Genomic DNA, 57,671 nt, shown 5'->3' on the forward strand with positions numbered 1-57,671 from the left:
CCGGCGGTAAATCGCCGCTTCGCGGTACCCTCAGCTTATTCCTTCAGGCTATCGGGTCGGGCATGAGCCTGCATCCCTGCAGGCCACGCCCTCTCGGCGCGTCCCTGCGCCTCGCCCCGGCCTTACGGAAACGCCTCGGCGATTTACAGCCGGACCAGGGCATCGCTGTAAGCCATTCATTTTCCTGAAGCAACGTTCACCGCTTCCGGTTAAAAAAATTACTGGGGATCCCTCAGCCCACAGGGAGAGGGCATCAGGCCGCAGGAATGCCCAACAGTGAAGACGCCCCCGCTTTACCACTTAGCAGCTCTTCTGTTTTTCCATCCCACGCAATTCGCCCTTCGGCAATAACCACCGATCTCGGTGCAATCCGCGCGGCATCCTCAATACTGTGCGAAACCATCAGCATCGTGAGCTGCTGGCGCTGACAGACGTCCTGCACCAGCGCCAGCATCTCCTGGCGCAGAGCGGGATCGAGCGCTGAGAACGGTTCATCCAGCAGCAGGATCGGCTGCTCGCGTACCAGACAACGCGCCAGCGCCACGCGCTGACGCTGGCCGCCGGAAAGCTCGCCCGGCAGCCTGTCGATAAGCCCGTCTATCCCCATCTGCGCGGCAATGATCGCCAGCTTCTGACGCTGGGCATCGTTAAGCTTGAGCCCCGGATCCATCCCCAGCGCGATGTTCTGCCGCACCGTCAGGTGGGTAAACAGGTTGTTTTCCTGAAACAGCATGGATACCGGGCGTTTTGCGGGCGGCGTATGGGTATGGTCCCGGTTTTCAATGACTATCGATCCGCTTGCCGGCTGCAGAAATCCCGCCACCAAATTGAGCAGCGTGCTTTTTCCCGCACCGCTTGGGCCAAGCACGGCAATCATCTCTCCCTGACGCACGGAGAGCGTGAAGCGCATCGGCAGATGCTGATAAAGCCAGGTTACATCAGTCAGTTTTAACATCACGCCCCGGAAGTTTTTCGATAACGGTAAATAAGGCAAAGCACAGCAGTAGCAGCAAAAGCGCGGTCACCGCGCCGTCCTGGCTGCGGTAGGAGCCGATTTGCTGATACAGCCAGTAGGGCAGCGTGCGGAAATTGTCATTTCCGAAAAGCGCCACGACCCCAAAATCACCCATTGAGAGCACGCAGGCAAACGCCAGCGCCTGCGCCAGCGGACGTTTTAGCGCGCGCAGTTCGACCACCTTCAGCCGTTGCCAGCCCTTCATCCCCAGCGACTGACAGAGCAAACTGTAGCGGCCGTTGACGTCGCGCATCGGATTTTCCAGCACCTTGAGCGCGTAAGGAATGGCCATCAGGGCGTTGGTGAAAATCACAATACCGTCGGCGCTTTCCGGCAGGCCGATGGTGCTGTTGAACAGCAGGAAAAAGCCCGTCGCCAGCACGATCCCCGGCATGGCCAGAATCAGCATGCCTGTCAGCTCCAGCGCGTGCCCGGCTTTTGGCGCCTGTCGGGCATGCAGTTCGCGGCTGCTCCACAGCAGCATCATGGTCAGCGTGACGCACAGCAGCCCTGCGGCCAGTGCAATACGAAGTGAGGTTCCGGTGGCCTGCCAGAGGATAGGCTGTTGCAGGACGGACAGGAGATTGAGATTAAGACCGTCAACGATAACGGCCATTAGTGGCGGCAGCAGCAGCAGGAGCGCCAGTGCGATCAGGGCAAAATCGGTGATGCGGCTGTGCAGGCTGTCCTGCGGATCGCGCCAGCCGGTTATTTGATTGCTGCCAGTGGGAATGGCTTTACTCAGCCGCTGGCTCAGCAGCACCAGTGCAAGACAGCATCCCATCTGCACCATCGCCAGCAGCGCGGCGCGCCCGGGATCGTAGTCGTAACTCAGCGCCTGGTAAATCGCCAGCTCAATGGTCGTCGCCTGCGGTCCGCCGCCGAGCGAAAGCACGGTGGCAAAGCTGGCAAAGCAGAGCATAAAGATTAATGCCGCCACGGGGGGAAGCTGGCGGCGCAGCCACGGCCATTCGACAAAGCGGAAGAATGACGCGCCGCGCATGCCAAGCTGGGCGGCAATCTGACGCTGTTCGCCGGGAATGTTCTCCAGCGCCTGCAAAAAGAGTCGCGTCGCCATCGGCATATTGAAAAACACGTGCGCCAGCAGAATGCCCTTCAGCCCGTAGGGGGAGAATGTCCATTCAAGACCAAGCTGACTCCACAGGTAAGCCAGCCAGCCCTGGCGACCGTAAACGCTCAGAATGCCAAATACCGCCACCAGCACGGGCAGGATCAGCGTCATGGCGCACAGGCGCAGCAGCGCCTGCCTGCCGGGGAAACGCCTGCGATAGAGCGCGCGCGCAAGAAAAATAGCCGGGATCACCGACAGCAGGGCAGAAAGAAACGCCTGCCAGAAGGAGAACCGGATCACGTGCCAGAGGTAGCTGTCGTGCCAGAGGGCGAGAAGGTCGCTCTCCGGTGCGTTAAACCACAACGCAAGAAAGGCCCCCAGGCTGACCGCCACCATCACTACGGCGGCGAGCAGCCCGGGCAGTAACCAGCCGGGAATCAGCGGCTGACGGCGCGTTGCCATTCACTTACCCATGCTGCACGCTGCGCGGCGACCTGCTGCGGCGTAAATTCCAGCGAGGTTTTTGGTTTGGTCAGCTGCTCGAAACCTGCCGGCAGCGCAACGTTCGTGACGGGATACATCCAGTTACCTGCCGGGATGGCGTTCTGGAACGCGGGCGAAACCATAAATTTCAGGAACTTTTCTGCGAGTTCCGGCTGTTTGCTGGCGACGGTGCGCGCGGCCACTTCCACCTGCAGATAATGCCCTTCAGCAAAATCAGCAGCCGCGTAGTTGTCTTTCTTCTCGGCGATAATGTGATAGGCCGGAGAGGTGGTGTAGCTCAACACCAGGTCGCTTTCGCCTTTCAGGAACAGGCCATAGGCTTCGCTCCAGCCTTTGGTCACGGTGACGGTTTTGGCGGCCAGTTTTTGCCACGCTTCCGGCGCTTTATCGCCGTAGACCTTTTGCATCCACAGCAGCAGGCCCAGACCCGGCGTACTGGTGCGCGGGTCCTCATAAATGACGCGCCATTTCTGGTCGCTTTCTACCAGCTCTTTCAGGCTTTTCGGCGGGTTTTTCAGCTTGTTTTTGTCGTAAACAAAAGCAAAGTAGCCGTAGTCGAACGGCACAAAGGTGTCGTTTTTCCAGCCGCCAGGTACGTTAACGGCATCTGCCGCTACGCCGCTTTTGGCAAACAGTTTGGTTTGTGAGGCAGCGTCCAGCAGATTGTTATCCAGCCCGAGCACCACGTCGGCTTTACTGTTTTTACCTTCCATGCGCAGACGGTTGAGCAGCGAGACGCCATCTTCCAGCGCCACAAACTTCAGTTCGCAGTTACAGTCAGCTTCAAAGGCTTTTTTGACGACCGGGCCAGGGCCCCAGTCGGCAGAAAAAGAGTCGTAGGTGTAGACCGTCAGAACGGGCTTAGCAAAAGCAGGCAGCGCAAACAGCGCCAGCAGGGGAAGAGCTTTTTTTAACACTTTGCACCTCAAAGTTGAGTGGCAAAGGATTTTGAGCGACAGCCTCAAATCCCTTCGCCGGCGTTATCCGGATCAGGTTCGACGGGTATTATCTCAGCGCACATCTGTGATGCAGCACCCCGTTGAGAACGGCGCTATTGTAATGATTTGGTGAATATTACGAAAGCGTTATGGTTCCGGCGGCGCAAACCAGGCCGATTTGAAATCAAACCAGCCCAGGGTGTTCATCCGCAAACCGCGCATGCTGCGCTGTCCCTGGATCATCAGCCAGTGGTGGATCAAGGGGACGATCGCCTGTTCAGACAGCAGCTGCTGGCACCATACGGCAAGATTCATTTCGCCTGCACGCCACAGGGCTGCATCCTGCTGCCAGTCGCGGTGGATGCAGTGCTGGATCAGCGGGACCTCATACAGGTGTGAGAATAATGAAAAATCGAGCGGCAGGGTGAAGTTGGCGCTGTTCAGCCAGATATCGCTGGTAAGTTCCCCCTGGTGCCATTCGTCATAGTTCACTTCCCTGATGTCCAGCCTGACACCTTCTGCTGCCAGCAGTCTGGTCATGATCCTGGCGATAAAACGATGCTCCACGTGTTCGCGGTAGTAGGTCAGGGTGATGGATTCCAGGCCTGCGGGTTTATCGCAGTGCGCCGGGCGGGCGTGGTGCCAGCGCGGAAGCAGGCCGTACGCCGGGAACCAGTAGGTCTGGTACTGCTCTTCCGCGTGGTAGATCAAATTGGAGGGGGATAACACGTGGCTGATCCACTTACGTACCTCATGGTTTGCCCCGCGATGGGTTCGGCCATCAAACAGCAGATAATAGCATCCCTCCTCCAGGCGACTCTCCACGGCTTTTTCTCCCGTGGTTGGGCCTTCCAGCGTCAGGCCGGCGCTCAGCTCTTCATTCAGATCCGGCAATACCCACACGTTTACTTCGTCGATCAGCGCCCGATAGCCAAAATAGTCATCGAACGCGCGGATTTTCAGCTGGTTATTATTATTGCGGGAGACCGAATAGGGGCCGGTGCCAACCGGCTGGCTGGCAAAATTGTTCATCGACTCCCACTCGCCGGGCAAAATCATTGACGGCACATAGCCCAGTAGCCAGGGAAGCCACTTGTCCTGCTGGGACAGTTCAATATCCAGCGTCCACGCCGTTGGGGAGTGAACGCGCGAAATATGCGAGTAGAGCGGCAGCTTGCGGACGCGTTCCAGAGAGGCGATGACGTCGCGCATCTCCAGCTCGCGGCCGTGGTGAAAGTGGATGCCGGGGCGTAAAAAGAATCGCCAGTGAAGAGGAGAAAGCTGCTGCCAGTGGTGCGCGATATCCGCTTCCAGTTCCCCATTTTCCTCATTTATCCGCGTCAGCCCGCTGAAAATTTGCCGGGCCATATGGGTTTCTGAGCGGCGTAAGGCCGTGCCGGGCAACAGATTTTTCATCGGCCGATAGTAGAGGACCCGCAGGATGTGGCGGCCCTGGCGGAAACTGCGTCCGAGGTGCGAAACCAGCATCTGGCGCACGGCGGCTTTGTCGCCCACCAGCTGTACCAGCTGGTCAATTCGGTCCTGCTCCAGCAGGTCTTCGGCGCGCTGCTGCTGCAGCGCCAATCCGGTATAGAGGAAGGTCAGGCGCGAGCGTTTGCCGCGTCCCGCCTCCGCTTCCCAGCTTAACCAGCCCTGCTGCTGCATGGTATTGAGCAGCGTGCGCATATGGCGGCGGGAACAGCTAAGCAGGTCGGCCAGCTCGTTCAGCGTGGTCTCCTGCGATTGCCCCTCACAGCACTGCCAGAGGCGGATGAATTGTTGTTGCAGTCGACCGGAAGGCATAAAAGGGGAACTCCTGACAAAAAATCAGCAATTTATTAATCCCTATATTAAGCCAATAATCCTTACCGATGAAGTGAGGAGGTAAATTATGAAGAGGTCTACCGCACGTCAGTTTTATCAGCACTATTTTTCAGCGACAAAAGGAACGTCCTGGCTGGCCCGCCAGTGTGCAGAGCAACGGCTGAAAATTCTGGAAGACCTGATGCAGTGGGACGTTACGAAACCGACCTCTTCTCGCTAACTCGCCTCGATCATGTGTGACTGAGTATTGGTGCTAATCACCCGCCAGCAAAATGTTTTTGCTGGCTTTTTTCGTTTATTCTTTCACCCGGTTTCGATTCGCTTTCACAAGGACTTGCGCATGCTCTGGTTGATGACGATGGGGCGACGCCTGAACGGCGTCTATGCCGCTTTTATGCTGGTGGCCTTTATGATGGGCGTGGCGGGGGCGCTACAGGCGCCGACGCTGAGCCTGTTCCTCAGCCGCGAGGTGGGCGCGCAGCCGTTTTGGGTGGGGCTGTTTTATACCGTCAACGCCATTGCCGGGATCCTCGTTAGCCTCGCGCTGGCGAAACGATCGGACAGCCAGGGCGATCGCCGCAAGCTGATCCTCTTTTGCTGCGCCATGGCCGTAGGCAACGCGCTGCTCTTTGCGTTCAATCGTGATTACCTGACGCTCATTACCTGTGGCGTGCTGCTGGCGTCGCTGGCGAATACCGCCATGCCGCAGCTTTTCGCCCTGGCGCGTGAATATGCGGATAACTCGGCGCGGGAAGTGGTGATGTTTAGCTCGGTGATGCGTGCCCAGCTCTCGCTGGCGTGGGTCATCGGCCCGCCGCTGGCCTTCATGCTGGCGCTGAACTATGGCTTTACCGCCATGTTTTCCATTGCGGCAGGGATTTTTGTCATCAGCCTGGCGCTGATTGCTTTTGCGCTGCCGTCCGTGGCCCGGGTCGAGCAAACGACGGATAAACCGATGACTCAGGTGAGCGGCTGGCAGGACAAAAACGTCCGCATGCTGTTTATTGCCTCCACGCTGATGTGGACCTGCAACACCATGTACATCATCGACATGCCGCTGTGGATCAGCAGCTCACTGGGCTTACCGGACAAGCTCGCCGGGATCTTAATGGGTACCGCGGCCGGGCTGGAGATCCCGGCGATGATCCTGGCGGGTTATTACGTTAAGCGTTTCGGAAAGCGTCGGATGATGATCGTCGCGGTGGCGGCTGGGGTGCTGTTTTACGCGGGGCTGATCTTTTTCCATTCGCGCGAAGCGCTGCTGGTGCTGCAGCTGTTCAACGCCGTGTTTATTGGCATTGTCGCCGGGATCGGCATGCTTTGGTTCCAGGACCTCATGCCAGGCCGCGCCGGCTCGGCGACCACACTTTTTACCAACAGTATTTCGACGGGGGTAATTCTGGCGGGGGTGATTCAGGGGGCGCTGGCGCAAAGCTATGGCCATGCCTCGGTTTACTGGATGATTACGGCGATTTCGGTGGTTACGCTTGGGCTGACCTGCCGGGTCAAAGACGTTTGATTCTGGAAGACGGCTTCACGAAATGGAACGACTTTCTGACAGGTACGAAGAAGGGGAATAGAGTGCGTGGCGGGTGCTTGAGGCTGTTTGCCTCAGGCTTTCGCAAGAGGCAAACAGTGGAGAGTCCCACATCAAAACTGATGGGGAGACCAACTTCACAACCCACATTGCGAGGTTAGTCTCTTCATTGCCGAAAAGCAATAAGGAGGCTGGAATGCCAAAACGTAGTCAAATCAATGGCCCGCTTTTTGCGGGCCATTGCCTTTAGCTCATAAACGCAGGCTGTTTTTTCTCGTACGCTGAGATGGCGTCTTCGTGCTGGAGCGTCAGGCCAATACTGTCCAGACCGTTCAGCATGCAGTGACGACGGAACGCATCAATGCTGAAGCTGTAGGTCTTATCTCCGCCCTTCACCACTTCTGCTTCCAGATCCACTTCAAACAAAATACCCGGATTCGCCTGCACCAGGGCGAACAGCTCATCAACCTGTTCGTCGCTCAGCGTGACGGGCAGAAGCTGGTTGTTGAAGCTGTTGCCGTAAAAGATATCGGCGAAGCTCGGTGCGATAACCACTTTAAAACCGTAGTCGGTCAGGGCCCACGGCGCGTGTTCACGGGATGAACCGCAGCCAAAGTTTTCCCGCGCCAGCAAAATGGATGCGCCTTTGTATTCCGGGAAGTTCAGAACGAACTCCGGATTAGGCACTTCACCTTTGTCATCCAGGAAACGCCAGTCGTTAAACAGATGTGCACCAAAACCGGTACGCGTGACTTTCTGCAAAAACTGCTTAGGAATGATTGCATCAGTATCGACGTTAGCGGCGTCCAGGGGGACAACCAGGCCCGTATGTTGGGTAAATTTCTCTGCCATGATTGTCTCCTTATTTCAGGCTGCGAATATCGGCGAAATGGCCGGTGACTGCCGCAGCGGCGGCCATTGCCGGGCTGACCAGATGGGTGCGCCCACCGCGGCCCTGACGGCCTTCAAAGTTACGGTTACTGGTGGAGGCGCAGCGCTCGCCCGGATTCAGGCGATCGTTATTCATGGCCAGGCACATGGAGCAGCCTGGCAGGCGCCATTCGAAGCCCGCGTCGATAAAGATCTTATCCAAACCTTCGGCTTCCGCCTGGGCTTTCACCGGACCGGAGCCTGGAACAACCAGAGCCTGCACGCCCGGTGCCACTTTACGGCCTTTTGCAATTTCAGCGGCGGCGCGCAAGTCTTCGATACGGGAGTTGGTGCATGAGCCGATGAAGACTTTATCAATGGTGACGTCGGTCAACGGAACGCCAGGTTTCAGCCCCATATAGGCCAGCGCTTTTTCCGCACTGGCGCGTTCGACCGGATCGGCGAAGGACGCCGGGTCAGGGATGCTGTCGTTGACGGAAATCACCTGGCCCGGGTTGGTGCCCCAGGTCACCTGCGGGGCAATCTCTTCTGCCTGCAGGGTAACCACGGTATCGAAGCTGGCACCGTCGTCGGTTTTCAGAGTTTTCCAGTACGCGACAGCAGCGTCAAAATCCTGACCTTTCGGCGCGTGCAGACGGCCCTTCACATAGCTGAAGGTGGTGTCGTCTGGCGCGACCAGACCGGCTTTTGCGCCCATCTCAATGGCCATATTGCAGAGGGTCATACGGCCTTCCATGCTCAGCGCCTGGATGGCCTCGCCGCAGAATTCCACCACGTGGCCGGTACCGCCTGCGCTGCCGGTTTTGCCAATGATCGCCAGCACGATGTCTTTTGCGGTGATGCCCGGCGCGGCTTTTCCCTTCACTTCAATCTTCATGGTTTTGGCGCGACCCTGTTTCAGAGTCTGCGTTGCCAGCACGTGTTCAACTTCAGAGGTACCAATCCCGAACGCCAGGGCGCCAAACGCGCCGTGCGTCGCGGTGTGGGAGTCACCGCAGACGATGGTCATGCCCGGCAGGGTAATCCCTTGCTCCGGCCCCATTACGTGGACGATACCCTGATAAGGGTGATTCAGATCGTACAGCTCAACGCCAAACTCGTTGCAGTTCTTAATCAGCTCCTGCATCTGGATACGCGCCATCTCACCGGACGCGTTAATGTCTTTGGTCTGGGTGGAAACGTTGTGATCCATCGTTGCGAAGGTTTTGCCCGGCTGACGAACCGGACGCTTGTGCGCGCGCAGGCCGTCAAACGCCTGAGGAGAGGTCACCTCGTGTACCAGATGTCTGTCGATATACAGCAGAGGGGTTTCGTTTGGTGCCTCGTAAACAACGTGCGCATCAAACAATTTTTCATATAAGGTCTTGGCCATGATTACACCCCTTGCGCGACATAGCGGGCAATAATGTCGCCCATTTCATCAGTACTGACTGCCGCCGTGCCGCGTGCTAAATCACCGGTACGGACGCCTTCTTCTAACGCCCGGTTAATGGCGTTCTCAATTGCGGTTGCTGCATCACCTGCATCCAGGCTGTAGCGCAGCAGCAGGGCCAGAGAGAGGATCTGCGCAATCGGGTTAGCAATGTTTTTACCTGCGATATCCGGCGCGGAGCCGCCTGCCGGCTCGTACAGGCCAAAGCCCTCTTCGTTCAGGCTTGCAGAAGGCAGCATGCCCATGGAGCCGGTAATCATTGCGCATTCGTCCGAGAGAATATCGCCGAACAGGTTCGAGCACAGCAGGACGTCAAACTGCGACGGATCCTTGATCAGCTGCATCGTCGCGTTGTCGATGTACATGTGCGACAGCTCAACGTCCGGATACTGCTTCGCGACTTCACTGACGATTTCGCGCCACAAAATGGAAGACTGCAGCACGTTCGCTTTATCAATGGAGGTCACTTTATGGCGGCGTTTGCGCGCAGACTCAAACGCGATATGGGCGATACGTTCAATTTCGAAGCGGTGATACACCTCGGTGTCGAACGCTTTTTCATGCTGGCCGCTGCCTTCGCGTCCCTTTGGCTGACCGAAATAGATCCCGCCGGTCAGTTCACGCACGCACAGAATGTCGAAACCGTTGGCGGCGATATCCGCGCGCAGCGGGCAGAATTCTTCCAGACCCTGATACAGCTTCGCCGGACGCAGGTTGCTGAACAGCTTGAAATGTTTACGCAGCGGCAGCAGCGCGCCGCGCTCTGGCTGCTCTGCAGGCGGCAGGTGTTCCCATTTCGGGCCACCGACGGAACCAAACAGCACGGCATCGGCATTTTCGCAGCCTTCCACGGTCGCTTTCGGCAGTGGCGTACCGTGGTTATCAATCGCAATACCGCCCACATCGTAGTGGCTGGTGGTAATTTTCATCGCAAAACGCGCGCGAACGGCTTCCAGTACTTTCAGCGCCTGTGCCATCACTTCCGGACCAATACCGTCGCCCGGTAACACAGCAATATGGTAATTCTTCGACATTACACGGTTTCCTTGTTGTTCTCTTTATTCTGAGCTTTGCGTTGCAACTCTTTTTCGACTTCGGCGGCGCGCCAGATGTTGTTCAGAACATGCACCATCGCTTTTGCGGAGGATTCGACGATATCGGTCGCCAGACCCACGCCGTGGAAACGGCGGCCATTGTGGGTAACAACAATGTCGACCTGACCCAGTGCATCTTTACCGTGGCCCTTGGCCGTCAGGTCATATTTCACCAGCTCAACGTCGTACTCGGTGACGCGGTTGATCGCCTGGTAGATGGCATCGACAGGGCCGTTACCGTTAGCGGCTTCTGCTTTAATTTCATCACCGCAGGCCAATTTGACCGAGGCGGTGGCGATGTTGCTGGAGCCGGACTGCACGTTGAAATAATCCAGACGGAAATGCTCTGGCTCTTCCTGCTGCTTATTAATAAAGGCCAGCGCTTCCAGGTCATAGTCGAACACCTGACCTTTTTTGTCGGCCAGCTTCAGGAATGCGTCGTACAGCTGATCCATGTTGTAATCGCTGTCCTGATAACCCATCTCTTCCATACGGTGTTTTACCGCCGCACGGCCGGAACGGGAGGTCAGGTTCAGCTGCACCTGGTTCAGGCCGATGGATTCCGGGGTCATGATTTCGTAGTTTTCGCGGTTCTTCAGCACGCCGTCCTGGTGAATACCGGAGGAGTGCGCGAAGGCACCGGTACCAACAATTGCTTTGTTGGCCGGAATCGGCATGTTGCAAATCTGGCTGACGGTCTGGCTGGTGCGCCAGATTTCGTTGTGATTGATGCGGGTGTGCACGTCCATAATATCTTTGCGCACTTTGATCGCCATGATCACTTCTTCCAGCGAGCAGTTACCTGCGCGTTCGCCGATACCGTTCATTGCGCCTTCTACCTGACGTGCACCAGCGTGTACCGCGGCGATGGCATTGCCAACGGCCAGGCCCAAATCGTCATGGGTATGAACGGAGATAATCGCTTTATCAATATTCGGTACGCGCTCATACAGGCCGGTAATGATATTGGAGAACTCAAACGGCATGGTGTAGCCGACGGTGTCCGGAATGTTAATAGTTTTTGCGCCCGCATTGATCGCGGCTTCGACGACGCGCGCCAAATCCTCGATTGGCGTACGGCCCGCATCTTCACAGGAGAATTCAACGTCATCCGTATAGTTACGTGCGCGCTTGACCATATACACCGCACGTTCGATAACCTCATCCAGCGTGCTGCGCAATTTGGTTGCGATATGCATCGGCGAGGTCGCAATAAAGGTGTGGATACGGAAGGCTTCAGCCACTTTCAGCGACTCGGCCGCAACGTCGATGTCTTTCTCTACGCAGCGTGCCAGGGCACACACGCGGCTGTTTTTGATGGTGCGGGCGATAGTCTGGACGGATTCGAAATCACCCGGAGACGAAACCGGGAAACCGACTTCCATCACGTCGACACCCATACGTTCAAGAGCCAGCGCGATCTGCAGTTTCTCTTTCACACTCAGGCTTGCCTGTAATGCCTGTTCACCGTCACGTAAAGTGGTATCGAAAATAATGACTTGCTGGCTCATGGGTTAGGTCCTTGTCAGTCTTAGGGCGCCTTGCTACGAGCATAAAAAAACCCGCGCAGTGGCGCGGGTTTTTAGTCTTACTGGTGACGATTCAACGCTGAATTTCGCCCGCCAGTCTACCGCGCACAGTGGATGCGTTTAGTAGTAGTAGACCGGTGAAACGAATGGTGCGAATCATGAATCGTGCTCCGTTAAATTCAATATGCTTTTAGTGGTACTGGATACGGCCGTTCATGTCAACCCCTGAGGATAAAAACGGCCACGGCAGGCTGAACACCCAGGCTGTCTGCTTTAGCGAATTGTGCTGGTTTTTACTTTTACGACCCGACTAATAGTCTAATTTTGGACTGGAAAAAAGGTTGCAGAAATAAATTAATATAATTCGTTTAAATTGAGTAAAGTACGTTGTCATGAATGCTTTATACTTAAAGGGTTTTAATATCATTAAGTTGTAAGTTCAGTGAATCATTTTGGGCTCTCTAAAAAATGAACAGAGATAACAGATTGTTAACTTACTGTAGAGCGCCAGTTATAACAGTTTAATAATACTTAAGTCATCATTAACCAAGGGGTAATTGTATATTTGTTTGGTTTATGGTTTCATCTCAATCCTAAAGTTAATCATATCATTTACGTGTTTTTGTTTTTCATTCTTTTAGTGTCTTTATATATTCCGAATTTTAAATAATTCTCTTTCGCTGGCCATATTTGCATGATAAATCATATTTTTCGAGATTGTTACAATACGTTGGCAAAGGGAGTGTAGCGTGACAGTGGAGTCTGAAGTGCCAGAAAATAATATTAAACAACCTCAAACTACGGATGGGATTAAACCACAGTTACGCACGGTGGACCTTAATCTTCTGACGGTGTTTGATGCTGTCATGCAGGAACAGAATATTACCCGCGCGGCACAAACGTTGGGGATGTCACAACCCGCCGTCAGTAATGCCGTCGCCAGGCTTAAGGTTATGTTTAACGATGAACTGTTCGTTCGTTACGGGAGGGGGATCCAGCCCACAGCGCGTGCATTCCAGTTATTCGGCTCAATCCGCCAGGCGCTGCAGTTGGTACAAAATGAACTGCCGGGGTCGGGTTTTGAACCCTTAAGCAGCGAGCGAGTCTTTCATCTCTGTGTCTGCAGCCCATTAGATAATTATTTAACATCGATTATTTATAATAAAGTTGAAGAGATCGCACCAAATATTAATCTGGTTTTTAAATCATCCCTCAATCAAAACACGGAACATCAGTTGCGCTATCAGGAGATCGAATTCGTCCTGGGATATGAGGAGTTCCGTCGACCTGAATTTTCCTGCGTACCGCTGTTTAAAGATGAAATGGTTTTGGTCGCCAGTAAAAAACATCCGCGCCTGACTTCTCCGTTACGAGAAAGCGATGTTTATAATGAGCAGCACGCCGTTGTTGCACTCGACAGATATGCTTCCTTTAGCCTGCCGTGGTATGACACTGCGGATAAACAGGCGTGTGTGGCTTATCAGGGAATGGCAATGGTCAGCGTATTAAACGTTGTCTCCCAGACGCAGCTGGTGGCGATTGCGCCGCGCTGGCTAGCAGAAGAGTTTTCAGAATCCTTAAATCTGCAAATTCTTCCGCTGCCGCTCAAGCTAAATAGCCGTACCTGCTTCCTTTCCTGGCATGAAGCGGCGGGCCGGGATAAAGGGCACCAGTGGATGGAAGAGCTGCTGGTTGGCATCTGTCGCCGGTAAACGCATCAGGATAAACCGCATTGGTTTATGTGGTTTATCCTGAGTTTTTTTAGTTGATTACTATTTTATTCTGTTGTGTTTTTTTAGGGCTGCTGTCCGGTGCGCAAAAATAGATGATTTTCTGCGTTGTCGTGCTTTTCAGCGATGATTAATCATCCCATCCTCCATTCACAGATGAATTAACCATATCTTATGTTAACGGCTGCTTTTTCTGCTTTACGCACCGTTTATCTCCCCGGGTTTGCTAATTGCCTGCCTCATAACGAGCAGTTAAGGTAAAGAACACTCTGCAAAATATAAGATTCGTAAGACGGTGCGGAAATGAGTTCGGCAGTCCGTCTATAACAAAATGCCTGGAGGCAAAGCATGGAGATGTTGTCTGGCGCGGAAATGGTCGTTCGGTCACTGATCGATCAAGGCGTGAAGCAAGTGTTCGGCTACCCTGGCGGTGCGGTCCTTGATATTTATGATGCGCTTCATACGGTAGGGGGCATTGACCATGTTCTGGTTCGTCACGAGCAGGCGGCGGTACACATGGCTGACGGCCTGGCGCGTGCAACGGGTGAAGTGGGCGTAGTCTTAGTCACGTCTGGTCCCGGCGCGACAAACGCCATTACCGGCATTGCCACGGCGTATATGGACTCTATCCCGCTGGTGATCCTCTCCGGGCAGGTGGCGACCTCACTGATTGGCTACGACGCGTTTCAGGAATGCGACATGGTCGGGATTTCGCGTCCCGTTGTGAAGCACAGCTTCCTGGTCAAGCAAACCGAAGACATCCCTGGCGTGCTGAAAAAAGCCTTCTGGCTGGCGGCAAGCGGGCGTCCGGGACCGGTGGTGGTCGATCTACCCAAAGATATACTGAACCCGGCAAACAAGCTGCCTTATGTCTGGCCGGAGTCGGTGAGCATGCGTTCTTACAACCCAACCACGCAGGGCCATAAAGGTCAGATCAAGCGTGCGTTGCAAACGCTTCTGGCAGCCAAAAAACCGGTCGTCTATGTTGGCGGCGGGGCGATCAATTCTGCCTGTGAAGTCCAGCTGCGTGAACTGATTGAAAAGCTGAACCTTCCTGTTGCGTCGTCGCTGATGGGGCTGGGGGCGTTTCCCGCCACCCACCGTCAGGCGCTGGGTATGCTGGGTATGCACGGTACCTATGAAGCCAACATGACGATGCACCATTCTGATGTGATCTTTGCCGTTGGCGTGCGTTTTGACGATCGCACCACTAATAACCTGGCGAAGTACTGCCCGAACGCCACCGTGCTGCACATTGATATCGATCCCACATCCATTTCAAAAACGGTGTCGGCGGATGTGCCAATCGTCGGTGATGCCCGACAGGTTCTGGAGCAAATGCTGGAGCTGCTGGCCCAGGAGAGTGCAACCCAGCCGCTGGATGAGATCCGCGACTGGTGGCAGCAGATTGAACAGTGGCGTGCGCGCCAGTGTCTGAAATATGACACGCAAAGCGAAAATATTAAGCCGCAGGCGGTTATCGAAACCGTGTGGCGACTGACGAAGGGTGAAGCGTATGTGAGCTCAGACGTGGGTCAGCACCAGATGTTTGCCGCTTTGTATTACCCGTTTGATAAACCGCGACACTGGATCAACTCAGGTGGTTTAGGAACGATGGGCTTTGGTCTGCCCGCCGCGCTGGGCGTGAAGCTGGCGCTGCCGAATGAAACCGTCGTCTGCGTAACCGGTGATGGCAGTATCCAGATGAACATTCAGGAGCTCTCTACCGCGCTGCAGTATGAACTGCCCGTTCTCGTGCTGAACCTGAATAACGGCTACCTCGGTATGGTGAAGCAGTGGCAGGATATGATCTATTCTGGCCGTCATTCACAGTCATATATGAAATCGCTGCCGGATTTTGTTCGTCTTGCTGAAGCTTACGGCCATGTTGGCATGCGGGTGACCGATCCGGCCGAGCTGGAAACGAAGCTCGCAGAAGCGCTTGAGCACGTTAAAAACAAACGCCTCGTCTTTATGGATGTGATTGTTGATGGAACCGAACACGTTTATCCGATGCATATTCGTGGTGGTGGTATGGATGAAATGTGGTTAAGCAAAACGGAGAGAACCTGATATGCGCCGGATATTATCTGTTTTACTGGAAAACGAGTCTGGCGCACTGTCGCGCGTCATTGGGCTTTTTGCGCAGCGCGGCTACAACATTGAAAGCCTGACAGTCGCCCCGACGGAAGACCCAACGCTGTCGCGCATGACGATCCAAACCGTCGGCGACGCCAAAGTGCTGGAGCAGATTGAGAAACAGCTGCATAAGCTTGTCGACGTGCTGCGCGTGAGCGAACTGGGGCAGGGGGCCTACGTTGAACGTGAGGTCATGCTGGTGAAAATTCAGGCCAGTGGCTACGGGCGTGAAGAAGTCAAACGCAATGCGGATATTTTCCGCGGACAGATTATCGACGTCACGCCTTCTCTTTATACGGTTCAACTGGTCGGGACAAGCGACAAGCTGGATGCCTTCCTGGCGTCCGTGCGGGATGTAGCAAAAATTGTTGAGGTGGCGAGATCGGGTGTAGTGGGTCTCTCACGCGGCGAGAAAATTATGCGTTAGTTGTCAAAAAGGTTCGCCTCTTTCTGCCCGGTTACCAAAGCCGGGCTTTTTTTTTGCGTAATCAGCCGACAACGCAGATAAAAGCGGTTGCCGCGGAGGCTTTTCTGCGTTTAGATGTTAAAAGATTTAACCATAACCTTGACAGGGCCATGGACTCTTTTCTTTTTTTAAGGGGCAATTGTGAAACTGGATGAAATCGCCCGGCTAGCCGGCGTGTCACGAACAACGGCCAGCTATGTGATTAACGGTAAAGCAAAGCAGTACCGTGTCAGCGATAAGACCGTTGAAAAAGTTATGGCGGTGGTTCGTGAACATAACTACCATCCGAATGCTGTCGCAGCCGGCCTGCGTGCCGGGCGCACCCGCTCTATTGGTCTGGTGATCCCGGACCTGGAAAACACCAGCTATACCCGTATCGCCAACTATCTTGAACGTCAGGCGCGCCAGCGCGGCTATCAATTGCTGATTGCCTGCTCGGAAGATCAGCCGGATAACGAGATGCGCTGCATTGAGCATCTGCTCCAGCGTCAGGTGGATGCCATTATCGTGTCGACCTCCTTACCGCCAGAGCATCCGTTCTACCAGCGCTGGGCGAACGACCCGTTCCCGATCGTTGCGCTGGATCGCGCGCTGGACCGCGAGCATTTCACAAGCGTTGTGGGTGCCGATCAGGATGACGCAGAAATGCTGGCCGCAGAGCTAAGAACGTTCCCGGCGGAAACCGTGCTTTATCTTGGCGCGTTGCCTGAGCTTTCGGTGAGCTTCCTGCGTGAGCAGGGCTTCAGAACTGCCTGGAAAGACGATCCGCGCGAGGTTCACTACCTCTATGCCAACAGCTACGAGCGAGAAGCCGCTGCGCAGCTGTTCGAGAAATGGCTGGAAACGCACCCGATGCCTCAGGCACTGTTTACCACCTCGTTTGCGCTTTTGCAGGGCGTGATGGATGTGACCTTGCGCCGCGAAGGTAAACTCCCTTCCGACCTGGCCATCGCCACTTTCGGGGATAACGAGCTTCTCGACTTCCTCCAGTGCCCGGTACTGGCGGTAGCACAGCGTCACCGTGACGTGGCTGAACGCGTACTGGAGATTGTGCTGGCGAGTTTGGATGAACCCCGTAAACCGAAGCCGGGCCTGACGCGTATCAAACGCAATCTTTACCATCGCGGAATTTTAAGCCGTCATAAATGAAAATGACCGGGGCGGCGAAATCTGCCCCCGTTTTGCCGCAATAATTCGTATGAATAATTCCCGGAGAGAAATTAGGATAATTCTTGAGGGGTCATAGTCACCTAATTTCTTAATTCGTTTTGGCTTCTAAATTGTTCTTTAAAGAACGCCTGAGCAATTTTAAACGGCTATTTTTGTATTATTTTGTTACAAACCCTCTCCGGTCGATGAATATTCAGACGTTTTTCCTCCTGCTTTGCCAGCTAACACGGCAACCGCCGCGCTTACCGGGGGTCTGAGTGAATCTGGCGCTGTTATCCCCTGAGAATCTGTCATAAAATGCTGCCCGCGTCGCAAACTGACACTTTATATTTATCTGCGATGAAATTGAGTGAGCTTTAACGCTAGTGTGCATATTCGGTTTTTTTCTTACAAATATTCATAACGTTAATTTTGCCTCGCCAGTTGTGCAGTTATTAGCCAGGACTGTTTATCTCTGTAAATAGAGGGCTTCCGGGTCCTTACAGGGAGAGTCCTGGCTTGACAAGCTTTTCCCTCGCTCCGTAAACTCCTTTAGGTGGGAATTTGTGGGTTAAAGTGGTGAGGAGGGGTGAGACTGGCATGTTCCGTGGAGCTACGTTAGTCAATCTCGACAGCAAAGGGCGTTTATCGGTACCAACCCGATACCGCGACCAGCTGATTGAGAACGCTGCGGGTCAAATGGTTTGCACCATTGACATTAACTCCCCCTGCCTGCTGCTTTACCCCCTGCCTGAATGGGAAATTATTGAGCAAAAGCTGTCGCGACTGTCGAGCATGAACCCGCAGGAACGCCGCGTGCAGCGGTTGTTATTGGGACATGCCAGTGAATGTCAGATGGATAACGCAGGGCGATTACTGATTGCGCCTGTGTTACGGCAACATGCCGGTCTGACCAAAGAAGTGATGCTGGTCGGGCAGTTCAACAAGTTTGAACTGTGGGATGAAACGACCTGGTATCAACAGGTCAAGGAAGATATCGACGCTGAGCAGTCTGATTCCGCGACATTATCGGAACGGCTGCAGGACTTGTCTCTATAAATATGATGGAAAATTATAAACACAAAACGGTGTTACTGGACGAGGCCGTTAACGGCCTGAATATTCGTCCGGATGGCATCTACATTGATGGCACTTTTGGTCGCGGTGGTCACTCGCGTTTAATTCTCTCCCAGCTTGGAGAGGAAGGACGTCTGCTGGCAATCGATCGCGATCCGCAGGCGATTGCCGTTGCGCAGACCATCAATGACCCACGCTTTTCCATCGTGCATGGACCTTTCTCTGCGCTCGCGGAATATGTTGCCGAGCGCGGCCTGACGGGCAAGATCGACGGGATTCTTCTCGATCTTGGCGTCTCTTCACCTCAGCTTGATGATGCTGAACGCGGCTTTTCCTTTATGCGCGATGGTCCGTTGGATATGCGAATGGACCCGACGCGCGGTCAGTCAGCCGCCGAGTGGTTACAGACCGCAGACGAAGCGGATATTGCATGGGTAATCAAAACCTTTGGCGAAGAGCGCTTTGGCAAACGTATTGCGCGCGCCATCGTTGAGCGCAACCGCATTGAGCCAATGACCCGCACCAAAGAGTTGGCCGAGGTGATCGCGGCGGCGACGCCGGTGAAGGATAAGCACAAACATCCCGCGACCCGTACCTTCCAGGCGGTTCGCATCTGGGTAAACAGTGAACTGGAGGAAATAGAGCTGGCGCTAAAAAGCTCGCTCGACGTGCTGGCCCCGGGTGGGCGGTTATCTATCATCAGCTTCCATTCGCTGGAGGACCGTATTGTGAAACGCTTTATGCGTGAACAAAGCCGCGGTCCACAGGTGCCAGCGGGGCTGCCGATGACGGAAGAACAACTCAGGAAGCTGGGTGGCCGTCAGTTGCGAGCATTAGGCAAGTTGATGCCGGGCGAAGAAGAAGTGGCAGAGAATCCACGCGCCCGTAGTTCAGTGCTGCGTGTTGCAGAGAGGACGAACGCATGATCGGCAGAGTGACAGAGACCCTAAGCAAAGTTAAGGATTCGTTAGGAAGCAACGAGCGCCATGCCTTGCCTGGCGTGATCGGCGACGATCTTTTGCGGTTTGGGAAACTGCCACTCTGTCTGTTCATTTGCATCATTGTCACGGCGGTTACGGTGGTGACTACGGCGCACCATACACGTTTATTGACTGCGCAACGCGAGCAGATGGTACTGGAACGCGATGCGCTGGATATTGAATGGCGAAATCTGATCCTTGAAGAAAACGCGCTCGGCGATCACAGCCGGGTTGAACGGATCGCAACGGAAAAGCTGCAACTGCAGCATGTTGATCCTTCCCAGGAAAATATCGTAGTACAAAAATAAGGGAAATCGCGACGCATGAAAGCAGCGGCAAAAACGCTTAAACCAAAACGTCAGGAAGAACAGGCCAACTTTATCAGTTGGCGTTTTGCGTTGCTTTGCGGCTGCATTTTACTGGCACTGAGTTTCCTGCTGGGACGCGTGGCCTGGTTGCAAATCATCGCCCCTGACATGCTGGTCCGCCAGGGTGACATGCGCTCTCTGCGTGTCCAGGAGGTCTCCACCTCCCGTGGGATGATCACCGACCGCTCTGGCCGTCCGCTGGCGGTGAGTGTGCCGGTAAAAGCCATATGGGCTGACCCGAAAGAGCTGCACGACGCCGGAGGCATTACGCTTGATAACCGGTGGAAGGCGCTTGCGGATGCACTGAAGATGCCGCTGGACCAGCTGGCTTCACGCGTGAATACGAACCCGAGAGGGCGTTTTATCTATCTGGCACGTCAGGTGAATCCTGACATGGCGGACTACATCAAAAAATTGAAGCTACCGGGGATTCATCTGCGTGAGGAATCACGTCGTTACTATCCATCCGGCGAAGTGACTGCTCACCTCATTGGCTTTACCAACGTCGATAGCCAGGGGATTGAGGGCGTTGAAAAAAGCTTTGATAAATGGCTCACCGGCCAGCCCGGTGAGCGCATTGTGCGTAAAGACCGCTATGGTCGCGTGATCGAAGATATTTCCTCAACGGACAGCCAGGCCGCACACAACCTTGCACTGAGTATTGATGAGCGGTTACAGGCACTGGTATACCGCGAACTGAACAATGCCGTGGCCTTCAACAAAGCGGAATCGGGCAGTGCCGTGTTAGTTGATGTCAACACGGGTGAAGTGCTGGCGATGGCCAATAGCCCGTCCTACAACCCTAACAATCTTACCGGTACGCAGAAGGATGTTATGCGTAACCGTACCATCACCGACGTGTTCGAACCGGGTTCGACCGTGAAGCCGATGGTGGTCATGACGGCACTTCAGCGCGGTATCGTCAATGAAAACACCGTACTGAATACCATTCCTTACCGAATTAACGGCCACGAAATCAAAGACGTGGCGCGCTACAGCGAATTGACCCTGACCGGGGTGTTACAGAAGTCGAGTAACGTCGGTGTTTCAAAGCTGGCGTTAGCGATGCCGTCCTCAGCGTTAGTAGAGACTTACTCACGTTTTGGGCTTGGAAAGGCGACCAATTTGGGGTTGGTCGGAGAACGCAGTGGCTTATATCCTCAAAAACAACGGTGGTCTGACATAGAGAGGGCCACCTTCTCTTTCGGCTATGGGCTAATGGTAACCCCGTTACAGTTAGCGCGAGTCTACGCAACGATTGGCAGCTATGGCGTCTATCGCCCGCTGTCTATCACCAAAGTTGATCCACCGGTTCCGGGCGAGCGTATCTTCCCGGAATCCACCGTTCGTACCGTGGTACATATGATGGAAAGCGTGGCGCTGCCGGGCGGCGGCGGCGTGAAGGCGGCAATCAAAGGCTACCGCATTGCCATTAAAACCGGTACAGCGAAAAAAGTGGGGCCAGACGGCCGCTACATCAACAAATACATTGCCTATACCGCAGGCGTTGCGCCTGCAAGCAATCCGCGTTTTGCGCTGGTGGTCGTGATAAACGATCCACAGGCGGGTAAATACTACGGCGGCGCCGTCTCCGCGCCTGTGTTCGGGGCTATCATGGGCGGCGTACTGCGCACCATGAACATCGAACCGGATGCGCTGGCGACGGGCGAAAAAAGTGAATTTGTAATTAATCAAGGCGAGGGTACAGGTGGCAGATCGTAATTTGCGCGACCTTCTCGCTCCGTGGGTGCCAAATGCACCGGAGCGAGCACTGCGAGAGATGGTACTGGACAGCCGGGCGGCTGCTTCTGGCGATCTTTTTGTGGCGGTGGTCGGTCATCAGGCGGACGGGCGTCGTTATATCCCGCAGGCGATTGCGCAAGGTGTTGCTGCCATTATTGCTGAGGCCAAAGATGAGGCAACCGACGGTGAGATCCGTGAAATGCACGGCGTGCCGGTTATCTATCTCAGCCAGTTAAACGAGCGTCTTTCAGCACTGGCGGGACGTTTCTATCACGAACCCTCCGACCAGCTGCGTCTGGTTGGCGTGACGGGGACAAACGGAAAAACGACCACCACGCAGCTGATGGCGCAATGGGCCCAGCTGCTGGGAGAAACCGGCGCGGTCATGGGTACCGTGGGTAACGGCCTGCTGGGTAAAGTAAGCCCGACGGAAAACACCACCGGCTCTGCGGTTGACGTGCAGCACGTGCTTGCTGGTCTTGCAGGGCAGGGGGCAACCTTTGCGGCGATGGAAGTTTCTTCGCACGGTCTGGTTCAGCATCGCGTAGCGGCACTGAAGTTTGCCGCCTCTGTGTTTACCAACCTGAGCCGCGATCATCTTGATTATCATGGTGATATGGAGCATTACGAAGCCGCGAAATGGCTACTCTACTCCACGCACCATTACGGACAAGCCATTATCAACGCCGACGACGAAGTCGGTCGCCGCTGGCTGGCAAACCTGCCGGACGCGGTTGCGGTGTCGATGGAAGATCGAATTAACCCGAACTGCCATGGCCGCTGGCTGAAGGCCGTTGACGTTAACTATCACGACAGCGGGGCGACGATTCGCTTTGACTCTTCATGGGGAGAAGGCGAAATCGAAAGCCGCCTGATGGGCGCGTTTAACGTCAGTAACCTGCTGCTGGCGCTGGCGACGCTGCTGGCGCTGGGTTATCCGATGGCTGAACTGCTGAAAACCGCCGCGCGTTTGCAGCCGGTTTGTGGCCGTATGGAAGTGTTCAGCGCACCGGGCAAGCCGACCGTCGTGGTCGATTACGCCCACACGCCGGATGCGCTGGAAAAAGCGCTTGAGGCGGCGCGTCTGCACTGCACCGGTAAACTCTGGTGCGTGTTTGGCTGCGGCGGCGATCGCGACAAAGGCAAGCGTCCATTGATGGGCGCCATTGCAGAACAGTTCGCCGATATCCCGGTTGTCACCGACGACAACCCGCGTACGGAAGAGCCCCGCGCCATCATCAATGACATTCTGGCAGGCATGCTGGACGCGGGCCGTGCTCGCGTGGTGGAAGGCCGCGCGGAAGCCGTGACCAACACGATCATGCAGGCCCAGGAGAATGATGTTGTCCTGCTGGCGGGTAAAGGACATGAAGATTATCAGATTGTTGGCAATCGCCGTCTGGACTACTCGGACCGCGTAACGGCAGCACGTCTGCTGGGAGTCGTGGCATGATTAGCCTCTCATTAAGCCAGGCCGCTGAAATCCTGCAGGGTGAGCTGCACGGTCAGGATCTGACCATTGATGCGGTGACGACGGATACCCGCAAAGTGACGGCGGGTTGTCTGTTTGTGGCGCTGAAAGGCGAGCGTTTTGACGCGCATGATTTTGCGGAAAACGCCAAAGAAAATGGCGCCGGTGCGCTGCTGGTCAGCCGCAGGCTCGACACCGACCTGCCGCAGATTGTCGTGAAAGATACGCGTCTTGCATTTGGTGAGCTGGCTGCCTGGGTTCGTCAGCAGGTGCCGACTCGCGTCGTCGCCCTGACCGGGTCATCAGGCAAAACGTCCGTGAAAGAGATGACGGCGGCGATCCTCAGCCAGTGCGGCAATACGCTCTATACCGCGGGCAACCTCAATAATGATATCGGCGTGCCGATGACATTACTTCGCCTGACCAAAGAGCATGAATTCGCAGTGATTGAGCTAGGGGCAAACCACCAGGGCGAAATTGCCTGGACCGTAAGCCTGACTCGCCCGGAAGCGGCGCTGGTGAATAACCTGGCGGCTGCGCATCTGGAAGGGTTTGGCTCGCTGGCCGGCGTGGCAAAAGCGAAAGGTGAGATTTACACGGGTCTTCCCGCTGACGGCATTGCCATTATGAATGCCGACAACAATGACTGGCTGAACTGGCAGAGCATCATTGGCTCGCGTAAAACCTGGCGCTTCTCGCCGAATGCGGCCAACAGTGATTTTACCGCGACCAATATCCATGTGACGTCACAGGGTACGGAATTCACGCTTACTACCCCAACAGGTGACGTAGACGTGCTTTTACCGCTTCCGGGCCGCCATAACATTGCCAACGCTCTTGCGGCGGCGGCGCTGTCGACGGCGGTGGGTGCGTCGCATGAGGCGATTAAAAACGGGCTGGCAAATCTGAAAGCCGTGCCGGGGCGCCTGTTCCCAATCCATCTTGCTGAAAACAAACTGCTGCTGGATGACTCCTACAACGCGAACGTTGGCTCAATGACGGCGGCGGTGCAGGTGTTATCTGAAATGCCGGGCTACCGCATCATGGTGGTCGGCGATATGGCAGAGCTGGGCGACGAAAGTGAAGCCTGTCACACCCAGGTGGGTGAAGCGGCGAAAGCGGCGGGGCTGGACTGTGTACTGAGCGCAGGAAAACTGAGCCAGGCGATTAGCCATGCGAGCAGCGTTGGCGAACATTTTGCCGATAAAGCCGCGTTGATTGAGCGCCTTAAGGCATTAATTACAGAAAAACAAATTGTGACAGTGTTAGTGAAAGGTTCACGTAGTGCCGCCATGGAAGAGGTTGTGCACGCATTACAGGAGAACGGGACATGTTAGTTTGGCTGGCCGAACATTTGGTCAAATATTATTCAGGCTTTAACGTCTTTTCCTATCTGACGTTTCGCGCCATCGTCAGCCTGCTGACTGCGCTGTTCATCTCGTTGTGGATGGGCCCGCGCATGATTGCCCGTCTGCAAAAACTCTCTTTCGGTCAGGTTGTGCGTAACGACGGTCCGGAATCGCACTTCAGCAAACGCGGCACGCCGACCATGGGCGGGATTATGATCCTGACCGCGATCGTCGTTTCCGTACTGCTGTGGGCATACCCCTCCAACCCGTACGTCTGGTGTGTCCTGACGGTACTGGTGGGGTACGGGATCATCGGTTTTGTTGATGATTACCGCAAAGTCGTACGCAAAGATACCAAAGGTCTGATTGCCCGCTGGAAGTATTTCTGGATGTCAGTGATCGCGCTGGGCGTGGCCTTTGCGCTGTATCTGGCAGGCAAAGACACGCCAGCTACCGAGCTGGTCGTGCCGTTCTTTAAAGACGTAATGCCGCAGCTGGGGCTGTTCTACATCCTGCTGGCGTACTTTGTGATCGTCGGTACCGGTAACGCCGTCAACCTCACTGACGGTCTGGATGGCCTGGCCATTATGCCAACCGTCTTTGTGGCCGCTGGTTTTGCTCTGGTGGCATGGGCGACAGGTAACATGAACTTTGCTAACTACCTGCACATTCCTTACCTGCGTCATGCGGGTGAGCTGGTGATCGTCTGCACGGCGATTGTTGGTGCGGGGCTGGGCTTCCTGTGGTTCAACACCTATCCGGCGCAGGTCTTTATGGGTGACGTCGGTTCACTGGCATTGGGCGGCGCGCTCGGCATCATTGCCGTTCTGCTGCGTCAGGAGTTCCTGCTGGTGATCATGGGCGGCGTGTTTGTGGTTGAAACCCTGTCGGTGATTCTGCAGGTCGGCTCCTTCAAGCTGCGCGGTCAGCGCATCTTCCGTATGGCGCCGATTCACCACCACTATGAACTGAAAGGCTGGCCGGAGCCGCGCGTGATTGTGCGCTTCTGGATTATTTCGCTGATGCTGGTGCTGATTGGCCTGGCAACGCTGAAGGTACGTTAATCATGGCAGATTACCAGGGCAAAAAAGTCGTTATCATCGGGTTAGGCCTCACGGGGCTTTCCTGCGTGGACTTTTTCCTCGCACGCGGCGTAACGCCGCGGGTGATGGATACGCGTGTCTCTCCGCCGGGTCTGGACAAACTGCCGGAACAGGTTGAACGCCACCTGGGTGGTCTGAATGATGACTGGCTGCTGTCAGCCGATCTGATTGTCGCAAGCCCGGGTATGGCGCTGGCGCATCCTTCACTGAGCGCTGCCGCGGATGCAGGCGTTGAGATTGTCGGCGATATCGAGCTGTTCTGCCGCGAAGCGCAGGCACCCGTTGTCGCGATTACCGGTTCTAACGGCAAAAGCACCGTCACTACCCTGGTGGGTGAGATGGCAAAAGCCGCAGGCATGAACGTAGGGGTAGGCGGCAATATCGGCCTGCCCGCGCTGATGCTGCTGGACAAAGGTTGTGAGCTGTATGTCCTTGAGCTTTCAAGCTTCCAGCTGGAGACAACCTCCAGCCTCCATGCTGCCGCTGCGACGATCCTCAACGTGACTGAAGATCATATGGACAGGTATCCCTTTGGTTTGCAGCAGTATCGAGCCGCTAAGCTGCGCGTTTATGAAAATGCAAAGGTCTGCGTTGTTAACGCTGATGACGCGCTGACCATGCCGGTGCGCGGCGCGGACGAGCGCTGCATCAGTTTTGGCATCACCATGGGCGATTACCATCTGAACCGTCAGCTGGGCGAAACCTGGCTGCGCGTGAAGGGTGAGAAAGTGCTGAACGTGAAAGAGATGAAACTCTCTGGTCAGCACAACTATACCAATGCCCTGGCGGCGCTGGCGCTGGCGGATGCCGTAGGGCTGCCGCGCTCTTCCAGCCTGAAGGCGTTGACGACGTTTTCCGGGCTGGCGCACCGTTTTCAGCTGGCGCTGGAGCATAACGGCGTGCGCTGGATTAACGACTCCAAAGCCACCAACGTGGGAAGCACGGAGGCCGCGCTGAACGGCCTGCACGTTGACGGTACTCTGCATTTACTGCTGGGCGGCGACGGTAAATCAGCCGATTTCTCCTCCCTGAAGCCCTATCTCTCCGGAGATAACATCCGTCTGTACTGCTTTGGCCGTGACGGTAGCGAGCTGGCTGAACTGCGCCCTGACGTTGCAGAGCAAACCGAAACCATGGAACAGGCGATGCGGCTGATTGCCCCTCGCGTGAAGCCTGGCGATATGGTGCTGCTCTCTCCGGCGTGTGCCAGCCTCGATCAATTCAAGAATTTCGAACAGCGTGGTGATGTCTTTACCCGCCTGGCGAAGGAGTTAGGCTGATGCGTTTATCTCTCCCTCGCCTGAAAATGCCGCGCCTGCCAGGGTTTGGGATCCTGGCATGGCTGTTTGCGGCACTCAAAGGCTGGGTGATGGGCTCTCGTCAAAAAGATAACGACAGCCTGATCATGTACGATCGCACGCTGTTCTGGCTCACGATGGGGCTGGCAGCGATCGGTTTTATCATGGTGACGTCGGCTTCAATGCCCGTTGGGCAGCGTCTGGCGAACGATCCTTTCCTCTTTGCCAAGCGTGATGGCCTGTACATCATCCTGGCGTTCTGTCTGGCGCTGATCACCTTGCGTCTGCCAATGGAGTTCTGGCAGCGGCACAGTACGGCGATGCTGATTGCCTCAATCATCATGCTGCTGATCGTACTGGTGGTGGGGAGCTCCGTTAACGGGGCATCCCGCTGGATCGCCTTTGGCCCGCTGCGTATTCAGCCGGCGGAATTTACCAAGCTCTCCCTGTTCTGCTACCTGGCTAACTACCTGGTGCGTAAAGTGGATGAGGTGCGTAACAACCTGCGCGGCTTCTTAAAACCGATGGGCGTGATTCTGGTGCTGGCGGTGCTACTGCTGGCACAGCCTGACCTCGGTACCGTTGTCGTGCTGTTCGTCACCACTCTGGCCATGCTGTTCCTGGCGGGCGCGAAGCTGTGGCAGTTCATTGCGATTATCGGAATGGGCATTTCGGCGGTTGTGCTGCTGATCCTCGCCGAGCCTTACCGTATTCGCCGTGTGACCTCGTTCTGGAACCCGTGGGAAGACCCGTTCGGCAGCGGTTATCAGCTGACGCAGTCGCTGATGGCTTTTGGCCGCGGTGAAGTCTGGGGCCAGGGGCTGGGTAACTCGGTACAGAAACTGGAGTATTTACCGGAAGCCCATACCGACTTCATCTTCTCCATTATTGCGGAAGAACTGGGTTATATCGGTGTGGTATTAGCGCTATTAATGGTATTCTTCGTCGCTTTCCGCGCCATGTCCATCGGCCGGAAAGCGCTGGAGATCGATCACCGCTTCTCAGGCTTCCTGGCCTGCTCAATTGGTATCTGGTTTAGTTTCCAGGCATTGGTTAACGTCGGGGCCGCAGCGGGCATGCTGCCGACCAAAGGTCTGACGTTGCCGTTGATCAGTTATGGTGGTTCCAGTCTGTTGATTATGTCGACGGCCATCATGCTGTTGTTGCGCATAGATTATGAAACGCGTCTGGAAAAAGCCCAGGCGTTTACACGAGGTTCACGATGAATCAACCGAAGCGGTTAATGGTGATGGCAGGCGGTACCGGCGGACACGTGTTCCCGGGGCTGGCGGTTGCGCACCATTTAATGGATCAGGGCTGGCAGGTACGCTGGCTGGGAACCGCAGACCGCATGGAAGCCGACCTGGTACCGAAGCACGGTATTGAGATCGACTTTATCCGTATTTCTGGCCTTCGTGGTAAAGGCCTCAAGGCAATGCTGCTGGCGCCGGTGCGGATTTTTAACGCCTGGCGTCAGGCGCGCACCATCATGAAGCGCTTTAAGCCCGATGTGGTGCTGGGCATGGGCGGCTATGTCTCGGGTCCTGGTGGGCTGGCAGCGTGGTCGTTAGGTATTCCCGTCGTGCTGCATGAGCAGAACGGTATTGCCGGTCTGACCAACAAGTGGCTGGCGAAAATCGCCACCAAAGTCATGCAGGCGTTTCCCGGCGCGTTCCCGAAAGCGGACGTGGTCGGTAACCCGGTGCGTGTGGACGTGCTGGCGCTGCCGCTGCCGGATGCTCGTCTGACGGGCCGTGCGGGGCCGGTTCGTGTGCTGGTCGTCGGCGGTTCTCAGGGCGCGCGCATTTTAAACCAGACGATGCCGCAGGTCGCTGCAAAGCTGGGAAATGCCGTAACCATCTGGCATCAGAGCGGTAAGGGCGCTCAGCAAACCGTTGAGCAGGCTTACGCCGAGGCGGGGCAGCCGCAGCATAAAGTTACCGAGTTTATTGATGACATGGCCGCCGCGTACGCCTGGGCCGATGTCGTCGTTTGTCGCTCAGGGGCGCTGACGGTGAGCGAGATCGCTGCCGCCGGTTTACCTGCCCTGTTTGTGCCGTTCCAGCACAAAGACAGACAGCAGTACTGGAATGCGCTGCCGCTTGAGAAAGCCGGTGCAGCGAAAATTTTTGAGCAGCCACAATTTACCGCCGACGCGGTCGCCACCACCCTGGCGGGCTGGAACAGAGACGTATTGCTGGAGATGGCAGAACGCGCACGCGCGACCGCTATCCCTGATGCGACGGAACGGGTGGCAAAAGAAGTGAGCCTGGCAGCCCAGGCTTAACCCTCGCAGCGCGTGAAGCGCGGCACGAATTTTTAAGTAGTCGATGGCGTTTAGAGAATGAATACACAACAACTGGCAAAACTGCGTTCAATCGTGCCCGAGATGCGTCGCGTCCGGCACATTCACTTTGTTGGCATCGGTGGTGCTGGCATGGGCGGTATTGCCGAAGTGTTAGCTAACGAAGGCTATCAGATCAGCGGGTCTGACCTGGCGCCAAACCCTGTTACGCAGCAGCTGGCGTCGCTTGGGGCGACTATCTATTTCAACCATCGCCCGGAAAATGTGCGCGATGCGAGCGTGGTGGTGGTATCAAGCGCCATCTCCTCTGACAACCCGGAAATTGTTGCCGCGCATGAAGCGCGCATTCCGGTGATCCGCCGCGCGGAAATGCTGGCGGAACTGATGCGTTTCCGCCACGGCATTGCCATTGCCGGGACTCACGGTAAAACCACGACCACGGCGATGGTTTCCAGTATTTATGCGGAAGCGGGTCTTGACCCAACGTTCGTCAACGGTGGTCTGGTAAAAGCCGCAGGCGTTCATGCACGTCTGGGGCACAGTCGTTATCTGATTGCAGAAGCGGATGAAAGCGATGCGTCGTTCCTGCACCTGCAGCCGATGGTGGCAATTGTCACTAATATCGAAGCTGACCATATGGATACCTACCAGGGTGACTTCGAGAACTTAAAGCAGACCTTTATCAACTTCCTGCACAACCTGCCGTTCTATGGACGCGCGGTGATGTGTGTAGACGATCCGGTGATCCGCGAGCTACTGCCGCGCGTGGGTCGTCAAATCACCACTTATGGCTTCAGTGAAGATGCTGACGTCCGCGTGGAAGAGTACAAACAGATTGGCGCGCAGGGACATTTCACGCTGGCGCGCCAGGACAAAGAGCTGCTGCACGTAACGTTGAATGCGCCTGGGCGTCATAACGCCCTTAACGCCGCAGCTGCCGTTGCCGTTGCGACGGAAGAAGGCATTGATGACGACGCGATCCTGCGCGCGCTGGAAAGCTTCCAGGGGACCGGGCGTCGTTTCGACTTCCTCGGTGAATTCCCGCTTGACGCCGTAAACGGTAAAGCCGGGACCGCTATGCTGGTGGACGACTATGGTCACCATCCAACCGAAGTGGATGCCACCATTAAAGCCGCCCGTGCAGGCTGGCCTGACAAGAATCTGGTGATGGTCTTCCAGCCGCACCGCTACACGCGTACGCGCGATCTGTATGACGATTTTGCCAGCGTCCTGTCACAGGTCGATATCCTGTTAATGCTGGATGTTTACGCCGCAGGTGAGGCGCCGATTCCGGGGGCAGACAGCCGTTCACTGTGTCGTACCATTCGCGGACGCGGTAAAGTTGACCCTATTCTGGTTTCTGACCCGGCTCAGGTGTCGGAAATTCTGGCTCCGGTCCTGACAGGTAACGATTTGATTCTGATTCAGGGTGCGGGAAATATCGGCAAAATCGCCCGTACCTTATCTGAAATCAAGCTGAAGCCGCAAACCCAGGAGGATGAGCATCATGGCTGATAAGATTGCTGTCCTGTCTGGCGGCACCTCCGCAGAGCGTGAGGTTTCCCTGAATTCCGGCGCTGCGGTGCTGGCGGGCCTGCGTGAAGGGGGCGTCAATGCGCACCTGGTCGACCCAAAAGAGGTCGACGTTACGCAATTAAAGGCGCTCGGCTTTGATAAAGTCTTTATCGCTTTACATGGCCGCGGCGGTGAAGACGGAACTCTGCAGGGGCTTCTGGATTTAATTGGCATGCCATACACCGGTAGCGGCGTGATGGCATCCGCTATTTCAATGGACAAACTGCGCAGTAAGCTGCTTTGGCAGGGCGCGGGATTACCGGTTGCGCCGTGGGTGGCACTGACGCGTCGCGAATTTGAATTGGGCCTGCCGGATAGCGTTAATACTCGCATTGCTGAACTGGGCTTACCGGTTATTGTAAAGCCGAGCCGGGAAGGGTCGAGCGTGGGGATGTCAAAAGTCGACAAAGCTGACGATTTATCCTCCGCTTTAGCGCTGGCATTTCAACATGATGAAGAAGTTCTGATTGAAAAATGGCTCAGCGGGCCGGAATTTACCGTCGCGATGCTTGGTGAAGAAATTTTACCGTCAATCCGTATCCAACCGGCCGGAACCTTCTATGATTATGAGGCAAAGTATCTCTCTGATGAGACGCAATATTTCTGCCCTTGTGGTCTTGATGCTGAGCGTGAAGCGGATTTGCAGTCCCTGGTGCTTAAAGCCTGGCATATTCTGGGTTGCCAGGGCTGGGGGCGCATCGACGTGATGCAAGACAGTGATGGACAATTTTATCTGCTGGAAGCGAATACTTCTCCGGGAATGACCAGCCACAGCCTTGTGCCGATGGCCGCTCGTCAGGCGGGGATGAGCTTCTCGCAATTAGTCGTACGCATTCTGGACCAGGCGGGCTGATATGTCTCAGGCTGCACTGAACACGCGCAACCGCGATGACGAAGAAGAATACGCTTCTTCACGCCGGAGTAATGGAACGCGTCTTGCAGGTATTATTTTCCTGCTCGGGGTGCTGTGCACCGTGTTTATCAGCGGCTGGATGGTCCTGGGCTGGATGGAAGATGCGCAGCGGTTGCCACTTTCTAAGCTGGTCCTAACCGGTGAGCGCCACTACACGCGTAACGATGATATTCGCCAGTCAATTCTGGCGCTGGGATCGCCCGGCACCTTTATGACTCAGGACGTCAATATTATCCAGAGCCAGATTGAACGTCTGCCATGGATAAAACAGGCGAGTGTAAGAAAGCAATGGCCTGATGAATTGAAGATTCATCTGGTTGAATATGTGCCCATTGCGCGTTGGAATGATCAGCACATGGTTGACGTAGACGGAAATTCCTTCAGCGTCCCGGCCGATCGTGTCAACAAGCAAAATTTACCGATGTTGTATGGCCCTGAAGGCAGCGAAAATGAAGTGTTACAGGGTTTTCGCGAAATGGGTCAGGTGCTGGCGAAGGACAGGTTTACGCTAAAAGATGCTGCAATGACGGCGCGCCGTTCCTGGCAGCTGACGTTAACGAACGGCATTAAGCTCAACCTGGGTCGCGGGGACACAATGAAGCGTCTGGCGCGTTTTGTAGAACTTTACCCGGTTTTACAGCAGCAGGCACAGACTGACGGCAAACGGATAAGCTACGTTGATTTGCGCTATGACTCAGGCGCAGCAGTCGGTTGGGAACCGGCTCCGGTCGAGGAACCTAATCAGCAACAGAATCAGGCACAGGTACAGGCAGAACAACAATGATCAAGGCGACGGACAGAAAACTGGTAGTTGGACTGGAGATTGGCACCGCGAAGGTTGCCGCTTTAGTAGGGGAAGTTCTGCCCGACGGTATGGTCAATATCATTGGCGTAGGCAGTTGCCCGTCCCGTGGTATGGATAAAGGTGGGGTAAACGATCTTGAATCGGTGGTGAAATGCGTTCAGCGCGCCATCGATCAGGCTGAATTGATGGCAGATTGCCAGATTTCTTCTGTCTATCTGGCCCTTTCTGGTAAGCACATTAGCTGCCAGAACGAAATCGGTATGGTGCCGATCTCCGAAGAAGAAGTGACGCAGGAAGACGTTGAAAACGTTGTGCATACGGCGAAGTCCGTGCGCGTGCGCGATGAGCATCGCGTGCTGCATGTGATCCCGCAGGAATATGCGATTGACTACCAGGAAGGGATTAAGAATCCGGTCGGTCTTTCTGGCGTACGTATGCAGGCAAAAGTGCACCTGATCACATGTCACAATGATATGGCGAAGAACATTGTAAAAGCCGTTGAACGTTGTGGCCTGAAAGTTGACCAACTTATTTTCGCTGGTCTGGCGGCAAGTTATTCCGTGCTGACCGAAGACGAACGTGAACTGGGCGTCTGTGTGGTCGATATTGGTGGTGGTACAATGGACATGGCCGTGTATACCGGCGGTGCGCTGCGCCACACCAAAGTGATCCCTTATGCCGGGAACGTGGTGACCAGCGATATTGCTTACGCTTTTGGTACGCCACCGAGCGATGCAGAAGCGATTAAAGTGCGCCATGGCTGTGCGCTAGGTTCTATCGTTGGCAAAGATGAAAGCGTTGAAGTGCCAAGCGTCGGTGGTCGTCCACCGCGTAGCCTGCAGCGCCAGACGTTGGCAGAGGTGATTGAGCCGCGCTATACCGAGCTGCTCAACCTGGTCAACGAAGAGATTTTACAGTTACAGGAACAGCTTCGTCAGCAGGGTGTTAAACATCATCTTGCAGCGGGGATTGTATTAACCGGCGGTGCAGCGCAAATTGAAGGTCTTGCGGCCTGTGCACAGCGCGTGTTCCATACGCAAGTGCGTATTGGTGCGCCGCTGAATATCACCGGTTTAACGGATTATGCTCAGGAGCCGTATTATTCAACGGCTGTGGGCCTGCTCCACTACGGGAAGGAATCTCACCTCAGTGGTGAAGCAGAAGTGGAAAAACGCGTCTCAGTGGGGTCGTGGGTCAAACGACTGAACAACTGGTTGCGAAAAGAGTTTTAATTTTTTTAAGAGACCGGAGAGAATTAGCGGTCTCGGGCGACAGGCACAACGGAGAGAGAAATTATGTTTGAACCTATGGAACTGACCAACGACGCGGTGATTAAAGTCATCGGCGTCGGTGGCGGCGGCGGTAACGCCGTAGAGCATATGGTGCGTGAACGCATCGAAGGTGTTGAATTCTTTGCCGTTAACACCGACGCGCAGGCACTGCGTAAGACGGCTGTAGGCCAGACTATCCAGATCGGCGGTGGTATCACCAAAGGGCTGGGAGCCGGGGCTAACCCGGAAGTGGGCCGCAACGCGGCTGAAGAAGATCGTGAAGCGCTGCGCGCTGCACTGGAAGGTGCGGACATGGTCTTCATCGCCGCAGGTATGGGTGGCGGTACGGGTACCGGCGCTGCACCTGTTGTGGCTGAAGTGGCTAAAGATTTAGGTATCCTGACCGTTGCTGTCGTGACCAAGCCTTTCAATTTTGAAGGCAAGAAGCGTATGGCCTTTGCGGAGCAGGGTATCACCGAGCTGTCTAAGCATGTTGACTCCTTGATCACCATCCCGAACGACAAGCTGTTGAAAGTTCTGGGTCGCGGTATCTCTCTGCTGGACGCTTTCGGTGCGGCAAACGACGTGCTGAAAGGCGCGGTGCAGGGTATCGCTGAACTGATTACCCGTCCTGGCCTGATGAACGTCGACTTTGCAGACGTTCGCACCGTGATGTCCGAAATGGGCTACGCGATGATGGGCTCTGGTGTGGCGAGCGGTGAAGACCGTGCAGAAGAAGCGGCTGAAATGGCTATCTCTTCTCCGCTGCTGGAAGATATCGATCTGTCTGGCGCGCGCGGCGTGCTGGTCAACATTACCGCTGGCTTTGACCTGCGTCTGGATGAGTTCGAAACCGTGGGTAATACCATCCGTGCGTTCGCCTCTGACAACGCTACCGTGGTAATCGGTACTTCTCTTGACCCTGAAATGAACGACGAACTGCGTGTGACTGTTGTTGCGACCGGTATCGGCATGGACAAACGTCCTGAGATCACCCTGGTAACCAACAAACAGACTCAGCAACCGGTAATGGATCGTTACCAGCAGCACGGTATGTCTCCTCTGACTCAGGAGCAGAAACCGGCCGCGAAAGTGGTGAACGACCCAACGCCGCAAACGGCGAAAGAGCCAGATTATCTGGACATCCCGGCGTTCCTGCGTAAGCAAGCTGACTAAGAATTGGCTGGAATTTGGGGATTTGCGCTCTTTGTGCTAAACTGGCCCACCGTTAGTGATATACACTCTCGGTTGGATAGTTAATTTGGCGAGATTATACGATGATCAAACAAAGGACACTTAAACGTATCGTTCAGGCGACGGGTGTCGGTTTACATACCGGCAAGAAAGTCACACTGACGTTACGCCCTGCGCCGGCCAATACCGGGGTCATCTATCGTCGCACCGACTTGAATCCACCGGTAGATTTTCCGGCCGATGCCAAATCTGTGCGTGATACTATGCTCTGTACTTGTCTGGTGAACGAGCATGACGTGCGGATTTCTACCGTAGAGCACCTGAACGCCGCCCTGGCGGGTCTGGGTATCGACAACATTATTGTTGAAGTCGATGCGCCAGAAATCCCGATTATGGATGGCAGTGCTGCTCCGTTCGTTTATCTGTTGCTGGATGCCGGCATCGAAGAACTGAACTGCGCGAAGAAATTTGTTCGCATTAAAGAGACCGTTCGCGTCGAAGATGGCGACAAATGGGCTGAATTCAGACCGTACAATGGTTTCTCGCTGGACTTTACCATCGACTTTAACCATCCGGCGATTGATGCAAGCACCCAACGCTATGCGATGAACTTCTCTGCCGATGCGTTTATGCGTCAGATCAGCCGAGCCCGTACATTTGGCTTCATGCGTGATATCGAATATCTGCAGTCCCGCGGCCTGTGCCTGGGCGGTAGCTTCGATTGTGCCATCGTTGTTGACGATTATCGCGTACTGAACGAAGATGGCCTCCGTTTCGAAGATGAATTCGTTCGTCACAAAATGCTGGACGCTATTGGCGACCTGTTCATGTGTGGTCACAACATCATTGGTGCATTTACCGCGTTCAAATCCGGTCATGCACTGAACAACAAACTGTTGCAGGCCGTCCTGGCAAAACAGGAAGCCTGGGAATACGTGACCTTCGAAGACGAAGCTGAACTGCCGCTGGCTTTCAAAGCGCCAAACATGGTTCTGGCGTAACGGTTCACACCGTTTCGTAAAAAATCGACTGGTTAACCTGGTACTCTCTCCGACCAGGAAGACCAGTCGTTTTTATTTTTGCCTTTCTTTACTCGCCCCAGGCTTACCTCTTGTTTACCTTGCACAGAAAATGGGTGCGTTAGCTGCATTCTTGACCGTTTTTCCCCGCGGTGACACCTCATTCCTGCTGATGTGTATTGGCTTTAGTGGTAATATCTGGGCGCTTAAAAAAATAACTGAATTCAGCCTGTACCAGGCTGGCTTATGTGGTGGAGCAAGTGAGCGGAATACTGACGCGCTGGCGACAATTTGGCAGACGTTACTTCTGGCCGCATCTCTTATTAGGGATGGTCGCGGCGAGTTTTGGCTTGCCTGCGCTCAGCAACAGTGCCGAAGCGGCTACGCCGGCGAAGACCTCCACAACCAAACACGATCTCAACACGCGGGTTAACTTTACTAACCTCGCGTGGCTTGAGGCCAATCGTCGTCCGAATTTCTCCGTTGATTACTGGCACCAGCACGCTATCCGCACGGTTATTCGCCATCTGTCATTTGCGATGGCACCGCAGGCCATGCCTGTTGCTGAAGAGACGCTGCCGGTGCAGGCGCAGCATCTTGCCCTTCTGGACACGCTCAATGCGCTGCTCACGCAGGACAGCCAGCCGCCGGTCATGGTTCGCCAGACTGCGCAACGTGCACTCGTTTCTCCAGCCTCTTTCTCTGTTTCAACATGGATTAGCCAGGCTCACGGCATTCGCGCCGGGCCTCAGCGCCTCAGCTAAATTAACTTTTTCAATACTTTAATTTATCTGCCCACGATGGGGCGTTTGAGAATTTATTATGCTAATCAAATTATTAACAAAAGTTTTTGGTAGTCGTAACGATCGTACCCTGCGCCGTATGCGCAAAGCCGTTGCCGTTATCAACGGTATGGAACCGGCGATGGAGAAGCTCTCTGATGACGAGCTGAAAGCGAAAACGGCGGAATTCCGTGCCCGTCTCGAAAAAGGCGAAACCTTAGAAAGCCTGATCCCGGAAGCTTTCGCCGTCGTGCGTGAAGCGAGTAAGCGTGTATTCGGCATGCGTCATTTCGACGTTCAGCTGCTGGGTGGTATGGTGCTCAACGAGCGCTGCATCGCGGAAATGCGTACTGGTGAAGGTAAAACCCTGACCGCAACGCTGCCGGCATACCTGAACGCCCTGACCGGTAAAGGCGTTCACGTTGTTACCGTCAACGACTATCTGGCACAGCGTGACGCCGAAAACAACCGCCCACTGTTCGAATTCCTGGGAATGACCGTCGGCATTAACATGTCCGGTCTGCCTGCGCCAGCCAAACGTGACGCGTATAACGCGGATATCACCTACGGCACTAACAACGAATACGGTTTCGACTACCTGCGTGACAACATGGCGTTCAGCCCTGAAGAACGTGTACAGCGTAAGCTGCACTATGCGCTGGTGGATGAGGTGGACTCCATCCTGATCGATGAAGCACGTACCCCGCTGATCATCTCCGGCCCCGCTGAAGACAGCTCCGAGATGTACCGCAAAGTCGATAAAATCATTCCGCACCTGCTGCGTCAGGAGAAAGAAGACTCCGACACCTTCCAGGGTGAAGGTCACTTCTCCGTAGATGAAAAAGCGCGCCAGGTGAACCTGACTGAACGCGGTCTGGTTCAGATTGAAGAACTGCTGGTTGCTGAAGGCATTATGGAAGAGGGTGAGTCTCTTTACTCTCCGAGCAACATCATGCTGATGCACCACGTGACCGCTGCGCTGCGTGCCCATGCACTGTTTACCCGTGATGTTGACTACATTGTGAAAGACGGCGAAGTGATCATCGTTGATGAACACACCGGGCGTACCATGCAGGGACGTCGCTGGTCTGATGGTCTGCACCAGGCGGTTGAAGCCAAAGAAGGCGTTGATATTCAAAACGAAAACCAGACGCTGGCGTCTATTACCTTCCAGAACTACTTCCGTCTGTACGAGAAGCTGGCGGGGATGACCGGTACGGCAGATACCGAAGCGTTTGAATTCAGCTCCATCTATAAGCTGGATACCGTGGTCGTTCCAACCAACCGTCCGATGATCCGTAAGGATATGCCGGACCTGGTGTACATGACCGAAGCGGAAAAAATTCAGGCGATCATCGAAGATATCCGCGAACGTACTGCGAACGGCCAGCCGGTGCTGGTGGGGACCATCTCGATTGAGAAATCCGAAGTGGTTTCTAACGAGCTGACCAAAGCGGGCATCAAGCACAACGTGCTGAACGCCAAATTCCACGCCAAAGAAGCGGACATTGTTGCGCAGGCAGGTTATCCGGCTGCCGTGACCATCGCCACCAACATGGCGGGTCGTGGTACCGATATTATGCTGGGTGGCAGCTGGCAGGCCGAAGTGGCTGAGCTGGAAAACCCAACCCCGGAACAGATTGCACAGATCAAAGCGGACTGGCAGGTTCGTCACGATGCGGTACTGGCGTCGGGCGGTCTGCACATCATTGGTACCGAACGCCACGAATCTCGTCGTATTGATAACCAGCTGCGTGGTCGTGCGGGTCGTCAGGGTGATGCCGGTTCCTCCCGCTTCTACCTGTCGATGGAAGATGCGCTGATGCGTATTTTCGCCTCCGACCGTGTGTCCGGCATGATGCGCAAGCTGGGGATGAAGCCAGGCGAAGCCATTGAGCACCCGTGGGTCACAAAAGCGATCGCTAACGCACAGCGTAAAGTCGAAAGCCGTAACTTTGATATTCGTAAGCAGCTGCTGGAATATGATGATGTGGCTAACGATCAGCGTCGCGCGATTTACACCCAGCGTAACGAACTGCTGGACGTGTCCGACGTGAGCGAAACCATCAACAGCATCCGTGAAGATGTGTTTAAAGCGACTATCGACGCGCATATTCCACCTCAGTCTCTGGAAGAGATGTGGGATATCGAAGGTCTGCAGGAACGTCTGAAAAACGACTTTGACCTTGAGCTGCCAATCAAAGAGTGGCTGGACAAAGAGCCTGAGCTGCACGAAGAGACGCTGCGCGAGCGTATCTTTGAAACCGCGCTGGACGTGTACAAGCGTAAGGAAGAGGTCGTTGGCGCTGAGATGATGCGTCACTTCGAAAAAGGCGTGATGCTGCAGACGCTGGACTCCCTGTGGAAAGAGCACCTGGCGGCGATGGACTACCTGCGTCAGGGTATCCACCTGCGTGGCTACGCGCAGAAAGATCCGAAGCAGGAGTACAAGCGTGAATCCTTCTCCATGTTTGCCGCTATGCTGGAATCGCTGAAGTATGAAGTGATCAGCACCCTGAGCAAAGTTCAGGTGCGCATGCCGGAAGAAGTCGAAGCGATGGAGCAGCAGCGTCGTGAAGAAGCTGAGCGTCTGGCACAGATGCAACAGCTGAGCCACCAGACTGACGACAGCGAAGCCGCAGCGGCGATCGCGGCACAGACCGGCGATCGTAAAGTGGGTCGTAACGATCCGTGCCCATGCGGTTCCGGTAAAAAATATAAGGCGTGCCACGGCCGTCTGAGCTAAGACGTTAACAAATCGAAAAGGCGCAGAAATCTGCGCCTTTTTTATGGACGTGACAATATGAAAATACTGCAAATTGCCGTCGGGATTATTCGCAACCCGCAAAACCAAATCTTTATTACCCAGCGCGCCGCCGATGCCCATATGGCGAACAAATGGGAGTTTCCTGGCGGAAAGATCGAGTCAGGTGAAACGCCGGAAGAGGCGCTGGTTCGCGAGCTCCAGGAAGAAGTGGGGATTACCCCGCTTGGCGCAACGCTGTTTGACAAGCTCGAATACCAGTTTCCGGACAGGCACATTACGCTGTGGTTCTGGCTGGTGGAAAACTGGGAAGGCGAGCCCTGGGGAAAAGAGGGGCAGCCGGGTAACTGGGTTGAACTACAGGCAAGCGATGCCGAAAAATTCCCGCCAGCTAACGAGCCTGTGATCATGAGGTTAGTCGCACAACCGTAGGCCTGCTAAGCGAAGCGCCAGCAGGCTTTACAGATTACTGCTGGCTCTCACTCCAGTCATCGCTATCCGAGAGATCGCCTTCGCTTGGAATGCGTTTCTCTTCCGCCGCCCACTCCCCCAGGTCAATAAGCTGACAGCGTTTACAGCAGAATGGGCGGAACGGACTTACTTCGCCCCAGACAACGGTTTTGCCACAGGTTGGGCAGTTTACGGTGGTGACATCAGACATCGGCACTCCTTAACAACAGGCCAGTTCAAAATCGAGACGTTCCGGCACGGTGCCATTTTCACTGTCCAGCGGCATAAAGCGAATCGCAAAACGACTCTTATGCCCGGAAATCTGTGGGTAAAGCTGTTCGCCAGGCGATAAATTCAGTCGCAGAAGATCGGCATCATCACCGTTATCCTGGTAGAAGCCATTCAGGCTGGTTTGCTTGCGGAACGGGGCTGAGTTACGGATCAAATCGAGGATCAGCGACAGCGTCTGGTGCATTGGCTCCAGGCTTGCCAGCCAACTGTTCACCTGCGCATCGCGCTGCGTTTGCGGCATATGTAGCCACACATGCAGCGTCGGCAGGTCGAAGCTACAGCAGCCGCCAGGGATGCTCAGGCGCTGGCGCACCAGACCGATCAGGCGGTCTTCACGCAAAAACTGCCCGACGCGCGGCGCGGCCATCAGGATGCTGCTGCTGTTTTTAAGCTGCTGACGAAGGGAATCGATACGGCTTACGTCTACCCCCGGAACTTCAGCCCATGCCTGCAATTTACGCTGCTGGCGCTCCAGCTCTTTGAGCAATTCTGTGCGGACATCGCCGCGTTCAATCACATCCAGCAGATCGCCTACGTTGCGGAAGAAGTGCAGCGCCGTAGCATGATCGTTCACGGGCAGATGTTGTGAAAGCTGTTGAATAAGGAATTCGATGCGCAGCCAGGTACGCATTTTTTCGTTGAGCGGATGCTCAAAAAGGATGTGTGTCGACATTATGGTTTTTCCTGTGCAACGGCCTGCGCGGCGAACGTCAGATACTGCGCGTGCAGACGGGCAACATCCGATGCTATGGCATCTGGTGCGCCGTTATTATCAATGACATCATCCGCAACGGCAAGGCGCTGAGCGCGCGTGGCCTGAGCGGCAAGAATTTGTTCAGCATGCTCACGCGAGACGCGATCGCGCGTCATGGTTCGCTGGATTTGCGTTTCGGGAGAGACATCAATCACCAGCACCCTGTCAGCCTTCTTCTGTAGCTGATTTTCCACCAGCAACGGAACCACCCACAGTACATAGGGTGAACCGGCCGCGGCAATCTGACGCTGAGTTTCCTGGTGGATAATGGGGTGGAGCAGGGCATTAAGCCAGCGCTTTTCCGCAGAATCAGCAAAAATGCGCTCACGAAGCTGGCGGCGATTAAGCGTGCCATCCGCATTGATGATGGACTGACCAAAATGTGCTTCGATGGCCTTTAGCGCGGGTGTATCAGGTTCTACCACCTGACGGGCAATGATATCGGCATCAATAATCGTGATGCCAAGACGAGAGAACGCGTCCGCAACGGTACTTTTGCCACTACCGATGCCGCCGGTTAATGCAACGATATACCCCATTAAATCAAATCCTGGGAATTATTCATTATTAAAATCAGTTAATTAAAACTCTTAGATGCGCCAGCAACTGTTTGACCCTGTTTACCGGCTTTTTACCAGGTAAATTTATAGGATTGTAGCGTAAAAAAAGAGAATTTCGCAGTCTTGCGGAGCAGGTATTAGTGCGTATGATAACGTCACTGGAGTTGTGCTTTTAACATATTTGCCTCTAACCCCAGGAATCCGCACATGCGTATCGAAGAAGATCTGAAGTTAGGTTTCAAAGACGTTCTCATCCGCCCTAAACGCTCTACACTGAAAAGTCGCTCAGACGTTGAACTCGAACGTCAATTCATCTTTAAGCATTCCGGTCAGACCTGGTCTGGCGTGCCGATCATCGCTGCCAACATGGATACTGTGGGAACCTTTGAGATGGCAACCTCCCTGGCACAGTTCGACATTCTCACCGCAGTGCACAAACATTACAGCCCTGAGGAGTGGAATACGTTTGTTGCGTCCGCCTCTGCTGATGTGGTGAAGCATGTGATGGTCTCTACCGGTACCTCCGATGCAGACTTCGAGAAGACCAAACAGATCCTGAATGCTAACCCGGCACTCAACTTCGTTTGTATTGATGTGGCGAACGGTTACTCCGAGCACTTCGTGCAGTTCGTCAGCAAGGCGCGTGAAGCCTGGCCGACGAAAACTATCATCGCGGGTAACGTGGTGACCGGTGAAATGTGTGAAGAGCTGATCCTTTCCGGTGCAGATATCGTGAAGGTGGGCATTGGCCCGGGTTCCGTGTGCACCACGCGCGTTAAAACCGGCGTCGGTTATCCGCAGCTTTCCGCGGTCATTGAATGTGCCGATGCGGCGCACGGGCTGGGCGGGCAGATTATCAGCGACGGCGGTTGCACCATGCCGGGTGATGTCGCCAAGGCCTTCGGCGGCGGCGCGGACTTCGTGATGCTCGGCGGCATGCTGGCAGGTCACGAAGAGAGCGGTGGTACCGTAGTTGAAGAGAATGGCGAGAAATTTATGCTGTTCTACGGAATGAGCTCTGAATCGGCAATGACCCGTCACGTCGGTGGCGTGGCAAAATACCGTGCCGCAGAAGGCAAAACCGTCAAGCTGCCCCTGCGCGGCCCGGTCGAAAACACCGCGCGCGATATCCTCGGCGGCTTGCGCTCCGCCTGCACCTACGTGGGTGCATCCCGCCTGAAAGAGCTCACGAAACGCACGACGTTTATTCGCGTTCAGGAACAGGAAAACCGCGTATTCAACAGCCTGTAATGGCTTCGCTGGCGCATACTCGTGCGCCAGCCCTCCATCACTGTTTCAGCACTATCCCGCGCTCATCGCATCCCCCAGATGGAAAATCGGCAAATACATTGCCACGACCAGCGTGCCGATGATGACCCCTGTCACAATCAGAAGTACTGGCTCCAGAAGTGCCGCCAGGTTATCTGCCCGTTGAAGAGTTTGTTCCGTGTGATGCCGGGCGAGATTTGCCAGCATAACGTCCAGCGCGCCTGACATTTCGCCGGTGCGTAAAAGCTGGATACACAGCGGGGTAAAGATTATCGCTTTCTGAAAGGATGACCAGACGGGGAGGCCTTTTTCAATCTCCTCACGAACGCTGCGGAGTATTCCCTGCCAGTAGCGACTTTCAACGGTTTCCTCTGCACTTTCCAGCCCCTGTAAAAAGGCGATACCCGCCTGCTGCGTGAGCGACAGCACGGTAAAAATTTGTCCCAGTTTTTGGCCTTTTGCCAGCGACCCCATTACTGGCGTATGCAGCAGGAGGCGCTGCCAGCGAGGATTCTCTCGCAGCGCCCAGGCGGCAGCGCAGGGCACCAATAATGCGGCGAACAACGCGAGGGCATATGACTGCATAAAGGCGGCCATCCCCATCACCTTTTGTGTTAACCACGGGAGCGGAGCGTTAAACGTTTTGTAGATCGCGGCAAACTCGGGCAAGACCAGGGTGACCATCGCCAGCACGACGAGAATGGCCAGAGTCAGAACGATCGCCGGGTAGCGCAGCGCCTTTTTCACTTTCGCACTCAGCTGCTGCTGCGCTTTTTGTTGCTGAGCGAGCTGGCGACAGCACTCCTCCAGTTTTCCCGTTAGCTCACCGGTCTTCACCATCGAGACGTGCAGCGGGCTAAAAACCGCTGGCCACTTTTTTAGCGACTCGGAAAAGGGACATCCTTCACTGAGCTCATCGGCAACGCTCTGCAGCAGCGCCTGCCACGGTTTTACCGGATGCTGGTCTGCCAGCATTTGCAGGCTGTGGGACAAAGTCAGCCCAGCCTGCAGAAGCGTGGCGAGCTGGCGAAACATTTCATAGCAGTGATGTGGCCGCCAGCGGTGTCGCTGCGCGCATCGGGTCAGCGTCAGAGGATGAAGGTTGTTACGCATCAACCTGACGAAGGCCGCATTGCGATCTGTAGCCCAGAGCGCCCCGTTTCGGGGTTCTCCTTCCTGGGTGAGCGCTCGCCAGCGCCAGAGCTGATTAGCTGCCATCGGGCATGCCCAGGACGCGAAACAACTCTTCAATCGTTGTCAGCCCTTGTTCAACGGCCATGCAGCCGTGCTCGAAAAGAGAAACCATTCCCGCCTGCCGCGCGCTCGCCTCTATTACTTCTGTTCCCGCCCCGCTGGCAATGGCCTGCCGCAGAGCGTTGTCGATCGCGAGCACTTCAAAAATGGCCACCCGGCCATAAAAACCGTGATAACAACGTTCGCAGCCGGTGGGCTGCCAGTGGGGAAGCGGCCTGCGCCATACGGAGCGAGGTAACTGAGCGTGCTCGCTGGCTTCCCGGCGACAGTGTGGGCACAGACGCCGCACCAGCCGCTGGGCTATCACCATCGAGAGTGCGGAAGATATCATCCAGCGCGCCACGCCCATCTGCTCCAGACGCGTCAGGGCTTCCGTTGTCGAATTGGTGTGCAGCGTCGACAACACAAGATGCCCGGTCTGCGCGGCATTAATGGCAATTCCGGCCGTTTCACCGTCGCGAATTTCGCCGACCATAATGATGTCAGGATCCTGGCGCAGCAGCGCCCTGAGCACGCTCTGGAATGTTAAACCCGCCCGGGGGTTAATCTGCGTCTGGTTTAATCCCGCAAGGGGGATCTCAATCGGATCCTCCACGCTGCAGATGTTGACCTCAGGGGTGTTACGCGCCTGCAGCGCGCTGTACAGCGTCACGGTTTTGCCGCTGCCGGTCGGGCCGGTAACCAGAATCAGGCCCTGCGGCCGGTGGAGCACCTCATTAAAGCAGGCCAGCTGTTCAGCGCTCATCCCGAGCGCTTTCGGTTCAAGCGCCTGCTGAACCTGATGAAGAAGACGCAGCACTATTTTCTCGCCACCGCTGCAGGGAAGCGTGGCAATCCGAAAGGAGACCGGCTCGTTTGCCAGCTCAATTGTAAACTGACCGTCCTGGGGTAAACGGCGTTCTGCAATATCCAGGTTACCCAGCACCTTTAAGCGTGCGCAGAACTGGCTTGCCAATGAGGCGGAAAGGGGAGGTTGCGGGCAGAGCACGCCGTCGATACGCAAACGGATCTGGCACGCATGCTCCATCGGTTCGATATGAATGTCGGATGCGCGCTGGCTTATTGCCTGCTGCAGCGTGTGGTTGAGCATATCCACCGTGGAGTGAGTTTGCGAAACAACGGGCAGATGCGATTGCGACATGAGCTGCCGGTTTTTTTCCATGCGTTCGGCGCTCCAGCACTCGATATCAATCCGTTTCTGAGTCGCGAAACGCAGGGCCTCCATGAGTTCAGTCGCGGGGGTGCCCACGACGGCGATGCTTATCATGTCACTGTCGCTGGTGAGCAGCAGAGCATGATGGCGCAGACAAAGTGCCATAAGCCGATCGGTATTCATTAGCCGCTCCTCAGTTATTGTCGAAGCGGAAAACGTCTTCGCAGGCCTGTTTGAGCTCGCCGCCGTTACTGATATTGCAGCTGCGTTTCCAGTCCGTCATCCCATTGCCGCTGCTCCATTGGGGTGTCATAACCACCTCCAGCCCGTTAAGACTCTCCTGGCCCGTTAATGACACGACGCCCTGCGTCACGCTCATTCCCGAGATATAACGCGTTGTCGTTGGGGAGGGGATGCCGTTACTGCCACCGTCACAGCTTGTCACGCCGCCGCGATCCAGCGCGCACAGCTCAATGGCCGTACGATAAGGCACGAACGTTTGCAACATATCGGTCAGCGCCGCTTTGCGCAGGTAGTTCTGATAGGCGGGTACGCCGATGGCGCTCAGAATCGCAATAATGCCAATGACCACCATCAGCTCAATGAGAGTGAATCCGTGTTGTCTGTCCATATCTGCTCCTTACGTTAAGTGGCGCTACTCTGTCAGCGCGAAAGGGCAGAAACGAGGGGCAAAAATGGGAACGAGAAGAGGTCTTCAGAAGATTCATTCAGCGTTGCAGGGAAGAACAACGGCGTTGCGAGCGGGGCTGCAATGCCCCTCTCCAGGCGGAGAGGGGCGGAATCACTACTTAAAACGCATCGAGAGGTCGAGGGCGCGAACGTGTTTGGTCAGCGCCCCGACGGAAATGTAATCCACGCCCGTCTCGGCGAATTCACGGATCGTTTCGAAGGTGACGTTCCCGGACACTTCGAGCTGTGCCTGGCCGTTGGTCAGTTTAACCGCCTCGCGCATCTGCTCCGTTTCGAAGTTATCGAGCATGATAATATCGGCCCCGGCCTTAATCGCCTGTTCCAGCTCGTCCAGGCTTTCGACTTCCACCTCAACCGGCACATCCGGGTGCAGCCAGAAGGCTTTCTCAACCGCCTGACGCACGGAGCCGGAGGCAATAATGTGGTTCTCTTTAATCAGGAAGGCGTCGGATAATCCCAGACGATGGTTTGCGCCACCGCCGCAAAGTACTGCGTATTTCAGCGCCGTACGCAGGCCCGGTAGCGTTTTGCGGGTGTCCAGCAGCTGGGTGCGGGTACCGGCCAGCAGGTCAACGTAGCGGCGCACCTCACTTGCCACCCCGGACAAGGTCTGGACGAAGTTGAGCGCGGTTCTTTCACCGGTAAGCAGCACGCGGGACGGGCCGTCCAGTTCAAACAGCGGCTGATTTGCCGTAATCGCATCGCCGTCTTCAACGTGCCAGACGATCTGCACATCATCTCCCGCCAGTTGGGTAAAGACCTCTTCAACCCAACGCTTGCCGCAAAAAACGCCATTTTCACGGGTGATAATCACCGCGTGAGAGCGTGACTCTGTTGGCAATAATTGTGCGGTAATATCCTTTTCGGCATTCACGTCCCCGCCCAGGTCCTCTTTCAGAGCATGGGCGACGCTTGCCGGAATATCCATGTTAATACGTTCCAGAAGCGCTTCACGTCGGTGGTCGGGGTTGTAGCGGCGAGGCGGCATGATAAAACTCCAAATTGGTAACGAATCATAATATTGAAACATGCTACTCTGAACCGAGTAACAGCACCATACATAAGGAGTTCCAGCATGTTGTTAGAAAACGGATGGCTGGTGGACGCGCGGCATGTGCCCTCGCCGCACCACGATTGCCGCCCGGAGGATGAAAAGCCCACACTGCTGGTTGTTCATAATATTAGTCTCCCGCCGGGTGAGTTTGGCGGTCCGTGGATTGACGCGTTATTCACGGGAACGATAGATCCCGACGCTCATCCTTTCTTCGCTGAGATTGCGCATCTGCGCGTGTCGGCCCACTGTCTGATCCGTCGTGATGGCGAGATCGTTCAGTACGTTCCTTTTGATAAGCGCGCCTGGCATGCCGGGGTGTCGTTGTATCACGGGCGCGAACGGTGCAACGATTTCTCCATCGGAATTGAACTGGAAGGCACCGATACCACACCCTATACCGATGCTCAGTACCAACAGCTGGTTGCGGTTACCCAAACGCTTATCAGCCTGTACCCCGCGATGGCAGAAAATATCACGGGACACAGCGATATTGCTCCGGTGAGAAAAACCGATCCCGGCCCGGCATTCGACTGGGGGCGGTTTCGTACTATGCTTGCCGCTGCGTCAAATAAGGAGATCGCATGACGTTGTTTACCATGCTGCTGGTTATCATCGCTGAACGCCTGTTTAAACTCGGCGAGCACTGGCATCTGGATCACCGGCTGGAGGTGATTTTCCGCCGAATTAAGCACTTTTCTATGCTGCGTACGCTGCTGATGATGGCAGGAGTGATGGTCATTACGTTCCTGCTGCTGCGCTCGCTGTACGGCCTGTTTTTCAACGTGCCGCTGCTGGTGGTGTGGATCCTGCTCGGCGTTCTTTGCATTGGCGCGGGGAAGGTGCGTTTGCACTACCACGCTTATCTTAAAGCCGCTTCCCGTGACGATGCCCACGCGCGCGGTGCCATGGCGAGCGAGCTGACGATGATCCACGGCGTGCCGCCGGATTGCGATGAGCGCGAGTTCCTGCGCGAGCTGCAAAACGCGCTGCTGTGGATTAACTTCCGTTACTACCTTGCCCCCCTGTTCTGGTTCGTGGTGGGCGGTCCGTGGGGGCCGGTCTTGCTGATGGGGTACGCTTTTCTTCGTGCCTGGCAGACATGGCTTGCCCGTTATCTGACGCCGCATGAACGCTTGCTGTCCGGGATTGATGCCATCCTGCACGTGCTCGACTGGCTTCCGGTTCGCCTGGTGGGCGTGGTGTATGCGTTAATTGGCCACGGTGAAAAAGCGCTGCCCGCATGGTTCGCTTCTCTTGCCGACCGCCATACCTCGCAGTACCAGGTGCTAACGCGCCTGGCGCAGTTCTCTCTGGCGCGCGAGCCGCATACCGACAAGGTTGCAACGCCGAAAGCCGCCGTCTCCATGGCGAAGAAAACCTCGTTTGTTGTGGTGGTTATCGTGGCGCTGCTGACGATTTACGGCACGCTGGTGTAAGCCAGCGCGCCGCAGCGGTTAAAGCGTATCCGCAGGCGGGATGCCGAAATCAGGCATCCCGCTTTCGTTCCAGAGCACAAGCTTCAGGCGGGTATGACGGTTCGGATCGTAAAGCGGATCGCCTTCAATTTCGGTGTAATTTCTTGCGTGATACACCAGCACATCTTCCCCTTCTGGCGTCTTTGTGAAGCTGTTATGGCCCGGCCCATACTGGCGGTTTTCATAGCTGGTGACGAATACCGGGCGCGGAGATTTGTGCCAGTTCTCCGGGTTTTGCGGATCGGCGTTGACGTCTATCCACAGCAGCCCCATGCAGTAGTTCTCATCGGTGGCGCTGGCAGAATAGCTGATGAACAGCTTATCGCCGTGGACCAGTACCGCCGGGCCTTCGTTGACCCGGAACCCGCGGCACTCCCAGTCATACTCAGGCTTGCTGAGCATGACTGGCTTGCCCTTGAGCGACCACGGGTTCTCCATTTCACACAGATAAAGGTTAGAGTTTCCGGCGATATCCGGCGCTTTTTGCGCCCACAGATACCAGCGTTTCCCCTGATGAACAAAGGTGGTGGCGTCCAGAGCGAAGGTGTCGAACGGCGTTTTTATTTGCCCTTTTTCGATCCAGGTTCCGGTGAGCGGATCGAGATCGTTACATTCCAGCGCGAACATGCGGTGCTGGAACATCCCAAGCTTATCGAGCGCCTGCGTATGCGTGGCCGCAAAATAGATATACCACTTGCCGTCGATATGATGCAGCTCCGGCGCCCAGATAAGCTGACTCATCGGGCCGGTCTCGGGTTTTCGCCAGACCACCACCTCTTCAGCACTGCGTAGTCCTTCCAGCGAGTCCGCGCGGCGAATTTCGAGCCTGTCGTACTGCGGCACGGAGGCGATAAAATAGTATTGCCCCTCGTGGTACAAAATATACGGATCGGCGCGTTGTTCAATAAACGGGTTTGGCCAGGTTTGCATTCGGCTTTCCTTATTTTGTCTCAGCGGCGCTGAGTTCCTGATACTTGTTCAGCTCGCGATAGTTAATGCGGCGCTTCTCCAGGTCTTCCTGAATCCGCTTCATCGTCTCTCGGTCAACCTTCAGCAGTCGCACCACGCCCGCGGTAATGAGGTACCCAACGCCCGGGATGACGGTAAACAGCAGGACAATGCCGTTGATGGCGTCCGCGCTTTGCGCTTTTGCTCCCGCGTCGTAGCCGTACCAGGAGAGCAGGAAGCCGACCATTGCACCGGCAATCGCCAGCCCCAGCTTCAGGAAGAAAATGTTGCCGGAGAAGCTTATCCCGGTGATGCGTTTCCCGGTTTTCCACTCGCCGTAGTCGTCCACGTCGGCCATCAGCGACCAGTGCAGCGGTGACGGAATTTGGTGCAGGATATTCAGCAGGAAGTAGAGCACCACAATGGTGACGGTGGCCTTCGGGTCGAAGAAGTAAAAGGCGGTTGAGAAGATCGCCAGCACGATGTTGGTCCAGAAGAAAACCTTCAGCTTACACCAGCGGTCGGTCAGCACTTTCGCCAGCATGCTGCCGAGCATCATGCCCACCACGCCCAGGCTAATAAACAGGGTTGCGAAGTGGGTGCTCTGGCCCATCACCCATGTCACGTAATACATGGTGGCCGCCATGCGGATAAAGCCGGGGCAGACGTTGCACAGGGTCAGGAGCAGAATGCGCACCCACTGGTCGTTTTTCCACACGTCCTTCAGGTCGTTTTTCAGCTGGTCATTGGTCTGAACCGCCGGGCGCACGCGCTCGCGCACGGTGGCAAAGCAGAACAGGAACATACAGGTTCCAATCAGCGCCAGCACGGTCATCGCCATCTGGTAGCCTTTGGCTTTGTTATCTCCCCCGAACCAGTCGGCCATCGGCAGCAGCGTCAGCGACAGCAGCAGCGTGGCGATGCCGACCAGCACGAAGCGATATGACTGGCAGGCAACGCGCTCTTTGGGATCGTTGGTAATCACCCCGCCCAGCGAGCAGTAGGGAATGTTGATAGCCGTGTAGGTCAGCGACAGCAGGAAATAGGTGACAAACGCATAGATAACTTTGCTGTTATAGCTCCAGTCAGGCGTGGTGAACATCAGGATGCTGAACAGCGCGTAGGGAAGGGCAATCCACAGCAGCCATGGACGAAACCGGCCATATTTGCTGCGGGTACGGTCGGCAATCGCGCCCATGATCGGGTCCGTTACGGCGTCAATCACGCGCACAGAGAGCAGCAGTACGCCCACCAGCGCGGGCGCCAGACCAAAAATATCGGTATAAAAATAGTTAACAAACAGCATGATGGCGCCAAAGATGATGTTGCAACCTGCATCGCCCATCCCATAGCCGATCTTTTCTTTTACTGACAGTTTAGCGTTATCCATAGACTGCTCTCCGGGTTTCGGTATGGAGAGAATTATTTGCTGGCAAAGGAATATATGCGTTGCAGTATCAGGGCGGTGATATGGATAAAAGCGCTGTGGACGTGAAAGTGTGAGGGAGGTAACAACGTGCGGTACCCGCAAAAGCAGGTACCGCAGTGGCAGGCTTAGTGGGCCTTCATCGCATTACGGCTTTTCTGGCTGAACATATAGCCGACGCCAAGCACGGCAATCCAGACCGGAATTAGGTACACAGAAATCGCCATACCCGGGGTGATCAGCATGATCACCAGCACGGCCGCCATGAACAGCAGGCAAATCCAGTTACCCAGCGGATAGAGCAGGGCAGGGAAGCGCGTGGTGACGCCCTGCTGCTGTTTCGCGCGGCGGAACTTGATGTGCGCCAGGCTGATCATCGCCCAGTTGATGACCAGGGCAGAGACCACCAGCGCCATCAGCAGGCCAAACGCCGATTCCGGCGCCATGTAGTTAATGAGGACGCACAGCGCGGTCACGATCGCCGAAACGATAATGGTGTTTACCGGCACGCCGCGTTTATCGACGTTGAGCAGCGCTTTCGGGGCGTTACCCTGCTGCGCCAGGCCGAACAGCATACGGCTGTTGCAGTACACGCAGCTGTTGTAAACGGACAGAGCCGCCGTCAGGACGACAACGTTGAGCGCATTCGCCACGACGGTATCTCCCAGTTCGTGGAAGATCAGCACAAACGGACTGGTATCGGCGGTGACGCGCGTCCACGGCAGCAGGGAGAGCAGCACGGCCAGCGAACCCACATAGAAGATCAGGATACGGTAGATAACCTGGTTAGTGGCTTTTGGAATGCTCTGCTCCGGGTTGTCAGCTTCAGCGGCCGTAATGCCCACCAGCTCCAGACCGCCGAAGGAGAACATGATAATTGCCATCATCATCACCAGACCCGTCATGCCGTGAGGCAGGAAGCCACCCTGTTCCCAGAGGTTGCGAACGGTTGCCTGCGGGCCACCGTTGCCGCTGAACAGCAGCCAGCCACCAAAGATAATCATCGCCACAACGGCAATGACCTTAATGATGGCGAACCAGAACTCCATTTCACCGAACACTTTTACGTTGGTCAGGTTAATAGCGTTAATAATGACGAAGAAGGCCGCAGCCGAGGCCCAGGTTGGGATCTCGGGATACCAGAACTGAATGTATTTCCCGACGGCGGTAAGCTCGGCCATGGCAACCAGTACGTACAGCACCCAATAGTTCCAGCCTGAGGCGAAACCGGCAAAGCTGCCCCAGTACTTATAGGCAAAGTGGCTAAAGGAGCCAGCCACCGGCTCTTCAACGACCATTTCACCTAACTGACGCATAATCAGAAACGCGATAAAGCCCGCGATTGCGTACCCCAGAATAATGCCCGGACCGGCTGACTGAATAACGGATGCGCTACCCAGAAAGAGGCCGGTTCCGATGGCACCGCCCAGTGCGATGAGCTGAATATGGCGGTTTTTTAGCCCGCGCTTTAGCTGATCGCCGTGCTGTTGAGCTTCCATTTGAAACCTCGTGTGTGGTTGTTATGTTCACGCTGAGCGTGTGTAATTATGAATATCCGTTTTCTGTATTTATTTCTTTACGGTTAATAAGACCGAAAAAAGCGGAGATGACTTCCGTAAGCGCAAGAATAGTGGTAAGTGCCTGCGAATGCACCTGCTTTATGACGAGCGGATGACGACTTGAATAAAAAGAAAGCATTTGTAAATCGCTCCGCTCACCCTTCTTACCCCAACCTATAGAATAGAAATGCGCCATAAGTGGGCAAAATTTCATTATTTGCTTTGTTGAATCGCTTCAGATTGCAAAAGCCCTCGTTTCATTAAGGTTAAATCTCCCTCTTTAGTAGTAATCAACTCATTTGTGCAAAGTTACATTTCTGAAACGTTATTTCTGTAAGGTTGTTAAAATGTGCAGGGTTTACTGATTTCAATCAAAACCAATATGGACAGAAGGTGAATACTTTGTTACTTTAGCGATACGAAATAGAAATTGGTAAGACCAATTGACTCCGGGCAAAAAGGCGTAAGACAGGGAATATGGCCTACAGCAAAATTCGCCAACCAAAACTATCTGATGTGATTGAGCAGCAGCTGGAGTTTTTAATCCTCGAAGGGACTCTGCGCCCGGGTGAGAAACTTCCGCCAGAACGCGAACTGGCAAAACAGTTCGACGTTTCACGTCCCTCTCTGCGTGAGGCAATTCAACGTCTCGAAGCAAAGGGCTTGCTGCTTCGTCGCCAGGGCGGCGGAACTTTTGTGCAAAACAGCCTGTGGCAGAGCTTCAGCGATCCGCTGGTAGAACTTCTCTCTGACCACCCAGAATCCCAGTTTGACCTGCTTGAGACCCGTCACGCGCTTGAAGGGATTGCGGCCTATTACGCCGCCCTTCGCAGCACTGATGAAGATCGCGTGCGTATCCGCGAGCTGCATCAGGCCATTGAACGGGCACAGCAGTCCGGCGATTTAGACGCCGAGTCCAGCGCCGTCGTCCAGTATCAAATCGCCGTCACCGAAGCAGCACACAATGTGGTGCTCCTCCATCTGCTACGCTGCATGGAGCCGATGCTGGCCCAGAACGTTCGTCAGAATTTTGAATTGTTGTATGCCCGTCGGGACATGCTCCCACTGGTAAGCAACCATCGCACCCGAGTATTCGAGGCGATAATGGCCGGGGAACCGGAGCAGGCGCGCGAAGCGTCGCACCGACATCTGGCTTTCATTGAGGAAATCTTGCTGGACCGCAGCCGTGAACAATCGCGTCGCGAACGTTCATTACGCCGCATACAGCAACGAAAGGATTAAGCGCCAGGTACTTTTAGAGCGCGGCAACTAAACGCAGAACCTGTCTTATTGTGTTCTTGCCCAAGAGCACAATGGGACAGGTTCCAGACAAATCAACGTATTAGATAGATAAGGAATACCCCCATGTCAGAACGTCTCCAAAATGACGTGGATCCGATCGAAACTCGCGACTGGCTACAGGCGATCGAATCGGTCATCCGTGAAGAAGGTGTTGAGCGCGCTCAGTATCTGATTGATCAGCTGCTTTCTGAAGCCCGCAAAGGCGGTGTGAAGGTTGCTTCAGGTGCAGGGGCTAGCAACTACGTAAACACGATTGCCGTCGAAGACGAACCGGAATACCCGGGCAATCTGGATCTGGAACGTCGTATCCGTTCTGCAATCCGCTGGAACGCCATCATGACCGTTCTGCGCGCATCCAAGAAAGACCTGGAACTGGGTGGCCACATGGCATCCTTCCAGTCTTCTGCAACCGTTTACGAAGTGTGCTTCAACCACTTCTTCCGTGCAGCTAACGAGAAAGACGGCGGCGATCTGGTGTACTTCCAGGGCCACATCTCTCCAGGCATCTATGCACGTGCATTCCTGGAAGGTCGTCTGACTGAAGAGCAGATGAACAACTTCCGTCAGGAAGTTCACGGTAAAGGTCTGTCTTCTTACCCACACCCTAAACTGATGCCTGAATTCTGGCAGTTCCCGACCGTATCTATGGGTCTGGGCCCAATTGGTGCGATCTACCAGGCTAAATTCCTGAAATATCTGGAACACCGTGGTCTGAAAGACACCTCTGAGCAAACCGTCTACGCCTTCCTGGGCGACGGTGAAATGGATGAGCCAGAATCTAAAGGTGCGATCACCATCGCGACCCGTGAGAAGCTGGACAACCTGTGCTTCATCATCAACTGTAACCTGCAGCGTCTGGATGGTCCGGTAACCGGCAACGGCAAGATCATCAACGAACTGGAAGGCATCTTCGCAGGTGCTGGCTGGAACGTGATTAAAGTCATGTGGGGCGGTCGTTGGGATGAGCTGCTGCGTAAAGATACCAGCGGTAAACTGATCCAGCTGATGAACGAAACCGTTGACGGTGACTACCAGACCTTCAAATCCAAAGACGGTGCCTACGTTCGTGAGCACTTCTTCGGCAAATATCCTGAAACCGCAGCACTGGTTGCAGACTGGACTGACGAGCAGATCTGGGCTCTGAACCGCGGTGGTCACGATCCGAAGAAAGTCTACGCTGCACTGAAAAAAGCGCAGGAAACCAAAGGTAAAGCGACTGTAATCCTGGCCCACACCATCAAAGGTTACGGCATGGGTGATACCGCAGAAGGTAAAAACATCGCTCACCAGGTTAAGAAAATGAACATGGACGGCGTGCGTTATATCCGCGACCGTTTCAACGTTCCAGTGACCGATGAGCAGGTAGAAAACCTGTCTTACATCACCTTCCCGGAAGGGTCTGAAGAGCACAAGTACCTGCACGAACGTCGTCAGGCACTGAAAGGCTACCTGCCAGCTCGTCAGCCAAACTTCACCGAGAAGCTGGAACTGCCAGCGCTGGAAGACTTCTCTCAGCTGCTGGAAGAGCAGAATAAAGAGATCTCTACCACTATCGCTTTCGTTCGTGCCCTGAACGTGATGCTGAAGAACAAGTCGATCAAAGATCGTCTGGTTCCAATCATCGCTGACGAAGCGCGTACTTTCGGTATGGAAGGTCTGTTCCGTCAGATCGGTATCTACAGCCCGAACGGCCAGCAGTACACCCCGCAGGACCGTGAGCAGGTTGCATACTACAAAGAAGACGAGAAAGGTCAGATCCTGCAGGAAGGTATCAACGAGCTGGGCGCAGGCGCATCCTGGCTGGCTGCTGCGACCTCTTACAGCACCAACAACCTGCCGATGATCCCGTTCTACATCTACTACTCCATGTTTGGGTTCCAGCGTATCGGTGACCTGTGCTGGCAGGCTGGCGACCAGCAGGCTCGCGGCTTCCTGGTAGGCGGTACTTCCGGTCGTACGACCCTGAACGGTGAAGGTCTGCAGCACGAAGATGGCCACAGCCACATTCAGTCTCTGACTATCCCTAACTGTATCTCTTACGACCCGTCTTACGCGTACGAAGTGGCAGTCATCATGCATGACGGTCTGCAGCGCATGTACGGTGAAGCGCAAGAGAACATTTACTACTACATCACCACCCTGAACGAAAACTACCACATGCCGGCAATGCCAGCAGGTGCCGAGGAAGGTATCCGTAAAGGTATCTACAAACTCGAAACCCTCGAAGGTAGCAAAGGTAAAGTTCAGCTGCTGGGCTCCGGTTCTATCCTGCGTCACGTCCGTGAAGCAGCACAGATCCTGGCGAAAGACTACGGTGTGGGCTCCGACGTGTACAGCGTGACCTCCTTCACTGAACTGGCGCGTGATGGCCAGGATTGTGAGCGCTGGAACATGCTGCACCCAATGGAAACTCCACGCGTTCCGTACATCGCTCAGGTGATGAACGATGCACCAGCGGTGGCGTCTACTGACTATATGAAACTGTTCGCTGAGCAGGTTCGTACTTACGTTCCAGCTGATGATTATCGCGTTCTGGGTACTGACGGCTTCGGTCGTTCTGACAGCCGCGAAAACCTGCGTCACCACTTCGAAGTTGATGCTTCTTACGTGGTTGTAGCAGCACTGGGCGAACTGGCTAAACGTGGCGAAATCGATAAGAAAGTGGTTGCTGACGCAATCACCAAATTCAACATCGATGCAGAAAAAGTTAACCCGCGTCTGGCGTAAGAGGTAAAAGAATAATGGCTATCGAAATCAATGTACCGGACATCGGGGCTGATGAAGTTGAAATCACCGAGATCCTGGTCAAAGTAGGCGACAAAGTTGAAGCTGAACAGTCGCTGATCACCGTAGAAGGCGACAAAGCCTCTATGGAAGTCCCGTCTCCTCAGGCTGGCATCGTTAAAGAGATCAAAGTCTCTGTTGGCGATAAAACCGAGACCGGCAAACTGATCATGATTTTCGATTCCGCCGACGGTGCAGCAGCTGCTGCACCTGCGCAGGAAGAGAAGAAAGAAGCCGCTCCGGCCGCCGCTGCTCCAGCCGCTGCTGCGGCAGCGAAAGACGTTAACGTGCCTGACATCGGCGGTGACGAAGTTGAAGTCACTGAAATCCTGGTGAAAGTGGGCGACACCGTTGCAGCTGAGCAGTCACTGATCACCGTAGAAGGCGACAAAGCCTCTATGGAAGTGCCGGCGCCGTTCGCGGGTACCGTTAAAGAGATCAAGATCAACACCGGCGACAAAGTGTCTACCGGGTCGCTGATCATGGTCTTCGAAGTGGCGGGTGCTGCACCTGCTGCCGCGCCAGCACAGGCCGCTGCTCCGGCTCCGGCCGCTGCACCAGCAGCTGCTGGCGGCGCGAAAGACGTTAACGTACCGGACATCGGCGGTGACGAAGTTGAAGTCACCGAAGTGATGGTGAAAGTGGGCGACAAAGTTGCCGCTGAACAGTCACTGATCACGGTTGAAGGCGACAAGGCTTCTATGGAAGTCCCTGCGCCGTTCGCGGGTACCGTTAAAGAGATCAAAATCAGCACCGGCGACAAAGTGTCTACCGGCTCTCTGATCATGGTCTTCGAAGTGGAAGGCGCTGCGCCTGCCGCAGCTCCGGCTGCCGCGGCTGCTCCGGCACCTGCTGCTGCACCGGCTCAGGCGTCTAAACCTGCTGCGGCTCCTGCTGCAAAAGCGGAAGGCAAATCTGAGTTCGCTGAAAACGACGCTTACGTCCACGCTACCCCGCTGATTCGTCGCCTGGCGCGCGAATTCGGTGTGAACCTGGCGAAAGTGAAAGGGACCGGCCGTAAGGGTCGTATCCTGCGTGAAGACGTTCAGACCTATGTGAAAGACGCGGTGAAACGCGCCGAAGCTGCACCTGCTGCAGCCGCCGGTGGCGGTATCCCGGGCATGCTGCCATGGCCGAAAGTGGACTTCAGCAAGTTCGGCGAAATCGAAGAAGTGGAGCTGGGCCGTATCCAGAAAATCTCTGGTGCGAACCTGAGCCGTAACTGGGTGATGATCCCGCACGTTACGCACTTCGACAAAACCGATATCACCGACCTGGAAGCGTTCCGTAAACAGCAGAACGCCGAAGCTGAGAAGCGCAAGCTGGACGTGAAATTCACCCCAG

The 57,671-nt window shown here is 55.2% G+C and carries 51 protein-coding genes and 1 riboswitch (1 of these 52 running past the window's edge); of the genes, 32 read left to right on the top strand and 19 right to left on the bottom strand.

What is annotated here, in order from left to right; all coding sequences use genetic code 11:
• On the top strand, positions 1–188 hold a 188-nt coding region (locus tag M2433_RS20385; protein WP_429057186.1), incomplete at its 5' end, for a hypothetical protein.
• Between the two features lie 65 nt (positions 189–253).
• Here M2433_RS20385 and thiQ read toward each other — a convergent pair.
• The 4 genes from thiQ to sgrR all read right to left on the bottom strand — a co-directional run bounded on the left by thiQ (position 254) and on the right by sgrR (position 5,332).
• Positions 254–955: a thiamine ABC transporter ATP-binding protein ThiQ gene (gene thiQ / locus M2433_RS20390; RefSeq protein ID WP_429057189.1), complete on the bottom strand. Its 702-nt coding sequence runs from the start codon at positions 953–955 to the stop codon at positions 254–256.
• Complete coding sequence (gene thiP, locus M2433_RS20395) at positions 939–2,549, bottom strand: thiamine/thiamine pyrophosphate ABC transporter permease ThiP (RefSeq protein WP_429057192.1); 1,611 nt, start codon at positions 2,547–2,549, stop codon at positions 939–941. Before thiP ends, thiQ begins: the two co-directional genes overlap by 17 nt.
• Positions 2,525–3,508 (bottom strand): thiamine ABC transporter substrate binding subunit, encoded by a 984-nt coding sequence (gene thiB / locus M2433_RS20400; RefSeq protein ID WP_429057195.1) that lies wholly within the window; start codon positions 3,506–3,508, stop codon positions 2,525–2,527. Before thiB ends, thiP begins: the two co-directional genes overlap by 25 nt.
• Positions 3,509–3,539: 31 nt before the next feature.
• Positions 3,540–3,640: riboswitch (TPP riboswitch) on the bottom strand.
• Positions 3,641–3,676: 36 nt separating this feature from the next.
• Positions 3,677–5,332, bottom strand: coding sequence for an HTH-type transcriptional regulator SgrR (gene sgrR / locus M2433_RS20405; protein ID WP_429057198.1), 1,656 nt, complete (start codon positions 5,330–5,332; stop codon positions 3,677–3,679).
• A gap of 88 nt (positions 5,333–5,420) precedes the next feature.
• Here sgrR and sgrT point away from each other — a divergent pair, with 88 nt between their 5' ends.
• Together sgrT and M2433_RS20415 are read left to right on the top strand one after the other, a co-directional pair.
• Positions 5,421–5,573: a glucose uptake inhibitor SgrT gene (gene sgrT / locus M2433_RS20410; RefSeq protein ID WP_032672519.1), complete on the top strand. Its 153-nt coding sequence runs from the start codon at positions 5,421–5,423 to the stop codon at positions 5,571–5,573.
• Positions 5,574–5,693: 120 nt separating this feature from the next.
• The gene (locus M2433_RS20415) at positions 5,694–6,872 is read left to right on the top strand and encodes a sugar efflux transporter (RefSeq protein WP_429057201.1); all 1,179 of its coding nucleotides are present in this window, start codon (positions 5,694–5,696) and stop codon (positions 6,870–6,872) included.
• Between the two features lie 264 nt (positions 6,873–7,136).
• On the opposite strand, the gene leuD is transcribed toward M2433_RS20415, so the two are convergent.
• The 5 genes from leuD to leuL form a co-directional block, all read right to left on the bottom strand.
• Entirely contained in the window at positions 7,137–7,742 is a 606-nt protein-coding gene (gene leuD / locus M2433_RS20420) for a 3-isopropylmalate dehydratase small subunit (protein ID WP_429057204.1), read from the bottom strand.
• Positions 7,743–7,752: 10 nt separating this feature from the next.
• A complete protein-coding gene (gene leuC, locus M2433_RS20425) occupies positions 7,753–9,153 on the bottom strand; it encodes a 3-isopropylmalate dehydratase large subunit (RefSeq protein ID WP_429057207.1) in 1,401 nt (466 codons plus the stop codon).
• Between the two features lie 2 nt (positions 9,154–9,155).
• A complete protein-coding gene (leuB, locus tag M2433_RS20430) occupies positions 9,156–10,247 on the bottom strand; it encodes a 3-isopropylmalate dehydrogenase (protein ID WP_025758003.1) in 1,092 nt (363 codons plus the stop codon).
• Positions 10,247–11,818 (bottom strand): 2-isopropylmalate synthase, encoded by a 1,572-nt coding sequence (gene leuA, locus M2433_RS20435; protein WP_429057210.1) that lies wholly within the window; start codon positions 11,816–11,818, stop codon positions 10,247–10,249. The genes leuB and leuA overlap by 1 nt, the downstream gene beginning before the upstream one ends.
• 91 nt (positions 11,819–11,909) lie before the next feature.
• Complete coding sequence (gene leuL / locus M2433_RS20440; protein ID WP_071530973.1) at positions 11,910–11,996, bottom strand: leu operon leader peptide; 87 nt, start codon at positions 11,994–11,996, stop codon at positions 11,910–11,912.
• Between the two features lie 607 nt (positions 11,997–12,603).
• Here leuL and leuO point away from each other — a divergent pair.
• The 23 genes from leuO to mutT all read left to right on the top strand — a co-directional run bounded on the left by leuO (position 12,604) and on the right by mutT (position 39,769).
• Positions 12,604–13,548, top strand: coding sequence for a transcriptional regulator LeuO (gene leuO / locus M2433_RS20445; RefSeq protein WP_429057389.1), 945 nt, complete (start codon positions 12,604–12,606; stop codon positions 13,546–13,548).
• Positions 13,549–13,914: 366 nt separating this feature from the next.
• The gene (gene ilvI, locus M2433_RS20450) at positions 13,915–15,639 is read left to right on the top strand and encodes an acetolactate synthase 3 large subunit (RefSeq protein ID WP_429057212.1); all 1,725 of its coding nucleotides are present in this window, start codon (positions 13,915–13,917) and stop codon (positions 15,637–15,639) included.
• A gap of 1 nt (position 15,640) precedes the next feature.
• A complete protein-coding gene (gene ilvN, locus M2433_RS20455; protein WP_008501994.1) occupies positions 15,641–16,132 on the top strand; it encodes an acetolactate synthase small subunit in 492 nt (163 codons plus the stop codon).
• A 180-nt stretch (positions 16,133–16,312) separates the two neighbouring features.
• Complete coding sequence (gene cra / locus M2433_RS20460) at positions 16,313–17,320, top strand: catabolite repressor/activator (protein ID WP_014168621.1); 1,008 nt, start codon at positions 16,313–16,315, stop codon at positions 17,318–17,320.
• A gap of 600 nt (positions 17,321–17,920) precedes the next feature.
• Entirely contained in the window at positions 17,921–18,379 is a 459-nt protein-coding gene (gene mraZ, locus M2433_RS20465) for a division/cell wall cluster transcriptional repressor MraZ (protein ID WP_021240528.1), read from the top strand.
• Positions 18,380–18,381: 2 nt separating this feature from the next.
• Positions 18,382–19,323 (top strand): 16S rRNA (cytosine(1402)-N(4))-methyltransferase RsmH, encoded by a 942-nt coding sequence (gene rsmH / locus M2433_RS20470; RefSeq protein WP_023310390.1) that lies wholly within the window; start codon positions 18,382–18,384, stop codon positions 19,321–19,323.
• A complete protein-coding gene (ftsL, locus tag M2433_RS20475; protein ID WP_008501989.1) occupies positions 19,320–19,685 on the top strand; it encodes a cell division protein FtsL in 366 nt (121 codons plus the stop codon). Before rsmH ends, ftsL begins: the two co-directional genes overlap by 4 nt.
• 15 nt (positions 19,686–19,700) lie before the next feature.
• Positions 19,701–21,467, top strand: a complete 1,767-nt coding sequence (locus tag M2433_RS20480; protein WP_047346345.1) for a peptidoglycan glycosyltransferase FtsI — start codon at positions 19,701–19,703, stop codon at positions 21,465–21,467.
• Entirely contained in the window at positions 21,454–22,941 is a 1,488-nt protein-coding gene (murE, locus tag M2433_RS20485) for a UDP-N-acetylmuramoyl-L-alanyl-D-glutamate--2,6-diaminopimelate ligase (RefSeq protein ID WP_429057219.1), read from the top strand. Before M2433_RS20480 ends, murE begins: the two co-directional genes overlap by 14 nt.
• Positions 22,938–24,296, top strand: a complete 1,359-nt coding sequence (murF, locus tag M2433_RS20490; RefSeq protein WP_429057221.1) for a UDP-N-acetylmuramoyl-tripeptide--D-alanyl-D-alanine ligase — start codon at positions 22,938–22,940, stop codon at positions 24,294–24,296. Before murE ends, murF begins: the two co-directional genes overlap by 4 nt.
• On the top strand, positions 24,290–25,372 hold the full coding sequence (gene mraY, locus M2433_RS20495) for a phospho-N-acetylmuramoyl-pentapeptide-transferase (protein WP_008501985.1): 1,083 nt from the start codon (positions 24,290–24,292) through the stop codon (positions 25,370–25,372). The genes murF and mraY overlap by 7 nt, the downstream gene beginning before the upstream one ends.
• 2 nt (positions 25,373–25,374) lie before the next feature.
• Positions 25,375–26,691 (top strand): UDP-N-acetylmuramoyl-L-alanine--D-glutamate ligase, encoded by a 1,317-nt coding sequence (gene murD, locus M2433_RS20500; RefSeq protein WP_429057224.1) that lies wholly within the window; start codon positions 25,375–25,377, stop codon positions 26,689–26,691.
• Positions 26,691–27,935 (top strand): cell division protein FtsW, encoded by a 1,245-nt coding sequence (ftsW, locus tag M2433_RS20505; protein ID WP_429057227.1) that lies wholly within the window; start codon positions 26,691–26,693, stop codon positions 27,933–27,935. Before murD ends, ftsW begins: the two co-directional genes overlap by 1 nt.
• Positions 27,932–28,996 carry an undecaprenyldiphospho-muramoylpentapeptide beta-N-acetylglucosaminyltransferase gene (murG, locus tag M2433_RS20510; RefSeq protein ID WP_429057230.1) on the top strand — a complete coding sequence of 355 codons (1,065 nt, stop codon included), beginning with the start codon at positions 27,932–27,934 and terminating at the stop codon, positions 28,994–28,996. The genes ftsW and murG overlap by 4 nt, the downstream gene beginning before the upstream one ends.
• A gap of 57 nt (positions 28,997–29,053) precedes the next feature.
• The gene (gene murC / locus M2433_RS20515; protein WP_429057232.1) at positions 29,054–30,529 is read left to right on the top strand and encodes a UDP-N-acetylmuramate--L-alanine ligase; all 1,476 of its coding nucleotides are present in this window, start codon (positions 29,054–29,056) and stop codon (positions 30,527–30,529) included.
• The gene (locus tag M2433_RS20520) at positions 30,522–31,442 is read left to right on the top strand and encodes a D-alanine--D-alanine ligase (RefSeq protein WP_059310632.1); all 921 of its coding nucleotides are present in this window, start codon (positions 30,522–30,524) and stop codon (positions 31,440–31,442) included. The genes murC and M2433_RS20520 overlap by 8 nt, the downstream gene beginning before the upstream one ends.
• A gap of 1 nt (position 31,443) precedes the next feature.
• Positions 31,444–32,286, top strand: coding sequence for a cell division protein FtsQ (gene ftsQ, locus M2433_RS20525; RefSeq protein WP_047346353.1), 843 nt, complete (start codon positions 31,444–31,446; stop codon positions 32,284–32,286).
• The gene (gene ftsA / locus M2433_RS20530; RefSeq protein ID WP_006173845.1) at positions 32,283–33,539 is read left to right on the top strand and encodes a cell division protein FtsA; all 1,257 of its coding nucleotides are present in this window, start codon (positions 32,283–32,285) and stop codon (positions 33,537–33,539) included. The genes ftsQ and ftsA overlap by 4 nt, the downstream gene beginning before the upstream one ends.
• Before the next feature lie 63 nt (positions 33,540–33,602).
• Positions 33,603–34,754, top strand: coding sequence for a cell division protein FtsZ (ftsZ, locus tag M2433_RS20535; protein ID WP_008501978.1), 1,152 nt, complete (start codon positions 33,603–33,605; stop codon positions 34,752–34,754).
• Between the two features lie 101 nt (positions 34,755–34,855).
• The gene (gene lpxC, locus M2433_RS20540) at positions 34,856–35,773 is read left to right on the top strand and encodes a UDP-3-O-acyl-N-acetylglucosamine deacetylase (RefSeq protein WP_429057239.1); all 918 of its coding nucleotides are present in this window, start codon (positions 34,856–34,858) and stop codon (positions 35,771–35,773) included.
• A gap of 278 nt (positions 35,774–36,051) precedes the next feature.
• The gene (secM, locus tag M2433_RS20545; protein ID WP_072250578.1) at positions 36,052–36,555 is read left to right on the top strand and encodes a secA translation cis-regulator SecM; all 504 of its coding nucleotides are present in this window, start codon (positions 36,052–36,054) and stop codon (positions 36,553–36,555) included.
• A 58-nt stretch (positions 36,556–36,613) separates the two neighbouring features.
• Positions 36,614–39,319, top strand: a complete 2,706-nt coding sequence (secA, locus tag M2433_RS20550; RefSeq protein WP_429057243.1) for a preprotein translocase subunit SecA — start codon at positions 36,614–36,616, stop codon at positions 39,317–39,319.
• 57 nt (positions 39,320–39,376) lie between these two features.
• A complete protein-coding gene (mutT, locus tag M2433_RS20555; RefSeq protein ID WP_429057246.1) occupies positions 39,377–39,769 on the top strand; it encodes an 8-oxo-dGTP diphosphatase MutT in 393 nt (130 codons plus the stop codon).
• 34 nt (positions 39,770–39,803) lie between these two features.
• On the opposite strand, the gene yacG is transcribed toward mutT, so the two are convergent.
• The 3 genes from yacG to coaE are packed head-to-tail and all read right to left on the bottom strand — an operon-like array spanning position 39,804 to position 41,371.
• Positions 39,804–39,998 carry a DNA gyrase inhibitor YacG gene (yacG, locus tag M2433_RS20560; protein WP_028015516.1) on the bottom strand — a complete coding sequence of 65 codons (195 nt, stop codon included), beginning with the start codon at positions 39,996–39,998 and terminating at the stop codon, positions 39,804–39,806.
• A 9-nt stretch (positions 39,999–40,007) separates the two neighbouring features.
• Positions 40,008–40,751, bottom strand: coding sequence for a cell division protein ZapD (zapD, locus tag M2433_RS20565; RefSeq protein ID WP_429057250.1), 744 nt, complete (start codon positions 40,749–40,751; stop codon positions 40,008–40,010).
• Positions 40,751–41,371, bottom strand: coding sequence for a dephospho-CoA kinase (gene coaE, locus M2433_RS20570; RefSeq protein WP_429057252.1), 621 nt, complete (start codon positions 41,369–41,371; stop codon positions 40,751–40,753). Before coaE ends, zapD begins: the two co-directional genes overlap by 1 nt.
• A gap of 228 nt (positions 41,372–41,599) precedes the next feature.
• Here coaE and M2433_RS20575 point away from each other — a divergent pair, with 228 nt between their 5' ends.
• Positions 41,600–42,643 carry a GMP reductase gene (locus M2433_RS20575; protein ID WP_429057255.1) on the top strand — a complete coding sequence of 348 codons (1,044 nt, stop codon included), beginning with the start codon at positions 41,600–41,602 and terminating at the stop codon, positions 42,641–42,643.
• Positions 42,644–42,694: 51 nt separating this feature from the next.
• On the opposite strand, the gene hofC is transcribed toward M2433_RS20575, so the two are convergent.
• The 4 genes from hofC to nadC all read right to left on the bottom strand — a co-directional run bounded on the left by hofC (position 42,695) and on the right by nadC (position 46,767).
• The gene (hofC, locus tag M2433_RS20580) at positions 42,695–43,879 is read right to left on the bottom strand and encodes a protein transport protein HofC (protein WP_429057258.1); all 1,185 of its coding nucleotides are present in this window, start codon (positions 43,877–43,879) and stop codon (positions 42,695–42,697) included.
• Complete coding sequence (gspE, locus tag M2433_RS20585; protein WP_429057261.1) at positions 43,869–45,251, bottom strand: type II secretion system protein GspE; 1,383 nt, start codon at positions 45,249–45,251, stop codon at positions 43,869–43,871. The genes hofC and gspE overlap by 11 nt, the downstream gene beginning before the upstream one ends.
• Positions 45,252–45,261: 10 nt before the next feature.
• A complete protein-coding gene (ppdD, locus tag M2433_RS20590) occupies positions 45,262–45,699 on the bottom strand; it encodes a prepilin peptidase-dependent pilin (RefSeq protein ID WP_429057264.1) in 438 nt (145 codons plus the stop codon).
• Between the two features lie 174 nt (positions 45,700–45,873).
• Positions 45,874–46,767, bottom strand: a complete 894-nt coding sequence (gene nadC, locus M2433_RS20595) for a carboxylating nicotinate-nucleotide diphosphorylase (RefSeq protein ID WP_429057267.1) — start codon at positions 46,765–46,767, stop codon at positions 45,874–45,876.
• 87 nt (positions 46,768–46,854) lie between these two features.
• Between nadC and ampD the strand changes: the two genes are divergently transcribed.
• Positions 46,855–47,418, top strand: a complete 564-nt coding sequence (gene ampD / locus M2433_RS20600; RefSeq protein ID WP_429057270.1) for a 1,6-anhydro-N-acetylmuramyl-L-alanine amidase AmpD — start codon at positions 46,855–46,857, stop codon at positions 47,416–47,418.
• Positions 47,415–48,269, top strand: coding sequence for a beta-lactamase regulator AmpE (gene ampE, locus M2433_RS20605; protein ID WP_429057273.1), 855 nt, complete (start codon positions 47,415–47,417; stop codon positions 48,267–48,269). Before ampD ends, ampE begins: the two co-directional genes overlap by 4 nt.
• An 18-nt stretch (positions 48,270–48,287) precedes the next feature.
• On the opposite strand, the gene M2433_RS20610 is transcribed toward ampE, so the two are convergent.
• The 3 genes from M2433_RS20610 to aroP form a co-directional block, all read right to left on the bottom strand.
• The gene (locus M2433_RS20610) at positions 48,288–49,238 is read right to left on the bottom strand and encodes a glycoside hydrolase family 43 protein (protein ID WP_429057276.1); all 951 of its coding nucleotides are present in this window, start codon (positions 49,236–49,238) and stop codon (positions 48,288–48,290) included.
• Positions 49,239–49,248: 10 nt separating this feature from the next.
• Complete coding sequence (locus M2433_RS20615; protein ID WP_429057279.1) at positions 49,249–50,646, bottom strand: glycoside-pentoside-hexuronide (GPH):cation symporter; 1,398 nt, start codon at positions 50,644–50,646, stop codon at positions 49,249–49,251.
• Between the two features lie 164 nt (positions 50,647–50,810).
• Positions 50,811–52,181: an aromatic amino acid transporter AroP gene (aroP, locus tag M2433_RS20620; protein WP_047346367.1), complete on the bottom strand. Its 1,371-nt coding sequence runs from the start codon at positions 52,179–52,181 to the stop codon at positions 50,811–50,813.
• A gap of 537 nt (positions 52,182–52,718) precedes the next feature.
• On the opposite strand from aroP, the gene pdhR reads away from it, so the two are divergent.
• The 3 genes from pdhR to aceF form a co-directional block, all read left to right on the top strand.
• Positions 52,719–53,483: a pyruvate dehydrogenase complex transcriptional repressor PdhR gene (gene pdhR, locus M2433_RS20625; RefSeq protein ID WP_008501960.1), complete on the top strand. Its 765-nt coding sequence runs from the start codon at positions 52,719–52,721 to the stop codon at positions 53,481–53,483.
• 123 nt (positions 53,484–53,606) lie between these two features.
• A complete protein-coding gene (gene aceE, locus M2433_RS20630) occupies positions 53,607–56,270 on the top strand; it encodes a pyruvate dehydrogenase (acetyl-transferring), homodimeric type (protein WP_059310644.1) in 2,664 nt (887 codons plus the stop codon).
• 14 nt (positions 56,271–56,284) lie between these two features.
• Positions 56,285–57,671 carry the 5' portion of a pyruvate dehydrogenase complex dihydrolipoyllysine-residue acetyltransferase gene (aceF, locus tag M2433_RS20635; RefSeq protein ID WP_063957487.1) on the top strand. 515 nt of this gene lie beyond the right edge of the window, so only the first 1,387 of its 1,902 coding nucleotides appear in the window; the start codon lies at positions 56,285–56,287; its stop codon lies beyond the right edge, outside the window.

Origin of the sequence: Enterobacter sp. AC1 (assembly GCF_050434705.1) — a bacterium.
GTDB lineage: Bacteria > Pseudomonadota > Gammaproteobacteria > Enterobacterales > Enterobacteriaceae > Enterobacter > Enterobacter cloacae_L.

Coding starts and splice junctions, on each gene's coding strand:
- murD (WP_429057224.1), top strand. CDS start 25,375: ATGGCAGATTACCAGGGCAAAAAAGTCGTTATCATCGGGTTAGGCCTC.
- lpxC (WP_429057239.1), top strand. CDS start 34,856: ATGATCAAACAAAGGACACTTAAACGTATCGTTCAGGCGACGGGTGTC.
- leuB (WP_025758003.1), bottom strand. CDS start 10,247: ATGTCGAAGAATTACCATATTGCTGTGTTACCGGGCGACGGTATTGGT.
- mraZ (WP_021240528.1), top strand. CDS start 17,921: ATGTTCCGTGGAGCTACGTTAGTCAATCTCGACAGCAAAGGGCGTTTA.
- aceE (WP_059310644.1), top strand. CDS start 53,607: ATGTCAGAACGTCTCCAAAATGACGTGGATCCGATCGAAACTCGCGAC.
- thiP (WP_429057192.1), bottom strand. CDS start 2,549: ATGGCAACGCGCCGTCAGCCGCTGATTCCCGGCTGGTTACTGCCCGGG.
- murG (WP_429057230.1), top strand. CDS start 27,932: ATGAATCAACCGAAGCGGTTAATGGTGATGGCAGGCGGTACCGGCGGA.
- secA (WP_429057243.1), top strand. CDS start 36,614: ATGCTAATCAAATTATTAACAAAAGTTTTTGGTAGTCGTAACGATCGT.
- murC (WP_429057232.1), top strand. CDS start 29,054: ATGAATACACAACAACTGGCAAAACTGCGTTCAATCGTGCCCGAGATG.
- M2433_RS20575 (WP_429057255.1), top strand. CDS start 41,600: ATGCGTATCGAAGAAGATCTGAAGTTAGGTTTCAAAGACGTTCTCATC.
- gspE (WP_429057261.1), bottom strand. CDS start 45,251: ATGAATACCGATCGGCTTATGGCACTTTGTCTGCGCCATCATGCTCTG.
- ampD (WP_429057270.1), top strand. CDS start 46,855: ATGTTGTTAGAAAACGGATGGCTGGTGGACGCGCGGCATGTGCCCTCG.
- pdhR (WP_008501960.1), top strand. CDS start 52,719: ATGGCCTACAGCAAAATTCGCCAACCAAAACTATCTGATGTGATTGAG.
- leuD (WP_429057204.1), bottom strand. CDS start 7,742: ATGGCAGAGAAATTTACCCAACATACGGGCCTGGTTGTCCCCCTGGAC.
- zapD (WP_429057250.1), bottom strand. CDS start 40,751: ATGTCGACACACATCCTTTTTGAGCATCCGCTCAACGAAAAAATGCGT.
- M2433_RS20480 (WP_047346345.1), top strand. CDS start 19,701: ATGAAAGCAGCGGCAAAAACGCTTAAACCAAAACGTCAGGAAGAACAG.
- hofC (WP_429057258.1), bottom strand. CDS start 43,879: ATGGCAGCTAATCAGCTCTGGCGCTGGCGAGCGCTCACCCAGGAAGGA.
- ftsQ (WP_047346353.1), top strand. CDS start 31,444: ATGTCTCAGGCTGCACTGAACACGCGCAACCGCGATGACGAAGAAGAA.
- M2433_RS20610 (WP_429057276.1), bottom strand. CDS start 49,238: ATGCAAACCTGGCCAAACCCGTTTATTGAACAACGCGCCGATCCGTAT.
- ftsA (WP_006173845.1), top strand. CDS start 32,283: ATGATCAAGGCGACGGACAGAAAACTGGTAGTTGGACTGGAGATTGGC.
- ftsZ (WP_008501978.1), top strand. CDS start 33,603: ATGTTTGAACCTATGGAACTGACCAACGACGCGGTGATTAAAGTCATC.
- nadC (WP_429057267.1), bottom strand. CDS start 46,767: ATGCCGCCTCGCCGCTACAACCCCGACCACCGACGTGAAGCGCTTCTG.
- ilvN (WP_008501994.1), top strand. CDS start 15,641: ATGCGCCGGATATTATCTGTTTTACTGGAAAACGAGTCTGGCGCACTG.
- ilvI (WP_429057212.1), top strand. CDS start 13,915: ATGGAGATGTTGTCTGGCGCGGAAATGGTCGTTCGGTCACTGATCGAT.
- yacG (WP_028015516.1), bottom strand. CDS start 39,998: ATGTCTGATGTCACCACCGTAAACTGCCCAACCTGTGGCAAAACCGTT.
- thiQ (WP_429057189.1), bottom strand. CDS start 955: ATGTTAAAACTGACTGATGTAACCTGGCTTTATCAGCATCTGCCGATG.
- ftsW (WP_429057227.1), top strand. CDS start 26,691: ATGCGTTTATCTCTCCCTCGCCTGAAAATGCCGCGCCTGCCAGGGTTT.
- ampE (WP_429057273.1), top strand. CDS start 47,415: ATGACGTTGTTTACCATGCTGCTGGTTATCATCGCTGAACGCCTGTTT.
- sgrT (WP_032672519.1), top strand. CDS start 5,421: ATGAAGAGGTCTACCGCACGTCAGTTTTATCAGCACTATTTTTCAGCG.
- M2433_RS20520 (WP_059310632.1), top strand. CDS start 30,522: ATGGCTGATAAGATTGCTGTCCTGTCTGGCGGCACCTCCGCAGAGCGT.
- leuC (WP_429057207.1), bottom strand. CDS start 9,153: ATGGCCAAGACCTTATATGAAAAATTGTTTGATGCGCACGTTGTTTAC.
- rsmH (WP_023310390.1), top strand. CDS start 18,382: ATGATGGAAAATTATAAACACAAAACGGTGTTACTGGACGAGGCCGTT.
- mraY (WP_008501985.1), top strand. CDS start 24,290: ATGTTAGTTTGGCTGGCCGAACATTTGGTCAAATATTATTCAGGCTTT.
- coaE (WP_429057252.1), bottom strand. CDS start 41,371: ATGGGGTATATCGTTGCATTAACCGGCGGCATCGGTAGTGGCAAAAGT.
- M2433_RS20415 (WP_429057201.1), top strand. CDS start 5,694: ATGCTCTGGTTGATGACGATGGGGCGACGCCTGAACGGCGTCTATGCC.
- leuA (WP_429057210.1), bottom strand. CDS start 11,818: ATGAGCCAGCAAGTCATTATTTTCGATACCACTTTACGTGACGGTGAA.
- ftsL (WP_008501989.1), top strand. CDS start 19,320: ATGATCGGCAGAGTGACAGAGACCCTAAGCAAAGTTAAGGATTCGTTA.
- ppdD (WP_429057264.1), bottom strand. CDS start 45,699: ATGGACAGACAACACGGATTCACTCTCATTGAGCTGATGGTGGTCATT.
- M2433_RS20615 (WP_429057279.1), bottom strand. CDS start 50,646: ATGGATAACGCTAAACTGTCAGTAAAAGAAAAGATCGGCTATGGGATG.
- sgrR (WP_429057198.1), bottom strand. CDS start 5,332: ATGCCTTCCGGTCGACTGCAACAACAATTCATCCGCCTCTGGCAGTGC.
- murF (WP_429057221.1), top strand. CDS start 22,938: ATGATTAGCCTCTCATTAAGCCAGGCCGCTGAAATCCTGCAGGGTGAG.
- aroP (WP_047346367.1), bottom strand. CDS start 52,181: ATGGAAGCTCAACAGCACGGCGATCAGCTAAAGCGCGGGCTAAAAAAC.
- leuL (WP_071530973.1), bottom strand. CDS start 11,996: ATGATTCGCACCATTCGTTTCACCGGTCTACTACTACTAAACGCATCC.
- mutT (WP_429057246.1), top strand. CDS start 39,377: ATGAAAATACTGCAAATTGCCGTCGGGATTATTCGCAACCCGCAAAAC.